This window comes from Mannheimia bovis, from assembly GCF_014541205.1.
Lineage (GTDB): Bacteria > Pseudomonadota > Gammaproteobacteria > Enterobacterales > Pasteurellaceae > Mannheimia > Mannheimia bovis.
The window spans coordinates 1,834,073-1,891,743 of record NZ_CP061280.1 but is presented as its reverse complement, the minus strand read 5'-3'; the positions used below and the strand labels follow the sequence as shown (position 1 = coordinate 1,891,743).

Below are 57,671 nucleotides of genomic sequence, written 5' to 3'. Positions count from 1 at the left end.
GGCGATATGGTCTCGTTAGAGGTTCTCTATAATGAAACAAGGTATTCACCCGAATTACGTGGAAATTACTGCAACTTGTTCTTGCGGTAATGTTGTTAAAACTCGCTCAACAGTGGGTAAAGATTTAAACTTAGACGTGTGTGGCAATTGCCACCCATTCTATACCGGTAAACAACGTGTTGTTGATACCGGTGGTCGTGTAGAGCGTTTCAATAAACGTTTCAGCATTCCAAGCTCAAAATAATTTAATTATTGCAAACCCCACGAATGTGGGGTTTTGTCTATCCTGAAGCTGAAGAATATTAAGCAACTTTAAAGTGATATAAAATATAAATGAGATTTTGCTAATACTCATAAAAACGGAATAATAACAATGAAAAAAACACCTATTTTTGTCATTAATTTAGAAAAGTCGCATGAAAGACGAGCATTTGTTACAGAGCAATTTCACGCTTTTCCTGAAATAGAATATCAATTTTATAAAGCAGTAAACGGAAAAGAGAACCCAGATTATCCACTATTTAAACGTTACAATGAGCAAGAACGTTTTAAACGCAAAGGAAACAAAATGAATCTTTCTCAGTTAGGTTGTTGGGCAAGTCACTATCATTTATGGGAAAAATGTGTTGAGCTAAATCAACCCATTATTATTTTGGAAGACGATGCGATTATTCATTCACACTTTCCTAATGCCTATCAATTTATTAATTCTGAAGAAAATCAATTCGAATTTTTCTGGTTAAGTCCACCAGCTCCACGTGTAAGAGGGCAAAAAGGAAAAACAATTTTTACTATTCCAAATAGCCAATGCAAAATAGAACGATTTTATAAAGGTTGGGGAAATACAACCGGCTATTTTATTACGCCACAAGCGGCTAAAAAATTAATAAATTTTGCAAAAGAATGGATTTATGAAGTAGATATAACAATGGAACGATATTGGGAAAATAAACTAGATTTTCTAGCAATAACACCGTTTTGTGTTGAGCCTGATCTTAGCAAAGAAAGTAATATTCCTGTTGATAAGGGTAAGAAAAATCGGACTTTAATGATAAAGATAAAACGAGAAATATATAAAATTAAGGATTTAATTAATAAGCTAATCTACAACTATAAATTCTAGTTTTACAAAAGGAATTATAATGAAGTTAACTTTATCTTGTGATGATAATTATGTTCCATATTTATCTGTTTGTTTATTGAGTATATTAAAATGTAATAAAAATGTGATTTTTTATATATTGGATTTAGGTATATCAAAGAAGAATCAGGATAAAATTGATGAAATAGTCAAAGATAATGGTGGTGTAATTTATTTTATACCAATAAATAAAGAGGATTTTTCTGTTTTTCCTCAGACGATAAAATATATATCTATCGCTACTTATGCAAGATTGAAACTCGCCAGCTATTTGGAAGATCTTGAAAGAGTCATCTATATTGATGTAGACACACTAACTATAGGATCAATAGAAGAACTTTGGAACCTTCAATTATCCGATGAAAATGTTATTGCAGCTTGTTTCGATTCCTTTATCGAATTCTCAACTGATAACTACAAAGAAACTATTGGTTTGAAACAAGATGAGCCTTATTTTAATGCTGGTGTTTTACTCATAGACATTAAAAAATTTAAAAATATGCAAGTTTATGAAAAAGCTATTGCATATTTAAATACTAAGCCTAATATTCATTATCAGGATCAAGATATTCTTAATGTATTATTCAAAGGTAGAACTCAATTTATTTCACCTAAATTTAATTTTATGCCAATGTTAAGAAGCAGAATAAAGAAACGGGCTAAATTAGATGAGTTAGAAAAAGATTCAATACCAATATCAATTATCCATTATTGTGGAAGTAAGAAACCTTGGCATAATAAATGTTCTCATACAAAGAGTAGCTATTTTTTAGAGCTTTATAATTCTATCCCTAATAAACCTGTAGAATGGGAAAGTAAAGTGGAAGAATTAGACCTAATTAATAGATTTTCTCGATACAGAAAAGATTTTAGAGATAAGTTACTATACGGTATTCAATGAGTGGACTTCCAAAGCCTTAAACTTTTTCTAGACATTGTCCAAAGCCGTAGTTTTATCCGCAGTGCGGAAAAAAATTATATGACGGCTTCAACCCTTACTCGCCATATTCAGCGTATGGAAGAAGAAGTGGGGCAGCCGTTATTTTTGCGGGATAATAGACAGGTTCATCTTACCGAAGCAGGGGAAAAGTTCTTAGAATTTGCTCAGCAAGGTTGGGTACAATGGCAGCAACTTCAAAGTCAAATTTCGCCTACGCAAGGCGAGTTAGAAGGCGAGTTGAAAGTGTTTTGTTCTGTAACAGCCTCTTATAGCCATTTGCCACCGATCTTATCCCGTTTTAGACAGAAGTATCCAAAGGTAGATATTAAGCTAACCACCGGCGACCCGGCACAAGCCTTGCTTGAGGTACAATCGCTTACTGCGGATATTGCCATCGCAGGCAAGCCGGAGCTGCTACCGAATAATATTATTTTTCACTACATTGATGATATAGAGCTTTCAATTATTGCTCCTCGCGTTGCCTGCCAAGCAACACAGCTTTTACAACAATCGCCGATAGATTGGAAAAATGTGCCTTTTATTTTGCCGGTGAATGGTCCGGTGAGAAAGCGTATTGACCGTTGGTTTAAAGAGCAGAAAATCAAAGAGCCGAGAATTTATGCTACAGTAACAGGGCACGAAGCAATATTACCAATGGTTGCCTTGGGGTTTGGTGTGGCATTGTTACCTGATGTGGTGATCAAACATAGCCCAATGAATAACCAAGTTTCATATTTAAATTTACCTTCGCCTATTACGCCTTTTGAGTTAGGGGTTTGTGTTCAGCAAAGGCGGTTACAAGAACCGATTATCAACGCATTTTGGGCGTTATTGTCTAAAACAGCATAACAACAAGCGGTCATATTTTTATAAAAATTTGCAAAATTAGTAAAAAAATGGACCGCTTGTATCCTGAAAAACATAAAGGTGCATTGCTGCACCTTTATTGCTATTATTGAACCGTTGCTTTAGCACGCGTTTTTTTCACTTTGATTTCTGCCTTTGGTAACACTTCAATTCCCATCGGTGGATTTTCAAGAGCAATTGCCAGCACTTCATCAATGGTTTCCACTGGGTGGATCTTTAACGCAGCTTTTGCGTTTTCTGGGATTTCCTCCAAGTCTTTTTCATTCTCTTTCGGGATAATCACGGTAGTAATACCGCCACGGTGGGCTGCGAGTAATTTCTCTTTTAAGCCGCCGATTGGTAATACTTTCCCACGCAGACTGATTTCGCCAGTCATCGCCACTTCTTTACGAACAGGGTTGCCTGTTAGGCTTGAAATCAGAGCAGTACACATTGCAATACCGGCACTTGGACCATCTTTCGGCGTTGCACCATCCGGTACGTGAACGTGGATATCGCGTTTTTCGTGGAAGTCTTCAGCAATCCCTAATTTATCTGCACGAGAACGAACGACAACCATTGCCGCTTGGATAGATTCTTTCATTACATCGCCAAGTGAGCCTGTGTAAGAGAATTTACCTTTACCCGCCACAGAGGCTGTTTCAATGGTTAATAAATCACCGCCTACTTCTGTCCACGCTAAGCCGGTAACTTCACCAATACGGTTTTGGCTATCCATTTTGCCGTAGTCAAAGCGTTTCACGCCTAAGTATTCTTCGATATTATTTTCCGAAACCGTGATGGATTTCAATTTTTTATCTAGCACCAAGGCTTTTACTGCTTTACGGCAAATTTTAGCAATTTCTCGTTCAAGCCCACGCACACCGGCTTCACGGGTGTAATAGCGGATAATGCTTAAAATTGCACCATCTTCCACTGTGAGTTCACCCTCTTGCAATCCATTATTTTCTTGCTGTTTAGCTAGTAAATGATCGCGAGCAATGTGCATTTTTTCATCTTCGGTATAGCCTGAAAGACGAATGACTTCCATACGATCTAGCAATGCAGGTGGAATGTTCATTGAGTTTGAAGTTGCCACAAACATTACATCAGATAAATCGTAATCTACCTCTAAATAATGGTCGTTAAAGGCTTTATTTTGCTCCGGATCTAGCACTTCAAGTAATGCTGAAGCAGGGTCGCCACGCATATCTTGTGCCATTTTGTCGATTTCATCTAATAAAAACAGTGGGTTACGAACGCCAACTTTCGCCATTTTCATCATTAGAGAACCCGGCATTGATCCAATGTAAGTACGACGATGACCACGAATTTCCGCCTCATCACGCACACCACCTAATGCCATACGCACATATTTACGCCCTGTTGCATTAGCAATAGATTGCCCTAGTGAGGTTTTACCAACACCCGGAGGACCAACTAAGCAGAGGATTGGACCTTTCAATTTATTTAAACGGCTTTGTACCGCAAGATATTCCACAATACGATCTTTCACTCGTTCTAAACCATAATGGTCTTTATCCAGAATTTCCTGTGCTTTAGCTAAATCTTTCTTTACCGCCGATTTTTTATGCCAAGGCATTTGTAAAATCCAGTCGATATAAGTACGCACAACCGTTGCCTCTGACGAGCTTTGCGGCATTGCTTTTAGCTTTTTAAATTCATTATCCAATTTCTCTTTTACATCTGTTGGTAATTTAGCCGCATCAATTTTTTCTTTGAGCTTATCTAACTCACTTTGTTCAACATCATCACCATTGCCTAACTCTTTCTGAATAGCTTTGATTTGTTCATTGAGATAGTAATCACGCTGGTTTTTTTCCATCTGCTGTTTCACACGATTACGGATACGGGTTTCCGTTTCAAGGGTATCCATTTCCGTTGCCATCGCAATTAATAAGGCTTCAAAACGAGCAATGAGATTCGGTTGCTCTAGCAGTTCCTGTTTTTTCTTTACAGGGGCAATTAAGTTAGAGGCAATCGTATCTGCTAAGCGATCTTCAAGCGTAATTTTTTGCAGTTTAGGAATAATTTCCGCTGGAATTTTCTTATTATTTTTAACGTAATTTTCAAATTCGGTTAAAGTTGTTTTAGCAATAGTTTTTAATTCTTCATTTTCTTCATCATATTCAGAATAAATAGGCTGAATTGCCGCCCAGAAGCCGTTTTCATCATCGTGAATTTGCTCGATTTTTGCACGAGTTTGACCTTCAACCAGCACTTTTACCGTGCCATCCGGCAAGTTTAACATTTGAATGATGTTAGCCGTTACGCCAACCGAATACATATCGTCTTTACTTGGATCTTCTTTATTCGGGTCTTGTTGAGTAACTAAAAACAGTTGTTTATTCGAATCCATCGCCGAACGTAGGGCTTGAATTGATTTTTCACGACCTACAAATAACGGCATAACCATATAAGGGAACACCACCACATCACGCAATGGAAGTAGTGGTAATTCAATTGCTTTCTTTTTTCTTGGTGCCATAAATTTGCTCTCTCTATCTAAAATATCGTTATCCCATTATGAGGACGAATTTGGGAAAAACAAGGGAAAATTTGATTTATATTAAAAAAACTCAACAGCCTTAAACAGTAGATGATGACGATTTAATCAATCGTTAAAACCCGATCAATTTGCTCAATTTCTTGCTTGACATAAACTTAGAATGCGAGCAGAATTCCTACCAATTTTAATCTTCAGGGCAGGGTGAAATTCCCGATCGGCGGTAAAGTCCGCGAGCGAAACGAAAAAGGTTGAGCAGGAACCGGTGAAACTCCGGTACCGACAGTATAGTCTGGATGGAAGAAGAGGTTATAATATGAAAGCACCGTGCAAGCGGTTGTTTTTTTATTCCTTTTTTGCAAGCCTTGAGATCGTAAGATTTCAAGGCTTCGTTATTTTTAACTACAAGCGGAATTGCAAAGTTTTCCTAAAATTTCACCGCTTGTGTTGAAAATAATCCTTTCATCACGCCCTCAATTTATCAAAAATTTATATGAAAGATGCTCAATATATGGCTTATGCCATTGAACTTGCTAAGAAAGCCCAAGGCTGGACACATCCGAACCCTTTGGTTGGTTGTGTGATTGTGAAAAACGGCGAAATCATTGCTGAAGGCTACCACGAAAAATATGGGCAGTGGCACGCCGAACGCAATGCGATTTTACGCTCCGAGCAGGATTTAACAGGGGCTACCGCTTACGTTACGCTTGAGCCTTGCTGCCACTATGGGCGAACACCACCTTGTTCTAGCTTATTGATTGAGCGGGGCATTAAGAAAGTCTTTATCGGCTCTCGTGATCCAAATCCACTTGTTTCAGGTAAAGGAGCAGAGCAGCTTAGAGCAGCAGGGGTTGAGGTCGTTGCAGATTTTATGCGGGCAGAATGTGATGAATTAAATCCGATTTTTTTTCATTATATTCAAACCAAACGTCCTTATGTATTACTTAAATATGCAATGACGGCAGACGGAAAAATAGCCACAAGTACAGGCGAATCAAAATGGATTACGGGCGAACAAGCTCGTGCAAACGTACAGGAAACCCGCCATCAATACAGCTCAATTATGGTCGGTGTTGAAACAGTATTGGCTGATGACCCTATGCTCAATAGCCGAATGCCAAATGCCAAGCAGCCCGTGAGAATTGTTTGTGATAGTCAGTTAAGAACGCCCCTAGATTGCAAATTAGTACAAACAGCAAAAGAGTATCGCACAGTTATTGCAACATTGAATAACGATGTGAAAGCCCACGAAGCATATCAACAATGTGGAGTGGAAATTATAGTAACAAAATCCGATAACAAGCGGGTAGATTTGCTCGATCTTTTGCAAAAACTAGGCGAAATGCAAATTGACAGTTTATTAATTGAGGGCGGTTCAAGCCTGAATTTCAGTGCATTAAAAGCAGGTTGTGTAAACAGAGTGCATTGCTATATCGCCCCCAAATTGGTGGGTGGACAAAATGCTAAAACCCCAATCGGCGGAGAGGGAATAGGCGAGTTAGCCCAAGCGGTCAAATTAAAACTGAAATCTACCGAGCTGATCGGTGAAGATATTTTATTAGATTATGAAGTGAAGCAAGGAAAATAAATGTTCACAGGTATTATCGAAGAAGTTGGTCAAATCGCACAAATCAAAAAGCAAGGCGAATTTGCGGTTGTTACCATCAAAGCGAAAAAGGTGCTTACTGATGTGCAATTAGGCGATAGCATTGCAGTAAATGGTGTTTGTTTAACGGTAACCTCTTTTACGAAAGAGCAATTTACCGCAGATGTGATGTCAGAAACACTAAAACGCACTTCGCTCGGCGAATTAAGCCTCAACAGCCCTGTTAATCTTGAGCGAGCAATGGCAGCAAATGGGCGTTTTGGTGGGCATATTGTGTCGGGTCATATTGACGGTACAGGCACAGTTGCTGAAATTACCCCTGCGGATAATGCTACTTGGTATCGCATTAATGCTTCACCAAAATTGCTACGTTATATTATTGAGAAAGGCTCAATTACCATTGATGGCATTAGTTTAACGGTGGTTGATGTAAATGAACAATCTTTTCGTGTATCAATTATTCCGCACACAATTAAGGAAACAAATTTGGGCTCGAAAAAAATCGGCAGCCTGGTGAATTTAGAAAACGATATTGTCGGTAAATATATCGAACAGTTTTTATTGAAAAAAGAGATAGAAAATCCACCAAGTAAATTGACGGTCGATTTTCTAAAAAATGCAGGATTTTAAAAGGGTAAATAATGTTTAAATTTTCAACTGTAGAAGAAGCTATTCAAGCGATTGCCGCAGGCAAAATTATTTTAGTCAGTGATGATGCGGATCGTGAAAATGAGGGCGATTTCATCTGTGCAGCAGAATTTGCCACACCGGAAAATATCAATTTTATGGCGAAATATGGCAAAGGTTTAATTTGTACGCCAATTTCAACCGACATTGCGGAGCGATTGGATTTCCATCCAATGGTAGTGGTGAATAAAGATAATCATCAAACAGCGTTTACCGTTTCTGTCGATCACATTGAGACAGGCACTGGTATTTCAGCTTTTGAGCGTTCTTTAACTTGCCTGAAGATGTTAGATGAGAGTGCTAAGCCTGAAGATTTCCGTCGTCCGGGGCACGTTTTCCCTTTAGTGGCGAAAGACGGTGGCGTGTTGGTGCGTAATGGTCATACTGAAGCAACGGTAGATTTGGTTCGTCTTGCAGGTTTAAAACCGGCAGGGCTCTGCTGTGAAATTATGGCGGAAGACGGCACTATGATGCAAATGCCCGAACTTCAAGCCTTTGCGAAAGAGCATAATATGCCGTTTATTACTATTCAGCAGCTGCAAGAGTATCGCAGAAAACACGATAGTCTGGTTGATGTGGTTTCGGTTGTGAATATGCCGACTAAATACGGTGAATTTAAAGCTCATAGCTTTGTTGAAACCTTGTCTGGTAAAGAACACGTAGCACTGGTAAAAGGCGAGATTGGCGATGGCGAAAATGTGTTATGTCGTATTCATTCAGAATGTTTAACGGGCGATGCGTTTGGCTCTCAACGTTGTGATTGCGGTCAGCAATTTGCTGCGGCAATGAGCCAAGTTGAAGTAGAAGGCAGAGGTATCGTACTTTATTTACGCCAAGAAGGGCGAGGCATTGGCTTAATTAACAAACTGCGTGCTTATGAGTTGCAAGACAGAGGAATGGATACGGTTGAAGCTAATTTGGCACTCGGCTTTAAAGATGATGAGCGTGAATATTACATTGCGGCTCAAATGTTTGAAAAGTTAGGAGTGAAGTCTATTCGTTTGCTCACTAATAACCCTGCAAAAATTGAAGGACTTATTGAGCAAGGATTAAACGTGGTCGCTCGTGAGCCAATTATGGTTGAGCCAAATGAACACGATTTGGAATACCTCAAAGTTAAACAGCATAAAATGCGACATATGTTTAATTTTTAATGAAATTCTCTGGCACAAGGGTAATTTGTAAACATTTAGTGAAAAATGACCGCTTGTAGCTCTTAATTGAAATATCAAATTTATTTTTAAAGAAGGAAACAAAAATGGCAACATTTCAAGGTAACTATATTGCAACAGGTTTAAAATTCGGTATCGTAGCAACGAACTGGCACAAAATCTTTATTGATCAACTGCTCAACGGTGCAACTGATAAATTGCTTCGTCACGGAGTGGAAGCAGAAAATATCGATACTGTTTGGGTACCGGGTGCGTTAGAAATCTCAATCGCAGCGAAAAAAATGGCACAAAGCGGTCGTTATGATGCAATTATCTGCTTAGGTGCAGTGGTGCGTGGCTCAACCAGCCACTATGATGTAGTAGTTAATGAATCCGCAAAAGGTATCAGCAGTGCTGCATTAGAAACCGGTGTGCCGATTATCAACGGTATTTTAACGGTAGAAAATCTAGAGCAAGCTATTGAGCGTTCAGGCACGAAAGCGGGTAATAAAGGCGAAGAGTGTGCAATGGTAGCGATTGAAATGGCAAATCTATTAAAAATGCTAGGCTAATTTTAAGCTGATAATCTGCATCTGAATGTTTTGGAATAACAGGTAAGGTGCAGATTTTTTATTTCTCATATTACCTTTCTTAAATGTCACCTATTTGCAAAAAATTGATTAAATTTAACCGCTTGTAATAACACTATCATCAAGGCTATAAATAAAAGTCCCCATTATTGCGACCAACACTGTATTCATAGCAATAATCATAAGGGCAAAACGAGCTAAATTCTGTTCTTCCTCTTTTGTCGCTTTAGCAAGCGAGGCAATAAGGGCAATCATTGGCAGAGAACCTAAAGCGGCGTGTCCTGCACTGCTATTGATTATCGCACCAAGTGTTGCATCAGGGCTTGGTAAAGATGGCATTATCAAAATATTTCCGCCTAATGTCGAACCTGTGAGATAACCTCCAATAGTACCCAATAAAGTAAAGAGCGGGGCATAAAAATGGGTGGGTAAATCATTAAGAAGTTGGCGAAAACTTGCCAGAAACCCGCCTTGAACCATAATTTGCGACATCAGTAAAAAGCAAAAAATAGTGATTAGTGGGCGAGAAGCACGTTTTAACCATTCAGTGTAAAGCTGATGAAATGTATATTGTGAGCGATTTGCCCACCAAACAAAAAAGGCTACCAACAAGATTGCCAAACCAGGGGATTTCATCGGTTCAAATTGTGTATTTGCCCCTTCTATTTTGATAATAACGGATAAATCGAAAAAGAAACCGATGACTTTTAATAACAAAATCGCAATAAAAAGTAACCCATATGCCCAAGTTTGTTTTGGTATATGAACTTTTCGACCAATAAAACAAGTTAGAATAACAGATAAGCTGGCAAAAATGCCTGCAACTTCTACACCAATCCATACACAAGTGACATAAAGCACGGTGGCAAATAAAGTACCGAACCCAATTACAGAGCAGAGTAATTTTAGATTGAGTAAGCCAGCATAGTACAATGCAAGACCAGTAAGAAAAATCAGTACAGGGCTACTGATGAGGGCTGACATTGAAGCTAAAGCAGCAGTAGGTATATCAACTAAGCTAGAACCAATAATACTGGCTAAACCAACCATTCCAAGAGGCATAATTGCAAGCGTGGTTATGGCAATTTTTAATGCAGTTTGGCGTGGTAAAAATGAAAGTAAAATAGGTAGGCTTGCGATAAGGGATACACCAAAGCCTGTCATAGATTCAAGCAGAGGAGCAATTCCTAATACAATTAATAGCAGTTTTCTGTATTCAGGTAGATTTAATGTATTTATCCACTCATTAAATGCGTGATTAGTTGGTGTTTTATCTAGCAAAATCACAAGAGTCAAGCCTGTTGCCATAATAAAGGCGACAGTTAAAAAGAGTATGGCTGTATCGCTAAGTACAGAATGTGCAACTTGAACAGAAAACGGATCAGCTACATTTAATCCCCATAAAACCAATGCAGATAATGCCCCAAATAATGCGGCACTAACCGGAGGTTTTTTGAAAACAGCGATTAAAATGAGTACAACAATAATGGGGAGGCTGTGTAGCAAAATCATGACTAATATTTCCGCTTCGTTTATTTTCTTCTAAACAGACTGACAACTATACACATCAAACTAAATCCATAAATCAACCAAGTGCCGAATTGTTTGAATGGTGTCTCGCCTTTTGTTGGCTGAACAGTTGTGGTAAGTACATCTGTTGTAAATTGTGGCAGTTGCTGAATGACTTTTCCATTTGCATTCACAATGGCGGTAATCCCTGTATTCGCTGCTCGTAAAAGTGGTTTACCGAGTTCTAATGCCCGCATTCTTGCCATTTGGAAATGTTGCCACGGACCAATACTTGAGCCAAACCACGCATCATTGGTAATAGTCAAGAGATAATCTGCGTTTTGGCTTTGTTGGTTTTGTTGAACTTGATTGCCAAAAATAATTTCATAGCAAATTGCCAGATTAAAATGATTGTTTTTTGCCATCATCGGGCTTTGAATAAAGCTACCTTGTGAAAGATTAATAGGTAGAATAAAGACTTCTCGCATCCAATCCAGTACAGAACCAAACGGTACATATTCACCAAATGGCACTAGATGATGTTTGTTATAACGCTCGCTGATGTGTAAATCATAAGGCTTATTTTGTCCTAATAACGCCGCACTGTTAAACAATTCTGCTTTTTCATTTTCATAGAGTGTACCGATAATAATCTCACTACCGGTTTGGCGAGAGAGATTATCTAAAGCACCTAAAATGCCGCCAATTTGATTTTCCAGAGCTGGAATGGCAGATTCAGGCAAAATAATCACATCACTTTTACCTAAATGAGGCAGAATGAGTTGCTCGTAGGTTTTTACGCTATAGTTAAAATGGGCTGGATCCCACTTCATTTTTTGTTCAATATTCCCTTGTACAAGACTTACTACAAGCGGTTGTTTTTCTTCATCAATTTGCACAAAGTTAAGAAAGCGGCTTGCAAAACTTAACGAAAAAATGACCGCTAGTAAGGCAAGTGATTTAAGTGGTTTGCACTCTTGCTTCAGCAGTTTGACTAAATAGCTACTTGCTACTATTACAAGGAAAGTTAATCCTTCTACCCCAAAAATTGGAGCAATACCGGCGAAAGGGCTATCAATTAAGCTATAACCAAATTGTAGCCAAGGAAAGCCTGTAAATACCACGCCACGCAAATATTCGGTCAAAGTGAAAATTGCGGCTAAAGCAAACGGATTATTGAGCCTTAATTTGTAAGAGAGAACGCTAAAGAGCAAATTATAAATGGCTAGATAACAAGCCAGTAGGAAAACAGCGATATAGCTGACGATCATCGGCACACCACCGAATTGGGTCATACTCACTGATACCCAGTTCACGCCTGTGCAGAAATAACCGATAGACCAAGCGAATGTTGCCCATAATGCGGTTTTTCTCTGCTCAAATGTAGCAGCCCAAATTAAGCCGGCAGCGGAGATAAATGCGAGAATCCAAATATCAAATGGGGAGTAGGCGAAAGTCCCGATTGCACCAAGCAGTAAAGCGGTAATACAAGCGGTTAAAATTGAAGGTTTTTTTGCAAAATTCATAGTTCTCACTAAATAAGAGAGGCACGCTTAAACGTGCCTTTTTAAAATTAAATAATGTTATTCTTCTTCGCTTTGCGAGTGTTGTTCCATTTTTTCTAACTGTTCATCAGAAAGTGTTACCCGCAGTTGAATTAACTGGCGGCTATTGGCGGAAGTGACTTTAAAACCAATGCCTTCTAACTCAATTTGTTCGCCTCGTTTTGGGAAGTAACCAAATGCTTTCATTATTAGCCCGCCAATGGTATCTACCTCCTCATCATTGAAATTGGTTGCAAAAAATTCGTTGAATTTTTTAATATCAGTAAGCGGTAAAACGGCATAAGTGTGTCTTGAAAGTTGGCGAATCAGCTGCACTTCTTCTTCATCGAATTCATCGTCAATATCACCAACGATTTGCTCAAGAATATCTTCAATGGTAACTAAACCTGATACAGCTCCAAACTCATCAACTACGACTGCCATATGAAAACGCTCGGAACGGAACTCTTTTAACATACGGTCTAATCGCTTACTTTCCGGTACAATCACGGCAGGGCGTAGAATTTCTTGCAGGTTAAACGGCTCGGAATCGGAACGCAGATATTTGAGTAAATCTTTTGAATGCAAAATGCCTTCAATCGTATCTTTTTCACCACGAATAACAGGGAAACGTGAATGGGCTGATTCCACAATCACATCAATAAAGGTTTCTAAAGGTTCATTCGCATCAATAAATACAATTTGTGAACGGGGGATCATAATATCTCGAACCCGCAATTCAGAGATTTCCATTACCCCTTCAAGCATTTCTTTGGTATCGCTATCAATCAGCTCATTTTCAACAGAATCTCGAATGACCTCAACCAAATCTTCACGGTTTTTAGGCTCATTTTGAAAAAGTCCACTAAATAGAGAGTGTAAAATGGATTTTTTCTCCGATTTTTCAGTTGTATTTATACTTTGCTGTTCATCACTCATAGTTTGTTCCGGTTAAATAAATTACCCTTATAATAAGCAAATTCGATAACAAATCAAATAAAACATTGCTATTTTCACTCAAATTAGCATAGGATAGGCAAAATCTTTTTATTTCGTAAATTATTTTAGGGGCTTTAAATGAAATTAACCAAAATGGTATTAACGGCAGCAACTTTAGTTGTAAGTTCTCTAGGCGTCGCCGGCACATTAAGTTCCTCATCAATGGTAGAAATGTTAGCTTTTGATGGGCAGCGATTAAAAAAAGGGACAACTTCGGTACAAATCAGTGAAAATAAAACCCATCAAGTTGTTGTAGAAGTTGGGGGAACGATTGATGGTGATTTCTTTAATTCCGATCAAATGATTTTAACTTTTCAAGGCACAGCGGAAGATGCCAAATTAGAAACACCGAAATTAAAATCAAAATTAGATCTGCGTAAATTCCAAGAAAACCAAACGGTAACGATTAAAACCGATTCAGGAAAAGTGATTTCTCACAAGCAAGATTTCTTAAAAGGCGAAGGTTTTTTAGCGAGTACGCGTGTGGAAGAAAACTTGAGTAAATATAATTTAGGTAAGAATGTTGCGTCTGTTGAAAAATTTGCGACAGCACCGTTTGAGGCAAAAGGACAAATTATTGTCGATACGAATAAAGTCTCAGACGCTGAATTACAACTTTTATTCCAAAAAGCGGATAAAGAAACCCAAAAACGTTTCTTAGATTGGGCGAAGCAAAACGCAAAATAAGAATTTGGCTTTAACAAGCGGTTATTTTTCTCAAGTTTTTTACAAAAAATCGAAGAAAAATGACCGCTTGTATTTATTACCAACAATAATAGCAATAACGCCAGCTATCCCAACCACCCCAATACATTTCTCTCTCATAATTCCAACGCATTTCTTCCAGTTCTAACTGGGATTTGTAGTTTTGCCACGCCATTTTATAGCAGGCTTGAAACATTGGGTCATTAACTTTTTCTGCATAACGCTTTTTAAATGCAGCTTCTTCTTTCTCTGTTTGACTAAGCGGCGGATTAAATTGTTGGTGCATTAATTCTGCGGCTTCAACATCGCATTGTTTTGCCAGTTGTACTTGCAAATCTTGTTCCGCTCTTACTTGTTTCGCTCGGCGTTCCGCTTGTTGTTCAGGCGTTAAGGCACAGGCAGTTAAAATGAATGAAAGCGAAAGGGTTAAACCTAATTTTGCTATTTTCATATCCAAGTCCTCATATCCAAATTCACTTAGTTGAATTGGTTGTTTATTCTACTGCTTCTTGCTCGCTTTCTTCAAGCTCATCAGCCATAGCACTTAAGGCATCACGGGTTAATTGAGCCAGAGCTTTATAAAAACCACTATCAAAGGCTTCTACTTTACCTAAAAATTGACTGGCACAAGGGAGCAAAAAACGCTCAAATAGTGTTTTTTGTGCAAGTGTAGAGTCAAGATTGTCTTCAATCCAAGAAGCAGTTAAAAGTAATAATGCAAAGTTATCAGCATTCTCTAATTCGGGCATTGCTCGCTCTTGGCGGAATGTTAGAAAATCTTCAACAGATAAATCATAGGCAGAAATTGTTGTAGCAATAGCCCCATTTTCTGCAAAAAGTGCTTGATAGCTTGCTTCTAATTGCGTAGGGTTAGCACTCTTTTGCAAAACATTCAACGCATTCTCGCTTTGAGTATCGGTGCTTAATGCCCAATGTTGGCGTAATCCGCCTTGTGCAAGCCAATTAAATGTACCTGCTAGAATCGGATCTGTTGGGTTTCGGTAAAATAAGTTGCCAAATAGACGGCAAAGTAGTGAAAAATCGTTAATGGTTGTTTCGCTCATAATGTTAAATAGGCAAATAAAAGTAGTGTTAGTATAACAGAACATCAGAGAGGACAGAATGAAATATATTGGGGCTCACGTGAGTGCTTCGGGTGGTGTGGAAAATGCGGTTCTGCGTTCAGTAGAAATTGGAGCAAATGCTTTTGCGTTGTTTACTAAAAATCAGCGTCAGTGGCAAGCTCAGCCATTAAAAGCGGATACGGTTGAAAAATTTAAGCGATTTTGTGCAGCACATTATTTTTCAGCAGAACAAATTTTACCACACGATAGCTATTTAATTAATTTAGGTAACCCGGAAGCAGAAGCGTTAGAAAAATCTCGCACAGCGTTTATTGATGAGATGAGTAGGGCTAATCAGCTTGGCTTGAAATTACTGAATTTCCACCCTGGCTCGCACTTAAAGAAAATTTCTGAACAAGATTGTTTGTCTCGAATTGCAGAATCTATCAATATAGCTGTTGAAGTAGTACCAAACGTGGTCGCCGTTATTGAAAATACAGCAGGACAGGGCTCTAATTTAGGATGGCATTTTGACCATTTAGCAAAAATTATTGAGCAAGTAGAAGATAAAAGCCGAGTTGGTGTATGTTTGGATACTTGCCATTTATTTTCGGCTGGCTACGATATTAGCTCCTATGAAAAAAGTGAGGCAGTGTTTAATGATTTTAATCAAACAGTTGGTTTTCAATATTTAAAAGGAATGCATTTAAATGGTTCAAAAACACCATTAGGTAGTAGAGTAGATAGACACCATACGTTAAGGGAAGGCACAATTGGCACAGAAGTTTTTGCATTTATTATGCAAAATCCAAATTTTGACCGAATTCCACTTATTTTAGAGACAATTTTGCCTGAAATTTGGGCAGATGAGATAAAATTTCTTCGCACCTTGGAACTAAAATAGGTTATACTGGTCAGAGATGTTGGTCTGGAGTATTCCAGACTTTTGTTTTGTATGTTTTTTTGATCTTCTAAAGATCGTAATTAAGGAATAAACCGCTGTAATTGTTCTGGCGAGACGAGATATTAATTATGAAAAAAAATCTTTTTGCAGTAAGCCTAAAACCGTTATTCATTACTTCCATTTTGGCTGTTTTTAGTAGTTATTCTTCCATTGCAGTTGCAAGTTTAAGTACAAAACCGGCAACACCAAATCAAATTATTGCCAGTAAAGCAGAAAGATTATCTAAATCTTCTATCTCAACAAATCGCCCTCAACATTCCCCACGTGCGGAACAAACTGCGAGTAGCAGTAATCGTATTAATAGTGTTTATCGTAACTGGGTTGGTACACGTTACCGGATGGGTGGCACAACTAAAGCCGGTATTGACTGTTCCGCCTTTGTGCGTGAAGTGATGGAAAAAGCATTTAACCGAGATATGCCTCGTTCAACCGCAGAACAACGCCATATTGGACGTTCTATTTCAAAATCAGATTTACGCCCGGGCGATTTAGTTTTCTTCCGTAAAAACAATCACGTTGGGGTTTATATCGGTAATGGCAAATTTGTTCACGCAAGTTCCAGTCAAGGTGTAACTACCAGTTCATTATCAGAGCGTTATTGGTCAAGAACATATACTCAATCCCGCCGAGTAATTTAATTAAAGAATGAATAAGGACGCTATATTAGCGTCCTTATTTTATATTTATGCCACACGTTGCTTACTTTGTGTAAATGTTCCACGAGTACGCATTTGATGTACCACATTTGTAATCACACCAGAAATTTTTACTTCATTCCAATCAGTAATTCTTAAGTTTGGCTCACTTACATCTAATGAAAACAGAATAATTTCATTGATACCTTGTTTATTCTTAATTTCATTAAAAAATTGGTAGAATTTATATTCGCTATTTTTCTCGAGTACTAGCAAATCATTTACTAAAAATTGCTCTGTATTTTCTACAATCAACAAATCATCAAGTTCAATTCCCCAAGCAATTAAGTTAGGGTTTTTAACGTGAATGAAAAAGGTATCCGTTGGGCGTTTAATGCAAAGTGAATTAAGATCAAGTTTTACAGAACGGCTGCTGTTAAAATCCCGATAAAGCGGAATCGGCTGATGAGATACCGTTCGTGTTGAAATTTGTTTTAATGAAGCCATTTTGAAATCCTCTATCTGTCTTTTTATACAGATATTTTACTGTGTAAAAAAACAGTGTCAATGCTTTATTTAAATTTTTTTGTAAATTTAAACAGTATTTTGACCGCTTGTTATTCGCTAATAAGCAATAAAAAAGCACCCGATATGGGTGCTTATTTATATTAAAAGCTGTATTATAGGCTTTCAGTGAAAGTACGAGTAATAACATCACGTTGCTGTTCAGGGGTCAATGAGTTGAAACGTACTGCATAACCTGAAACACGAATAGTTAATTGTGGATATTTTTCAGGGTTTTGGATTGCATCTTCCAATGTTTCACGGCGTAAAACATTCACGTTTAAGTGCTGACCACCTTCCACTTTGATAGTTGGAGCAACATTTACCGGTACTTCGCGGTATGCAATGTCGCCCAATTCGCTGATTGCAACGATTTGATCTTCTTGGTAACCTGCTTTAGCAGCTAAGCAACGAGCTTCGTTTTTAGCTTCATCTAATAACCAAAAAGAGTTTAATAAGTTGCTGTTTGCTGATTCAGTGATTTGTACACCTTTAATCATTTTAAGTTCTCCTATAAAGAGTGAAATTGTAAATTACGAAAAAAGTTTAAATATTCAAATTTATTTGAAATTATTGTACCTCTTTTTAGATAAAATGCGATAAAAATTTAACCATTTTTAGCTTACAGTATTCTATTTGAATGAAATTTAATCACAATTGGGTGTTTTTATGAAAACTTGGACAGAAGCCTTAGGCGAAGAAAAGCAAAAAGATTATTTTCAACAGATTTTGCAATATGTACATAATGAGCGGTTATCAGGCAAAGTAATATATCCGCCACAAAATGAGGTATTTAGTGCTTTTGCTTTAACAGAATTTAGCAATGTGAAGGTGGTGATTCTAGGACAAGATCCTTATCACGGACCAAATCAAGCACACGGATTAGCCTTTTCAGTTAAACCTCCTGTTGCTCCTCCCCCATCTTTGTTGAATATGTATAAGGAATTATCCGAAGATATTGAAGGATTTCAGATTCCGCATCACGGTTATTTAATTGATTGGGCAAAACAAGGTGTTTTTATGTTAAACACAAGTTTAACCGTTGAGCAAGGTAGAGCAGGCTCACATTCACAAATTGGCTGGGAGATTTTTACCGATAAAGTTATTGCACAATTAAATGAACATCGAGAGAATTTGGTGTTTTTACTTTGGGGTAGCCACGCTCAGAGAAAAGGGCAGTTTATCGATCGTAATCGACATTGTGTGTTAGCTTCTCCGCACCCATCGCCATTGTCGGCTTATCGTGGATTTTTTGGCTGTAAACATTTCTCAAAAGCAAATAATTACTTGATTTCAAAAGAAATATCCCCAATTAATTGGCAACTACCTATTGAAATTTAATTGTTCATTTAAAGGAGAAAAAGATGGAATTTGATTTACCGATTTTAGGTGCTACATTTGCAATATTGGTGCTGGTAGCATTAAGTTCAACCATCAAAATTGTGCCACAAGGTTATCATTGGACAATCGAACGTTTCGGGCGTTATACCAAAACCCTCACACCGGGACTAAATATTGTTTTACCTTTTATTGATAGAGTTGGACGAAAAATCAATATGATGGAACAGGTATTAGATATTCCATCGCAAGAAGTTATTTCTCGTGATAATGCCAGTGTGTCTATTGATGCAGTCTGCTTTGTTCAAACTATTGACGCTCGCCGGGCAGCTTATGAAGTGAATAATTTAGAACAGGCGATTGTAAATTTAACAATGACAAATATGCGTACTGTGTTAGGTTCGATGGATTTAGATGATATGCTTTCACAACGTGATGTCATTAATAGTCGCTTGCTCTCGATTGTTGATGAAGCAACCAATATTTGGGGGGTAAAAGTAACTAGAATTGAAATTCGTGATGTTCGCCCACCAAAAGAATTAGTAGCTGCGATGAATGCTCAAATGAAAGCTGAACGCAATAAACGTGCAGATATTTTAGAGGCAGAAGGTATCCGACAAGCTGAAATTCTACGTGCAGAAGGTGAAAAGCAATCTCGTATTTTAAAAGCCGAAGGGGAGCGTCAAGAAGCATTCTTACAAGCGGAAGCTCGTGAACGTGCAGCGGAAGCGGAGGCAAAAGCAACTCAAATGGTATCTGATGCTATTGCAAAAGGCGATACCACCGCAATTAATTATTTCATTGCCCAAAAATACACCGAAGCATTGAAAGGCATAGGTTCGGCAGAAAACAGCAAAGTGGTACTGATGCCACTTGAAGCCAGCAACCTAATTGGCTCTGTTGCAGGTGTTGCTGAATTATTAAAAGGTACTCAAAATAGCAGCAAGTAGTTCTACTTTTAGTAAGGAGAAAATATGGATTGGCTATTTAACTGGAATGGTTGGTTAATCTTAGGTTTTGTATTACTGGCTTTAGAATTAATTATTCCAGGCGTATTGATTATGTGGTGGGGATTTTCTGCCATTTTGCTGGCAATGCTGGTTTGGCTATTGCCTGATTTATCTGTGAGTATTCAAATTAGTGGCTTCGCGATTCTAGCCATTGTCTTTAGCTTGATTTGGTGGAAATATCAACATACTAAAGATAAACAAGATGATAAATCTACATCGCTCAATTCAAGAGAGCAATCAATGATTGGTATGCAAGGTATAATTGTTGAAATACTGGAAAATGGCGTTGCTAGAGGTAAGTTTGGCGATACTACTTGGCGAGTGATGGGAATAGGGCTTAATTTAGGTGATAAAGTACAGGTTCAACGTGTTGATGGGATTACATTGTATGTAACGAACGTGCTTTAATAAAAGAGAAGCGGTTATTTTGTTAAAGAATTTTGCAAAATTTGAAATAAAAATAACCGCTTGTAATTTTCTAAAGCTCTTTTATCAGATTTAAAATTCGTTTATCAGAAATCGGATACTTTGTACCAAGCTGTTGAGCAAACAGGCTGACCCGTAGTTCCTCAATCATATAGCGAATTTCCAACACCTCATCAGGCATAGGCTTAGATTTTGGTAGTTTATTTAAGAGCTGCTTATAGGTTTCTTGCACTTGCTCTACTCGTAGCATTTTTGCTCTGTCTGTATTGCTGTCAATGACCAATTTGTCTAAACGGCGTTCAATGGCAGTTAAATAGCGGTGTAAATCGCTTAACCTTTGATAGCCGGTTTTAGTTACAAATTCGGGATAAATCAATCCATCAATTTGAGTTTTAATATCACTTAACGCAAATGCCATTGTGAAATCCAATTTGCCTTTTAGGCGTTTATTCAGCTCATACGCTAACGTTAAACATTTTTCAACCTGTTTTGCAATCTCAACAGTAGTATCATTAAGATTTGCTCGTATATATTCGTGCAGTTCGTTGAATTTTTCCTCATTCCATACAAAACCGCCGAATTCCCCAATCAACTTATCCACCGCACAGGCGATACAGTCGTCAATCAGTTCTATCACTTTGCCGAATGGAGCAAAATATAAGCCGAGCTTAGCTTTATTTGGTAGTTTTTCGTGTAGATATTTGATTGGTGAAGGCACATTGAGCAACAATAAACGGCGTAAACCAGCCTGCATTGCCCGAGCCTGTTCAAATTCCGTTTCAAATAGTTTCACGCCCACTGCACTCTGTTCATCGACAATCGCAGGGTAGGCTTTCACACTGAAATGGGCTTTCTTCTGTTCGTAGAATTGCGGTAACTCGGCAAAATTCCAAATATGCACACCGCTTTGCTCAATGCCGTCATCAGCGATATTTGAAAGCGTATTCTGTACTTCATCTTTTAGAGCAAATTTCAGCTCGTCTAAATTCTCGCTCTCTTGTAATTTTTTGCCTTTGTCGTCTACCACACGGAAGGTCATTCGCAAATGCGGCGGTAGTTGGCTGATGTCCCACTGTTCAGCCTCAACTAACACGCCGGTCATTCGACGAAGTTCATAGCTTAAACTTTCCAATAATGGTTTTTTAAACGGCTCAACCCGCCCTAAAAAGGCATCAGCATAGTTAGGAGCAGGCACAAAGTTGCGGCGTAATGACTTTGGTAGACTTTTGATCAAAGAAACAATTAACTCGTGGCGAAGCCCCGGAATTTGCCAGTCGAAACCATCAGGCTCGACTTGGTTGAGTAATGGCAATGGAATATGCACCGTTACGCCATCGTGATCTTTACCCACTTCAAATTGATAGCTGAGTTTTAATTTAAGATTATCTTGATACCAGAAATTCGGGAAATCCAGCTCGCTCGCCAAGTTAGCATTATCGTTAATCAAGAACGATTTTTCAAAGTTCAGTAGCTCAGGATCGCTTTTCGAAGCCTTTTTCCACCAAGTATCAAAGTGTTTGGCAGACACCACCTCTATACCTATTCGTTGATCGTAAAATTCGAACAGTACCTGCTCGTTCACTAAAATATCACGACGACGGGATTTATGCTCCATTGCCTCTACTTCACGGATCAAGCGGTTATTTTCTTTGAAAAATTTGTAATTGTTATGCCATTCACCTTCCACCAGTGCTGAGCGGATAAAAATTTCACGGCTGATGCTTGGGTCAATTGAGCCATAATTAACAGGGCGATTTGTTACAATCGGAATGCCAAATAGCGACACTTTTTCAGATGCCATCACAGCTCCTTTGGACTTCGCCCAGTGTGGCTCGCTGTAACTGGATTTGGTTAAATGTACTGCCAATGGCTCAATCCATTCCGGCTCAATGCGAGCAACCATTCGTCCCCAAAGTTTGGTGGTTTCTACCAGTTCTGCTGCCATTACCCATTTCGGCTGCTTTTTGAAAAGCACGGAGTTCGGGAAAATGAAGAAGTGAGCATTTCTTGCCCCTAAATAGTGCATTTTCTCATTATCTTTCAAACCGATATGCGATAGTAGCCCTGTGAGAAGGGCAGTATGAATCGGCTGATAAGTGGCAGCTTCACTGTTAATTTTTAGCCCCATTTCACGCACGGCTAGACGGAGTTGGTGGTAAATATCCTGCCATTCCCGCACACGATTATAGTTTAAATAATCCTTACGGCAGAGATTGCGGAATTGATTTTTCGATAACTCTTTTTGTTGCGTTTGAATGAAATGCCAAAGGTTCACAAATGCCAAGAAATCGCTCTCTTTATCGGCAAAGCGGCGATGTTTATCGTCTGCGGACTGTTGTTTCTCCTGTGGGCGTTCTCTCGGATCTTGGATAGAGAGAGCGGAAACGATCATCATTACTTCGTGCAATGAACCGTTTTTCGATGCCTCAATAATCATTCTGCCTAAACGAGGATCGACAGGTAGTTGAGCGAGCTGTTTACCGATTAGTGTCAATTTATGTGTAGACAGGCGAGCTCCGTTTCGGTTAGGAATAATTGCTTGCAACTCTTCCAACAACCTAATCCCATCTTGAATTTGACGGCTATCAGGTGCATCGACAAATGGGAAAGATGCAATATCACTCAGCCCTAGCGAGGTCATTTGCAAAATGACAGATGCGAGGTTGGTTCGTAAAATTTCCGGATCGGTAAATTGCGGACGACCGTTGAAATCCTCTTCTGAGTAGAGACGGATGCAAATCCCTTCCGAAATACGCCCACAACGCCCTTTTCGCTGATTAGCAGAGGCTTGGGAAATCGGTTCAATCGGTAAGCGTTGTACTTTGGTGCGATAGCTGTAGCGGGAAATACGAGCCGTGCCGGTGTCGATTACATATTTAATATTCGGGATTGTCAGTGAGGTTTCCGCTACGTTAGTGGCTAAAATAATGCGGTTTAAGCCACCACTTGGCTGGAAAATTCGTTGTTGCTCCGTAGCTGACAAGCGAGCGTAAAGTGGCAGAATTTCGGTATGGCGAAGCTCCTGCTTTTGTAGAGCTTCGGCGGTATCACGGATTTCCCGTTCGCCATTCATAAAAATCAGAATATCGCCTCTTCCTTCAGACTGTAGCTCATCAACGGCATTTAAAATACCTTGTAATTGGTCTTGCTCCTCTTCTTCTACAATTGGTCGGTAGCGAACTTCAACAGGGAAAGTTCGCCCAGACACTTCAATAATGGGGGCATTGTTAAAATGTTTGGAAAAGCGTTCTACATCAATGGTGGCTGAGGTAATAATTACTTTCAGATCGGGGCGTTTATGTAGAATTTGTTTGAGATAGCCTAAAATAAAATCGTTATTGAGCGAGCGTTCGTGGGCTTCGTCAATAATCAGGGTATCGTATTGATTTAAGTAACGATCATTTTGAATTTCGGCAAGCAAAATACCGTCTGTCATCAGTTTAACTAAGCTGTTTTCACTTACTTGATCGTTAAAACGGACTTTGTAACCGACAGTCTCACCCAGCTCTGATTTCAGCTCTTCAGCAATACGGGTTGCCACAGATCGAGCTGCAATTCGGCGTGGTTGAGTATGTCCGATTAATCCTTTTACGCCTCGTCCGAGTTCCAAACACATTTTCGGTAATTGGGTAGTTTTACCCGAACCGGTTTCACCAGCAATTACGACTACTTGATTTTCGGCAATCAGCTTTAAAATTTCCTCACGGCGAGCTGAAACAGGCAGATCCGGATAGCCAATTTTTAGATTTTGAGCGTGAGCTTGGCGGATAAAAAAGCGAGCTTGACAAGCAGTTAGATCTTGCAAAATTTCGTCTAAAACTGACCGCTTGTTAGCTTCATTTTTAATATTTTCTGCCCCTTTTAATCTACCGAGTAGGCGACGAAAATCGCTCGTTGTGATATTTTCCAGTTTTACAAGCGGTTGATTTTCTTCATTTTTTCGCAAATTCTTTTTCATCACGCTTCCTGCTATGCTTTCCCTATAATCAACGATAAAATCCCTGCGGCGATGAGTGGACCAACGGGTACGCCTTTAAATAATGCAACGCCAATAATAGTGCCGATGAGTAAGCCTGTTACTAAAACAGGTTGATTGCCCATCAAGCCTACACCGCGTCCTCCAAGCCACGCCACCAGTACACCGGCAATAATAGATACCAGCATTTTCCAGTTCAATAACTGATTGAGTTCAGGGAGCATAATTCGCCCTGAAACCAGAGGGCTAAGTACACCAATAGTTAAAATAATGATCCCGATTTTTAAACCATATTGATCGATAGAAGGAATATATTTAGAGAGTAGCGTTTGTTGCATAATCAGCAATACTGCGGCGGAAATTGTAACGGCATTGTTTTGGCTGACTAAGCCCAGTACAATTAGTACAACTAACAGTAGGGCAACAGAGTTAAATTGTAATGTCATAGTTATTTAAAAATGTAAAATCCCTTATCTCAGAGAGATAAGGGAGAATTAGAGTTGGTTAGTTGATGAATTTCATCAGCCCCATAAGAACGCCGACGCCAGCCAAAATAAAACCTGCCATTTTATACATTGATGATGTTAATCTTACTTCAAGCTGAGAAATTTCAGTTCGAATTTCTGCTTTTAGCTCTTTAAGATCTTGCTTAGTAGCTAATGCCGATTGGCTTTGTTCCAATGCATCATCAAGAGCATCGGCAAAAGCTTCTGCAATTTCCGGAGATTGGTTCGCTTCTTGTAGCTTTTTCACAAAGCGTAATTTGTCAAATCGTAGGCTCATCGTTGTTTCCACTTTTAGCTCCTTTTGTTATTGAATGACAGGCTAAATTTAGCACAGCTACAAAAGGACATTTTGGCTAATTTTGCGATCTGCGTCGAAAAATTGGAATTAAGCGGCAACCATTACCATTGCAGGGCGGATTACACGACCGTGTAAGGTGTAACCTTTTTGCAATACGGTGCTGATATGGTTTGTTTCAATGCCTTCTGCCGGTTGCATAGAAATGGCTTCGTGGAGTTCCGGATTAAAGGCTTCACCCACTTCGCCCATTGCCACTACGCCGAATTTCGCCAATGTATTGATAAACTCTTTATGGGTCATTTCAACACCGTCTACTAAGGCTTGAGTTGTTTCATCGGTAACTGCTTTATCTAATGCATCTAAACCACGTTCTAGGTTATCAACTACATTTAATAGCTCTTTAGAAAATTTTTCTAACGCAAATTTGTGAGCTTTTTCCACATCTTGTTCGGTACGGCGACGAATATTTTGAATTTCTGCCTGCGCACGAAGTTGAATATCCTGTTCACGTTTATCGGCTTCTGTAATATAAGTTTCTAATTCAGTAATTCGAGCTTGAGCAAGAGCTAAAGGATCTTCTTGGGGTGCATTTTCTTCTTGCTGAGCTTCTTCATTTACAACTTCAGGTTGAATTTCTTCTTGTTTTACTTCGTCTTGTAAGTTTTCATTTTGAGTGGTCATCTTTAATCCTCTTAAAGCCTAATTTGGAAATTATAAATCTTCCTTAATATAGCGATAAATTAAGGGATTTCAAGCTCATCATAAAGTTTTTTGCCAAAAATTACATTTTTAATAAGAAAAGGCTTGCAAAATCTAGGGGGTGGCTTAAAATTCGCTAGTCTTTAACGCCCTTAGGCAAGGCTATATTTTTTACTCACTTTCTTTTAACGGAGAAACTTAAATGAAAAAATTAGCGGGTTTATTTGCAGCAGGTTTAGCAACAGTTGCATTAACAGCGTGTAATGAAGAAAAAGCAGCAGAACCAAAAGCAGCTGCGGAAGCGAAACCTCAAGCAACAAATCAAACAGTTCACCTTTATACTTGGACTGAATATGTACCTGAAGGCTTGTTAGATGAATTTACCAAAGAAACGGGCATTAAAGTAGAAGTTTCAAGTCTTGAATCTAACGAAACAATGTATGCTAAATTAAAATTACAAGGTAAAGACGGCGGTTATGATGTTATCGCACCAACTAACTACTTTGTATCTAAAATGGCTCGTGAAGGTATGTTAGCGGAATTAGATCACGCTCAACTACCGGTTATTAAAGAATTAAACCAAGATTGGTTAAACAAACCTTATGACCAAGGTAATAAATACTCGTTACCGCAATTATTAGGTGCACCGGGTATTGCATTTAGAACTGAAGATTACAAAGGTGATGTATTCACTTCTTGGGGTGATTTATGGAAGCCTGAATTTGCGAACAAAATTCAATTATTAGATGATGCTCGCGAAGTATTTAACCTTGCATTATTAAAATTAGGCAAAAGCCCTAATACAACTGATCCAGCAGAAATCAAAGCCGCTTACGAAGAGTTATTAAAACTTCGTCCAAACGTGCTTTCATTTAATTCTGACAACCCTGCAAACTCATTCATTTCAGGTGAAGTGTCTGTAGGTCAGTTATGGAACGGTTCTGTACGTATCGCTAAGAAAGAAAACGCACCAATTGATATGGTGTTCCCGAAAGAAGGCCCGGTACTTTGGGTAGATACTTTAGCGATTCCGTCTAACGCGAAAAATAAAGAAAACGCACACAAATTAATCAACTACTTATTAAGTGCAAAAGTAGCTGAAAAATTGACATTAGAGATTGGTTACCCAACGTCTAATATGGAAGCGTTAAAAGTATTACCGAAAGAGATCACAGAAGATCCATCAATCTACCCAACAGCTGAAGTGCTACAAAAAGCACAATGGCAAGATGATGTAGGTGATGCAGTAGAACTTTACGAAAAATACTACCAAGAATTAAAAGCTGCTAAATAATGGCTAGTTGATTCTTAAGCCTATGGGGACAATCTCCGGAGGCTTTTTATTTGCTTATAAAAAGTTGCAAAAAATTTGAAAAAAACGACCGCTTTCTAAGGTAAAATAAAGACACGACTAGATTTTAAGAGATTAATTATATGAATTTGAAATGGCAAGAGTACCCGGAAAATGCCCGTAAATTATTTAAATTATCGTTGCCTATTTTTATCTCCCAGCTTTCTGCTTCAGGAATGGGGCTAGCCGATATTGTGATGGCAGGTTTAGTAAGCGATGATGATGTTTCTGCGATTGCCGTAAGTAACTCTATTTACTTTCCGCTTTTCCTATTCGTGTTGGGGCTTTTAAATGCCATTACACCAACTGTTTCTTACTTAAACGGTTCAGGTAATCGCCATTTAATTGCAAACCAAGTGCGACAAGGTTATTGGATTGTATTTGCAATGTCTATTCCATTGATGGCTATTTTTCTAAACAGCCATCTGATTTTAGATTTAATGGAAACGCCGGCTGAATTTTCAATCAAATCGCAGCAATATTTAGCCGTAATGGCAGTTGGACTCATTCCTGCTTTACTTGGGGTAAGTTTACGTTGTATGAATGATGGGTTATCTAACCCCAAACCTGCAATGCGAATTACCTTCTTTGGCTTATTGCTTAATATTCCGCTTAACTATATTTTCATTTTCGGCAAATTTGGCTTACCAGAAATGGGGGCGGTAGGCTGTGGCGTAGCAACGGCTATTGTAAACTGGATTATGTTTTTAATGTTACTACATTATTGTTATACCAACTCATCACAAAAAGATATTCGATTATTTGAGAAATGGATTGAAGCACCAAGCGGTCAAATTTTACTAAAACTTTGCAAATTAGGTTTGCCGATTGCTTTTGCGATTTTTACCGAAGTGATGCTATTTTCAACCTCAGCACTCTTTCTTTCGCCACTTGGATCGCAAGTTGTTGCAAGCCACCAAGCAGCTCTACAAACCAGTTCGCTGTTTTTTATGATCCCAATGTCATTTGGTATTGCAACCACGATTATGATTGGGCAAACGTTAGGCGAAAAAAATGTAGAAAGAGCGAAAGTGCTAAGCTATCACTCACTTATTACCGCTGCTATCTTAGCGATTATTGCAGCTATCATTATTATTTTGCTGAAAAATATTATTCCACTTGCTTTTACTAGTAATCCTGTATCTATTGCAATTACGGCACATTTACTGATTTTCGCAGCGGTTTACCAAATTCCCGATGCCATTCAAGCAGTAGCAAATGGTATTTTACGTGGTTACAAACACACTCAACCTATTTTATATGTAACTATTTTCTGTTATTGGGTGGTGAGTATGCCGCTTGGTTATATTTTGGCAAGAACCGATTGGATTGTACAACCAATGGCTGCACAAGGGTTTTGGCTTGTGTTTTGCATTGGCTTAAGTTTGGCGGGAGGATTATTACTTTGGCAAATGCGAAAAATTCAATCTATACCTGAAGCTCAATTAATTGAAAAGTTAGAAAGGATTAAATAAATTAACACTCAGTTGTATTGATGTATTGATTCTAGGCGATAAAAAAGCCACTCTTTCGAGTGGCTAATTAAACTAAGGTGAATTTTTAAGATTAGAATGTGATACGAGTACCTAAGCCGATTCTGCTATTGTCTTCAATAGTTTTACCTGCTTGTTTGGTTCTAGCTTTACCACCTTCTAGGTAAATAGCAACGAATTTGTTGAATTTGTGATCAACACCAAGTTTCCAACCTAAGTTTTTCGCTTTAGCTTCACCAGCGTTTTGACCGTTACCGAATAATACACCACCATAGATATTATTTTGTGGCGTTACTGCTAATTTCACACCTACGTCAAAGCGGTTGATTTTCTCAAATTTTTTCACACCAAATGTTTGGAATGTATTTGCTGCTTGACCTTTTGGTGATTTAGCGTAAGCCCAGTCAATACCTGTGGTAAAGTTACCGTAATTGATATCAAAACCTACACCTGCAAATTTACGTTTGAATTCTTGTTCTTTGCCGCCATAAGTTTCTCCAAGTAGACATTTAGTTTTACCTGTTTTGGCATCTAGGGTGCTTTGGTCCGCAGAATGTTGGTAACAATGTGTAGTCGCCCCTACTGTTTTAGCCGCAGTTAATTCACCATAGCCTGAACCGAAGCGTACTTTTGCATCGCCTAATTCGCCATCATAGAATAAACCGAATTGGAAACCTTGACCTGCATCTACTGCTTGTTTATTTGAATTACCCACATAGTAGTCTGCAGCTACACGAACACCGTTAAATTTTGCAGACATAAAGTGTAATGCTTTACCGTGAACATCTAAGAACACGTTTCCGCCCATTTCCCAAGTGTAGTTTGCTTTAGGAATATGGTCGCCTAATACTAATTGTTTACCAAAAGTTAAAGAACCGATATCTTTATGTTGAACACCACCGAATAAACGATGTGCACGAATATCGTTACCTAATCCATCCGCATTAGAGAAACGTAATTCTGCTACTGCTAAAGCTTCATAACCACCGGTAAGTTCTTGGAATGCACGGAAACGCACACGTGAACCTCTGTCAAGAACGTCAGTACGTTTGTCTTTAGCTTTAATAACTTCTAATGCAAGGCGACCATCAACATCAATTTTAGTACCGTCTTGTTGATAGATAACGGTTGCGTTTGCCCCACTGGCAGCCATTGCTGCAACTGCTAATGCAAGAAGTGTTTTTTTCATAATGTTTTCCTTATAGTAGTTAGTAGTTAGAGTTTCAACAAGCTAGTTACCTAGCAACGTTAAAAATCGTGTAACACAAAGTGTTCCCTTGTTGTGGCGAAATTTACATAAATAAATTTTTTTCGTCAAATTTTGAGGGTTTTGGGGAACTTTTATAAAATGATTAAAAATCAATAAGTTATGAATTTTTAGTGAAATTTTACTCCATTTAAAAATGAGGGCTAGATCACATTTTTAATAATTCTTTTGGAGTGAAATTTCCAAGGTGAAAATTAACTTGTTGATTTATATATGTTTTTTTAGGGGGTGGAAAGAGGGGGATTTTATGTGTACACAAAAACGAAAAAAATTCAAACTTTTATTTAGATTTGTGAGCTTGATCACATAATAAATGAAATTTTTCTCCGAGATAGAATAAAAAAGAGTAAATTTGGTTCACACTAGCCATTCTTTTTCTTTATAGATAAAATCTTATTATTTGTCGTTTTCCTACTTTTACGTTATGCAAAATCTAAATCCGATTAAATTACCCTTAAATAAATCTGTCTTAATTGAAGCCTCTGCCGGTACGGGGAAGACGTTTACCATTGCCAATATTTACTTACGTTTATTGCTAGGCGTAGGTGTTATGCCTTTAACTGTTGAGCAAATTTTGGTGGTAACTTTTACCAAAGCAGCAACGGAGGAGCTGAAAAATCGTATCCGAAAAAACATTCAGCAATGTGCCGATTTTTTAAAAGATAAAGTGAACGGAGAAGGCATCGAAGGAAAATCTTATGCTAATAATCTCGAATTTTTAGAGCACCTCTATCCGCATATCAATCACATTCACGAAGCATTATTACGTTTGAGCATTGCTGAGCGTGAAATTGACACTGCCAGTGTGTTTACCATTCACAGTTTCTGCCAAAAAATGTTAGTGCAGTTTGCCTTCGAATCAGGCGTGCGATTTGATCTTGATTTACAGCCGAACCAATCTGATTTACTGAAAAAATTAAGCGAAGATGTATGGCGAGAGCAGTTTTATCCGCAAGGGGCAAAAGAAAGTGAAATTATTTCAGCTGAATTAACTACACCGGAAAGGGCGTTAAGTGCGGTAAGAAATTATTTAGCAAGTGAGTTGCCCGAGCCGAAAGCGTTTCTAGCTCAAGATTTTACGGAACAGTTGGCACAATATAATCGATTTATTGATGAAGTGAAATTCTACTGGAAAGCAAATAGTGCGGAGTTAGTTGAGGCAATTAGGCACGATCTCAAAAATAAAACGACGTTACACGGTGGTTGGTATCGCTCTGCTACTTTTGAAACGGGTGTTATTGTTATGAACCAATGGGTAAATTCGTCAAATCGTGATTTGCCAGACGAGTTCTATCTGTTTACTGCGGAGAAAATAGCCGCAGGCACGAAGAAAAGTTGTGAGCCAATGGATTTACCTCAACTTGCAAAAAATCAGGATTTTTTGACCGCTTATCAGCAGCAATTTGAAAATAGCTTAAAAGCGATTTTACTCTATCAATTTTTAATAAGCTTAAAAACCAAGCTGGCAGAATATAAGCAATCGCACCCGGAGCGTGGTTTTGATGATTTACTCACAATGCTTAACCAAGCGTTGAAAAATCCGCAAACAGGTAAGGCGTTAGCCCAAAAAATTCGCTCTATTTACCCTTTTGCGATGATTGATGAGTTCCAAGATACCGATCTTACCCAATATGAAATTTTCAGCCAAATTTTTATGGCAGCGCAGAGCGATAACGGCTTTATTATGATCGGCGATCCGAAACAGTCAATTTATAAATTTCGTGGGGCGGATATTTTCACTTATTTAAGAGCAGCGAAGCAGACAGACGAGCAATTTACACTCGGTAAAAACTGGCGTTCGTTACCTGAAGTGGTACAAGCGGTCAATAATTTGTTTTATTTTGCAAATGAGGCGAAATCACCGTTTCTTTATGATGATATTGGCTTTTACCCTGTTGAGGCAGACGGTCGCAAAGGCAAGCTAATCAGTGAGCAAGGGCATTTTGTGTGCTACACCAGCGACAAAACCAAGCTCGATGATGTCGCAGAAATTTGTGCATACCAAATCCACCAACAACTTAAGGCAATGAATGAGGGTAAATTCGGGATTGAGAAAAACGACGAGTTCAATCCTTTTGAGCCAAAAGATATTGCCATTTTGGTGCGAAAAGGCTCGCAGGCAAAACGCATCAAAAAAGCGTTAGCGAAGCGAAATATTAAATCGGTTTATTTGGCAGAATCGGCTTCTGTATTTGGTTCGGAAATAGCTACTGAACTTTGCTGGCTCTTACAAGCCGGGCTTAACCCTTACAATTATAAAGCGTTATTATCCGCCTTAGGTTCAACCCTTTGGGGGCTAAGTGCGGCAGAAATTTATCGCTATAAAGAAAATGAAATGTTGTGGGATTTAAAGGTCAATCAATTCGTTGAATATAGCACTATCTGGAAAGAGCAAGGCATTTTGCCGATGTTGCATAAAATCTATTTAGAGCAAGGTATTATTGAGCGATTAAAAGGTTTGCCAAATGCGGATCGTTTGATTACTGATTTGCTGCATTTGACGGAAATTCTGCAAGAAACTTCGCAGGTGTTGGAATCTGAAGCGGAACTGGTGCGTTGGTATGAAAAGCAAATTAGCTCACCCGATTTTAATGATGAACAGCAACTTCGCCTTGAAAGTGAAGAAGAGCTGATTAAAATTGTTACCATTCACGGCTCGAAAGGCTTGCAGTATCCGATTGTTTGGTTGCCGTTTGCTGCAGAAAAAAGCGAGGGCGATACAAAGGTTAATTTAGGTTTGTATCGTAATCAAAAAGGTGATCTGGATTGGTATTTGGGTGAAGAAGAGGCAAAAGAGCACATCCAAAATGAAGCTTATGCGGAAGATCTTCGTCTGTTTTATGTTGCATTAACCCGTGCGGAATCTCAGCTCAATTTAGTGTTACCTAAAATGATTTCAGGCTGGAGCCCATTACATTATTTATTGGCAGAAGGTGAATTACCGAAAGATAACGTGAGTGTTGCAGACTATTTTGAGAAAAAGCAGATTTCAGCCGATATTATTGAAGTAGCAGAGCATTTACCTTTTAGCCGTTGGGAAAGTGGTAAAACGGAGGAAAGTTATCAAGCCAAAACCTTTAGTGGCAATATTCGGGTAGTGGGGCAGATTACGAGCTTTACTTCACTTTATGCACAACACGAGCGTTTTAGTGAAGGTAAAGCAGAAAGAGTGATAGATTTAGCCCAAGACAGAGATGTCCATATTGAACTCATTGAGCCGGATTACACGATGGAAATTGATGCTTTTTCACCATTCCAATTTCCGCACGGCATTAAAGTTGGTACTGTGTTGCACAGTTTTTTTGAGCATTGCCGATTTGGCGAACAAATTGATAAAGAAAGTGTGGCGAAAGTGTGTGAACAATTAGGTTTAAGTGAAGAATGGCTCGAGCCAACATTAGGCTGGTTTGAGCGTATTCTTGCTACTCCTTTGCCGGAAGCAAATTTCTGTTTAAAAGATATCGATGAAACTAAACGGTTAAATGAATGGCAATTCTATTTACGTTTAAAAAATGATAAAGCTTTGCACCAATTAAATGCGTTATTAAAACAACATAGCCCTTTAGCAAAAAATTTGCCTGAACTGCAATTACCGCAATTAGAAGGCTTTGTGCGTGGCTTTGTGGATTGTATTGTGCAGATGAATGGAAAATTCTATCTTATTGACTACAAATCGAATTTCTTAGGTTATCTGCCACAAAATTATTCCACAGAAAATATTCAGCGAGAAATGGGCAGACAGCGTTATGATTTACAATATTTGCTTTATACTCTTGCCGTGCACCGTTATCTAACTGTTCGCCTAAGTGAAAATTACGATTATGAGCGTGATTTTGGCGGTGTTGCGTATCTTTTCCTACGGGCTATGAATGGAGAGAGTGCAAGCGGTGTTTATTTTGACAAACCAAGCAAATTGCTAATTGAAGAAATGGATAGGTTGTTTGGGTAGATAGAGTAGGGGCAAATTGCAATTTGCCCCTACAAATGATTAGCCCGCTTGCTCATACCAAATCTTGTTAATATAAAGCAACACTTTTCCCATAGGTGTTTCTACCCGAATTTCATCGTCCACCTGTTTGCCGATTAACGCACGGGCGACCGGAGAGTCTATCGAAATCCAGTTTTTTGCCGGGTCAAATTCATCACAACCAACAATGCGATATTGTTTCGCCTCGCCTTCTTCATTTTCGAGCTCAATCCAAGCTCCAAAAAAGACTTTGCCTTCTTGTTTCGGGTGATAATCGACAATTTGTAATACCTCTAGCCGTTTAGAGAGAAAACGCACACGGCGATCGATTTCACGCAAGCGACGTTTACCGTAAATATATTCCGCATTTTCGCTGCGGTCGCCCAGTGCCGCTGCATCAGAAACCGCTTGCGTAACTTTTGGGCGTTCTTCTTTCCATAAAAATTTCAGCTCTTGATCTAAGGCTTGCCAGCCTGAGCGGGTAATGTAATTTGATTTAGCCATAATTATTCAATTGTTTGTGGGGCAAATTGCAAGCTGCCCTACGAAGCCTGTTATTTTGAGAGTAACAAATTTGCGATTGTTTTGATACCAAGCCCTGTTGCACCCGCTGCCCATAAATCGCTTGCGGTTTTGCGGAATGTAGCAGAAGCATCAATATGTAACCAGTTTTGCTGGTAGTTTTCTACAAAGTAAGATAAAAATGCGGTTGCCGTACTTGCCCCCGCCCCAACGGGTACAGAACCGATATTAGCAATATCAGCGAATGAAGAAGAAATTTGCCCTCGGTGGAGTTCTTCAAAAGGTAAACGCCAGAATGGTTCGTTTTCATCTTTTGCCGAGCTGAATAGAGCGTTTGTTAGGTTATCATCCATTGAAAGCACGGAATGGTAGTCGTTCCCCACCGCCACTTTTGCTGCACCTGTTAAGGTTGCTGCATCAATAATAAATTGTGGATTTTGTTTTGATGCATCAATTAAACCATCAGCTAGCACCAAACGCCCTTCCGCATCAGTATTGAGCACTTCAACAGTAACGCCGTTGCGGTAAGTAATGATATCGCCCAATTTGAATGCGTTGTGGCTGACCATATTTTCCGCACAGCAGAGATAAAGTTTTACACGTTTGTTTAAACCACGAGAAATCGCAAAAGCAAGTGAGCCTGTTAAGAGTGCCGCTCCGCCCATATCGGTACGCATTGTGCTCATTCCATCACTTGGTTTTAAACTGTAGCCGCCGGTGTCGAAGGTAATCCCTTTACCAACTAAGCAAGCAAGTACAGGGGAGTTTTCATCACCGGTTGGGTTAAAGTCTAATTTTAATAAAGCAGGCGGGTTACTTGAGCCTTTGCCGACTGCCCAAATACCGTGATAGCTCTGTTCTTTTAATTCTTCGCCACGAATTATCTTATAAGAAACCGTATTTGTTTTTGCAATATTTTGGATAAATTCGACCGCTTGTTGAGCCAATTTTTCAGGGGTTAAGCTCTCAGACGGCTCGTTAATTAACTCACGCACGAAAGTAGCACATTTTACTCGGTTATCAAATTCCGCTTGTTGTTCGCCTAAATTAGGGTATTCTACAGATCCTTGATTTTTAACTGAATTGAAACCTTGATGGAACGCCCAGCACTCTTCTAAATTCCAGCCATCGCCAGCTAATGCCACATTCAATATGCCTTGATTTTTAATTTTACGGGCGGCTTTTTGAATAGTGGCTACATCGTTTTTGGGATTGTGAACGATAAAGCCTGCATTATTAACGGAAAGTAGAGCGTTTTTTCCCCAAATTTCAGGGGCGGCTTGTTGGGAAAGGGTAATTTTCATTGCTGTCATTGTTCGTTCCTTATTGTTTTAGTATGAGTTGAAAGCGTGGTTATCCTAACAAACTTTTGCAAAGTTTTATAGAAAAATGACCGCTTGTAATCGGATAAAAGATTTACAAGCGGTCGTTGTTTAGTGATTTTTTACAAATAGTCGAGCGGATTATTTACCGTCCCACGCATTGATTGCATTGTGGCGGATTTTTACACGACTTTCGGCATTGCCTTTGTAGTAATTTTTATCTAAACCACCTTCCCAGTCGCCATAGTTCGGGTTTGGTAATATAATAAATTTTTTACCGAACAATTTGCTGTTTTCTGCCACAAACGCACGGCGTTCTGCGTTTGATTTGCGGTAAGTTGCATCACCGAAATCGTTTAGGTTATCGCCCACATAAAGCACGATCTCATAACCTTGTTTTTCGATTTCTTCAAAACGAGGGGTTTTGTTTGATTTATCTTTTTTCAAGAATAACGTTTTTTCACTTACGCCACTAAAGCCGAGTTTGTTCATATCATCGATAGTGCCTGCTTTTTCGCCGTCATCTTTACGGTTTGAAACATAAAATACCGTGCCTTTATGGCTGTTCACATAGTTGTTAAATTCAACTGCACCGGCAATAGCTCCAGTTTGACGGGCATTTACCCAGCGTGTCCAGCTTTCGCCATCAAAAGGCTTATGATTTTTTACTTGCCAGCCTGCGTATGGGCTGTTATCCATCATTGTTTCATCTAAATCAACAACAACGGCTTTTTTCTTGCCTTTTTTCACTTTTGCCTGATCAAAAGCAACTTTTGCCGTGTTAAATGCTTGATGAGCTAAAGCTTGGTATTCACCGGATTGTTGTACCCAATTTATGCCTAAGGTTGCTTGCTCTTGCAACACCATTTGATGATGTTCATCACTATTTGAGTGAGTGTGAGTACAAGCGGTTAGAACGAATAAAGCGGTGAGGCTCATTGCGGAAAGTTTTAAGTTTTTCATAAAGATATCCTTAAATTTTTTGTTGATAAACGAAATGATTATACCTAAAAAGAGGCATTCATTACTATAGTTTTTATGACCGCTATTCACTTTTACTGAAAACTAAGTTAGGCTATTAACCTTTTTATAACAATATAGAGGCAATATGCAAACATTATTAAAATTTACGCAATTTGTTAGCAAAACTTTCGCTATTTGGGTGGTGGTTTTCGCTTTCATTGCGGCACAATTCCCTGAAACTTTTAAACAATTTGTTCCTTGGATTCCATATCTTTTAGGTATCGTAATGCTTGGAATGGGCTTAACCTTAACATTCAAAGATTTTGCTGAAGTTACAAAAAATCCAAAATCAGTGATTATCGGTGTTATCGCTCAATTCGTGGTAATGCCAAGTGTTGCTTATGGATTGGCAAAAGCATTTAATTTACCGCCTGATTTAGCCATTGGTGTAATTTTAGTTGGCTGTTGTCCGGGTGGAACATCGTCAAATGTGATGACTTATTTAGCTCGTGGTAACACGGCTTTATCGGTGGCTTGCACAACCATTTCAACCTTATTAGCACCTGTTTTAACTCCTGCTATTTTCTACTTATTTGCCAGCCAGTGGTTAGAAATTAATGCAACGGCGATGTTTATTTCTGTGCTACAAATGGTGTTGTTGCCTATTTTTGTTGGCGTCGTTATTCGTACTATCTTCAAGCAGAAAGTAGAGCAGTTCAGCCAAACAATGCCGTTAATTTCAGTGATTGCGATTGTATTAATTGTAACGGCGGTGGTTTCAGTGAGTCGTGATCGCATTATTGAATCCGGTTTATTAATTTTTGCAGTGGTCGCCTTACATAACGGTTTAGGTTATCTAATCGGTTATTTAGCGAGCCGCTTATTTAAACTGCCTATTGCAGATAGCAAAGCAGTAGCAATTGAAGTGGGTATGCAGAACTCAGGTTTAGGGGCAGCACTTGCCGCATTACACTTTAAAGCAAATCCTGTGATTGCTGTGCCAAGTGCAGTATTTAGCTTCTGGCACAATATTTCAGGTCCTATCTTGGCGATGATTTTCGCGAAGATGAAGAACGATAATGAGAAATAAATATTCGTTTTAATATAGAAACAGGCAAGCGGTTAAATTTTTCTTATTTTTTGCAAAATATGAAGGAAATTTAACCGCTTGTTATTTAGAAAGGATTTAGAGAATTCTTGGTCCTCGTGTTGTGCTTATTTTTTCTCCATCCGCTCTTTGCGTAACAATAACCTGATCGCCTTCGTTTAAGCCCGCTACAACTTCGGTATTTTGTGTATCAGAAATACCAATTTGGATTGGTTTCTCCACTGATTGACCATTTTCTAGTACCAAAACATAATTTTCTTTTCCACGTTTTTTAATCACGTTAGTGGGAACAACTAACACTTGCTCCCGTTTATCAATGGTAATTTGAGCTTGTGTTGTCATTCCAATGCGTAAGCTGCTATCGGCATTATCAATCGAAACATTCGCATAGTAATAAACTGCCTCCGTGTTACCTGATTGTTCGGTATAGTTGTTATCGGTAAGTGTAGTGAGGGCAGGATCAACCGAATCAATGGTTGCTAAATACTCTCGATTAGGATCGGCAAGGGTGGAAAATTTGACTTGTTGCCCGACTTTTACTTGGGCAATATCGCCTTCTGAAATCTCAAGTTTAATCAGCATTTTAGATAAATCAGCTACTTGCACAATAGTTGGCGATGTTTGATTAGAATTAACTGTCTGCCCGACGGAAACCGGTACAGACACAATCACGCCGTCCATTGGTGAAATGATTTGAGTGTAATTCAAATTGGTTTGAGCATCATTCACCGAGATTTCTGCCGATTTTAATTGTGCTTTGATGTTATCAACCGTTGCTTTGGCGGAAGCTAAGGTGTTTTTTGCGGTTTCGACATCTGCTAAGGCTGCACTGCTGGCTCGATATAATTTAGTTAATCGGTTGTAATTAGACTGAGCCACTTCAAGGGCAACCTGTGCGGAGGTTAGCTGTGCTTTGTACGAAGCAAGTTGAGCTTGAGCGGTGCTCAAAGTGTTGTTTTGATTGCTTGAATCAATATCTGCAATCAAATCGCCCTGTTTAACGGTTTGTCCTAATTCGACATAGAGTTTTTGGATTTTACCCGAAACTTGAGCCCCAACTTCGGTGCGTTTGCTTGCTCGTACTGATCCTGTAGCAAGCACATTTTTATTGATTTCGGCACGACTAACCGCTTCAGTAATATAATGAATTTGTGGTTCATTATTTTGCTGAGTGTAGTAAAAATATCCGCCTATTCCGACAGCGGCAATTAGCACAAGTGTAGCTAATGTTTTACGTTTCATACTCTTCCTTTGTGATATATTGTGCTACAAGCGGTCATTTTTAGAGAAAAATTTGCAATTAGATGATACCAAAAGTGGCTCGAATATAACTGGCAACCGCTTCGTCTTTGTTGTATCCAATCACTTCATTGTTTGGTAATGCTAATTTTAAGCGAGGATCGGCATTTGCCATTAGACAGCCTTTGCCCGCTAAGTTCAACATTTCTACATCATTCATACCGTCGCCAAAGGCAATGCAATCTTGTAATCTGTAGCCTCGTAATTTCACTAACTCTTCCAACGCATTCGCTTTACAAACGCCCTTTGCCATTACTTCAAGGCAGAGTAGAGCGGAATAGGTCATTTGTACGTTATCGCCATAAGTTGCTTGAATGTAATTTTCAATCGGGGTTAAGGCTTCAGGCGTTCTGCCGATAAAAAAGACTTTCTCTGTTTCTCTGCCGTGGTGGTTAGAAAAATCAGCCACTTGATAACCAAAACCGGATTCTTGATGGAACTGTTTCAGTTGTGGAATCTCTTTATTGATAAACCATTCATCGCCTTGATAACTGTTTAAGCAAACATTTTTATCGTCAAATTCAATATTCATTAATTCAACGGCGATATCTTCAGGCAAGTAATGGCTGACAATTTTTTCGCCGTCTAAATTATTAGCTCTTGCTCCGTTTGATGTAACCAGCATTGCATTTTTAACATTCATTTTACTGATAATATGCGAAACATCAGGGTAATTTCTGCCGGTGGCAAGAAAAATATCTATCCCTTTTTGCGATAATTTTTCTAATGTATCAATCGTAAAATCACCAATTTTATGATTTGCATTTAGCAGAGTGCCGTCGAGATCGGAAATAATGGCACGAAATGGTAGGGTCATTGTGTATCCTCAGCAGTAAATAATGCAAGAGGCTATCAAATTTGAGTTGAAACTTCAAAGAGAATAATAAATTAAAAATTATTTTTTAGAATTTTTTAAAATTCTAAATATCATTAAAATTAATGTATTGTATTATATTATTTTTTTCATTTGGAATTTTTAGCTAAAAGTGTTGCTAATAGTAATATAATGTTCTGGTATGACTAGTCTTTAATTAAAGTTAAACGGTTGCGTAAAGTGAAAAATGCTATTGACATTGCCTTAGATAAAGCTAATATACACCCCATTAGCGAATAACAATGCAAACATAAACACACAACACAACATATGGAAAAATTTACCTTACTCCGATTATCTCTGTTATCGTATTCTGTGCGAGGATAAAGACTGGTTGGAAAAAGTAAATGGACTATCCACATTCTTGCCCGCACTTAAAATGCGGGCTTTTTTTATCCCAATAAAATGAAGGTTTTATTATGAGCAACAATAACATTATTATTTTTGATACAACACTGCGTGATGGCGAACAATCCCTAAAAGCGAGTTTAACGGTAAAAGAGAAACTACAAATTGCACTCGCATTGGAGCGTTTAGGCGTTGATGTAATGGAAGTGGGATTTCCTGTTTCTTCAGCGGGCGATTTTGAATCGGTACAAACTATTGCTCGTCATATTAAAAACAGCCGTGTTGCTGCACTTTCCCGTGCGGTAGCAAAAGATATTGATGCTGCTTATGAAGCCTTAAAAGTAGCAGAAGCATTTCGTATTCATACCTTTATTGCGAGTTCTGCTTTGCACGTTGAAGCAAAATTAAAGCGTTCATTTGATGATGTGGTAGAAATGGCAGTAGCGGCGGTAAAACGTGCTCGTGGCTATACCGATGATGTTGAATTTTCGTGTGAAGATGCAGGTCGAACAGGGATTGATAATATCTGCCGTATTGTAGAAGCTGCCATTAATGCAGGGGCAACTACAGTCAATATTCCGGATACGGTCGGTTTCTGCTTGCCGAATGAATACGGCAATATTATTCATCAAGTAATGAACCGAGTGCCGAATATTGATAAAGCTATCGTTTCTGTACATTGTCATAACGATTTAGGAATGGCTACAGCGAACTCATTAACAGCGGTGCAAAACGGAGCAAGGCAGATCGAATGTACCATCAACGGCATTGGCGAACGTGCGGGCAATACTGCATTAGAAGAAGTGGTAATGGCAATTAAAACCCGCCAAGAATTTATGGGCGTGGACACTCGCATAAATACTCAAGAAATTCATCGTGTAAGCCAAATGGTAAGTCAGCTTTGCAATATGCCAATTCAGCCGAATAAAGCGATTGTGGGCAGCAATGCGTTTGCTCACTCATCAGGCATTCACCAAGATGGTATGCTTAAAAACAAAAATACCTATGAAATTATGTCGCCTGAAACCATCGGCTTGAAAAAAGAGAAGTTAAATTTAACGGCTCGTTCAGGTCGTGCAGCAGTTAAAGGGCATATGGCGGATATGGGCTATACTGAAGCGGATTACGATTTAGATAAGCTCTATGAGGCTTTCCTACAGCTTGCAGATAAAAAAGGGCAGGTTTTCGATTATGATTTAGAAGCTCTTGCTTTTATTGATATGCAACAAGGTGAAGAAAATAGATTAAAACTAGATGTGATTACGACCCAGCTGATTAGCGGTTTGCCGGCATCTGCATTTGTACAAGTAGAACTAGACGGTGTTCGTCAAAGTGCAACTTCGCAGGGCGGTAATGGTCCAGTTGAAGCAACTTATAATGCAATTATGAAGATTGTGGGTATGGAGCTAAAAATGTCGCACTATAACTTAACGGCAAAAGGCGAGGGTGCAGAAGCCTTAGGGCAAGTGGATATCGTAGTGGAATATGATGGCAGAAAATTCCACGGTGTTGGTTTAGCAACCGATATTGTCGAAAGTTCAGCACGAGCATTAATTCACGCAATTAATGCAATTTATCGTTCACAGAAAGTGGCAGATATCAAAGCGAAGAAATAATAAATTAGAGGCAAATTACAATTTGCTCTTTTCAATGCGATACAAGCGGTCAGATTTTTTGAAATTTTTGCAAAATTTCGATAAAATCCGACCGCTTTCTTATTGGTATTTTTTAAGGTTTTATCAAGAAAGTAAAAAATTTAAGGAAAAAGATAAATTTTTTGAACTTTTTATATTAGGCACACACTAAAGAAGTGTGCAATGGAAATGACACGTTTATTAGGAGAGTCCGCAGTTGAGCGAACAGATCACCGACCAAGAATTAGTCGAAAAAGCACAAAAAGGTGATAAAAAAGCATTTAATTTACTTGTAGTACGTTATCAAAACAGAGTAGCCGGTTTGCTTACTCGTTATGTTGCAAGAGATGATATTCCGGACATTGTGCAAGAGTCTTTTATTAAAGCCTACCGTTCTTTAGAATCTTTCCGTGGGGAAAGTGCTTTTTATACTTGGCTTTATCGTATTGCGGTTAATACTGCAAAAAATCATTTAACTTCATTAGGCAGAAGACCTCCAAAAGAGGATATTTTAGCCGAAGATGCTGAAAGCTATGATGTTGGTACTCAGCTTCGTGAGAGCGATACACCTGAAAATCTGGTGTTATCTGAAGAATTAAAGAAAGTCGTATTTGATACGATTGAAAGTTTACCTGAAGAGCTTAAAACCGCTATTCGTTTAAGGGAATTAGAAGGTTTAAGCTATGAAGAAATCGCAGAAGTGATGGAATGCCCGGTAGGAACAGTGCGTTCGCGTATTTTCCGTGCAAGGGAAGCAATTGATGCAAAAGTTAATCCACTTATGCAGTAAGTTAAATAAATAGTTTTAAAAAATCTCAAAAATCATTGGAGCCGATTATGCAACAACGCATTACTCAACACGAATACCTTTCTGCTTATATGGACGGGCAAGATGTTGATAAAGAGTTTTTAGAAACCTTAACCAATAGCCCTGAATTACAGCAAAAATGGGCAAGCTATCACACTATTCGTAGCGTGATGCAAGGCGATGAGGTTATCTTAGGTGCAGATTTTTCTGCCAAAATGGAAGCATTGCTTGAAAATGAGGAAATTGAATCTCAAGGCTCGTCTGAAAAACCAAGAGGCTTATTGCTTAAACTTAAACGTTGGAGTACCCCACTTTTACAAGCAGGTGTCGCTGCTTCAGTCTGCTTAGTTGCCGTATTTGGTGTAAATTCATTTAATGCTAATGAAGAAGTGGCTCAAACTCAGCCTGTATTGCAGACTTTACCTTTCAGCAACTCTGTTGAAGCGGTAAGTTATAATGCACCGGAGAAAGATCAGCCAACTGCTGAACAGTTAGAGCTTCAGCAACGTAAAATTAATGCGTTATTAGAAAATCACGAATTACAACGTCGTACAAATACAGTACAGGGTGTAACTTTATCAGAAGAAGAAAAACAGAAGTCTAGAACTTCTTCAAATCAAGTAGAACAGCAAAATAGATAAGATAGATTAAGATAAGTGAGAAGCCACATAATTAACTGATAATTATGTGGCTTTTTGTATGTAAATGTAGCGAAAAGACAAGAAATTACTTACTAATAGCGAAATGATTTAAATTTTTTGATAGAATAAGTCAGTTTAATTGGGGTTTGAGAATAAATATGTTTATTAAGATAAGAAAATATTTTTTGATGTTCATAGCTATTTTCGCTTGTTCTGCTTTTGCACTGGCAGATACAGGAATTAAAACGCCTTTGCTGTATTTATCCTCAATGGCTGACGCTCATAAAAAATCAAATTACGAATTGTTCTATATTCTTCAGCAAGAAGGTATAGAATCTTTCCGTTTACGCCACGCATTTGTTAATGATAAAGAGTATGCCCAATTATTAAATCTAGATCACAATCGAGAAGAGATTATCCTGAAAGATAGTAATGTCAGCTATTTAGGATATAATTTCCGTCCTTTTAGTTTAAACAGTTCACATATTTTAGATAACCTCCCCAATGTCATTTACGCTGATTATCATCACTTAAAAGGTTATGTTTTCTTAGATGTGGGTAAAGATCGTATTGCCGATAGAATGGCGAAAGTGATTCGCATTTTACCAAAAGATAATTTTCGCTATTCTTACACACTTTGGATTGATGAAGAGACCAATTTATTACTAAAAAGCCAGTTACAAAATGAAGATAATGTGGTGTTAGAAGAATTTCGAGTGCTGCAGCTTTATCAATCTCAAGAAATTGCGATGATTGCTAATGCGATTGATGTTTTAATGCTACCAACATTAACTTCTACCCAAAAAGAAGAGATAAAATCGCCTTATCATTGGGAAGTAAATGAGTTACCGACAGGTTTTCGCTTGATGAAAAGCCAAACCGTAAGCGGAGCTACTTATCAGTTTGACACAGAATATGTTGATAGCCGTTTATATAGCGATGGTTTATTGAGTTTTACGATTTATGTAATGCCGAGTCAAGGTACAAATTTTGATGGCTATGCTGGGCAACAAGGCAAATTAACTTTTTTAAATCAGACGATTAATGATAAAGATATAGTTATTATTGGTGATGTACCATTACAAGCGGCTAAGCATATTTTAAAAAATATTCAGTTTAAAGAGGAGGCTTCTCAATGATGATAGAGGAAGCGACCGTAGTTGAATATCACAATGGTATTGCAATTGTACAGTGTTATGCCAAAAGTGGCTGTGGCAGTTGTGCTGCAAAGGTAGCTTGTGGTACAAAAGCATTATCAGCATTAGCCGGTGAAAAAATAGCTCCACGTTTTAGTCTTACGGTTAATGAGCCGTTAAATGTGGGTGATAAAATTCAGTTGGGTTTAGCTGAAAATACATTACTAAAAAGTGTCTTTTTAATTTACGGTATTCCGCTGTTTGTTTTAATTATAACAGCGGTCGGATTTTCACAATTTTTTGCAAATGAACTTATAGTGTTATTTGTGATGTTGCTTTTTACAGGAATGAGTTTCTGGGGTGTAAGAAAATTGATCGATAAACGCACTCAGCAAGCAAATTTTTCGCCTATCTTTTTAGGTAAGGTTTAGGAGACTAGAATGGAAAAAATATGGTTTAACAATTACCCTCCCTATTCGCCAAAAACAATTGAAATGAATCAATATGAATCGCTAGTAGAGATGTTTGAAGCTGCAATAAAACGCCACCCGGATATTCCGGCTTATATTAATATGGGGCAAATTCTGACCTTTCGCAAATTAGAAGAACGTAGTCGCTCTTTCGCTGCCTATTTGCAAAATGAATTACGCTTACAAAAAGGCGATCGTATTGCATTAATGATGCCAAATTTATTGCAATATCCGATTGCATTATTCGGAGCGTTGCGTGCCGGTTTAGTGGTGGTAAATGTTAATCCGCTTTACACTCCGCGTGAATTAGAACATCAACTTAACGATAGTGGTGCTAAGGCGATTGTAATTGTCTCCAACTTTGCGGCGACGTTAGAAAAAGTAGTTTTTAATACCAATATTAAACATGTTATTTTAACTCGAATGGGCGACCAGCTCTCATTTGGTAAACGTACTTTAGTTAATTTCGTGGTTAAATATGTGAAGAAATTAGTGCCTAAATATAAATTACCGCACGCTGTTAGTTTTAGAGAGGCATTAAGCATTGGTAAGCAAAGACAATATGTAAAACCGAATATTGCAAGTAGTGATCTCGCCTTTTTACAATACACTGGAGGTACAACAGGCGTAGCGAAAGGGGCAATGCTAACGCATCAAAACTTAATTGCAAATATGATGCAAGCCAAATGGATTGTAGAGCCACTGCTAGGAAATACAACTGGTATGATTGGGCTTGTGCCGTTACCGCTATATCACGTTTTAGCCCTTTCTTTAAATTGCCTGCTCTTTATTGAGTTAGGTCTGACAGGGCTATTAATTACTAACCCACGCGATATTCCTGGATTTATCAAAGAGTTAAAGAAATATAATGTATCTATTATTACAGGCGTAAATACATTATTTAATGCGTTATTGAATAATCCAAGTTTTAAAGAAGTAGATTTTTCTAACTTAAAATTGAGTGTTGGCGGTGGGGCTGCAATTCAATCAAGTGTAGCTAAACGCTGGCACGATTTAACCGGCGTGCATATTATCGAAGGCTATGGAATGACAGAATGTTCGCCGCTTATTTCTGCAACACGGAGCGATTCTGTGGAATATTCAGGTTCAATTGGCGTACCTGTACCCAATACGGACATCCGCATTGTAGATGATGAAGGTAACGAACTCCCGCTTGGTGAAAGAGGAGAGCTATTGGTTAAAGGTCCTCAAGTAATGCAAGGTTATTGGAATCGTCCTGAAGATACTGCTCAAGTATTAAAAGACGGTTGGATGGCAACAGGCGATATTGTCGTAATGGGTGAAGATCTCAATTTACGCATTGTCGATCGCAAAAAAGATATGATCATCGTATCCGGCTTTAACGTTTATCCAACCGAAATTGAAGAAGTGGTTTCACAAAATCCTAAAGTGAATGAAGTTGTCGCTATAGGAGTGCCAAGCGAGGCTTCTGGCGAAAGTATTAAAATTTTTGTAACGAAAAAAGATGAAAGTTTAACTCGTGATGAACTTCGTAGTTACTGTCGCCAATTCCTAACAGGCTATAAAATTCCACGTGATATTGAGTTTAGAGATGAACTACCAAAAAGTAATGTTGGTAAAATTCTTCGCCGTGTATTAAGAGATGAAGAATTAGCAAAATCAACGATTAATAACATTTAAATTATTTAATTAAGGAGCTTACAATGAAAATTGTTGAAGTAAAACACCCACTGGTAAAACATAAATTAGGTTTAATGCGTGAGGCGGAAATCAGCACAAAAGATTTCCGTGAGTTAGCCAACGAAATTGGCAGTCTTTTAACTTACGAAGCAACCAAAGATTTAGAAATGGAAAATGTCGAAATTAATGGCTGGAGTGGTAATAAAATTTCAGTTGAGCGAATTAAAGGCAAAAAAGTGACCGTCGTACCAATTTTGCGTGCAGGTTTGGGTATGATGGACGGCGTTTTGGAGCATATTCCAAGTGCCAGAATTAGTGTAGTTGGGATTTACCGTGATGAAGAAACTCTAAAACCTGTTCCGTATTTTTCAAAATTAGCGAACGACGTCGCTGAACGTTTAGCCATTATCACAGACCCAATGTTAGCAACAGGCGGTTCAATGGTTGCAACTATTGATCTACTGAAAAAAGCAGGCTGTAAACACATCAAAGTATTAGTATTAGTTGCTGCCCCAGAAGGGATTAAAGTGCTGGAAGAAGCACACCCTGATGTGGAACTCTACACTGCATCAATTGATAGCCACTTAAACGAGAAAGGATATATCATTCCAGGCTTAGGCGATGCCGGTGATAAAATTTTCGGTACAAAATAGTTTTTAAGTTTCCATATAAAATACAAGCGGCCATATTTTGTAAATTTTTTACCAAATATGACCGCTTGTTGTTTTACTTTTTAATAATCTTCATCAACTAATTCTTCTGATGTATCAATAGCCGGTGGATTTTCATATAACCAGTTAGCCAAACGAACATAGTCGGCAATGGTGAGATTCTCTGCACGAGCAGTTAAATCAATACCTAATGCTTCTAACTGTTCTGCACTAAAGAGAGTAGAGAGGGCATTGCGTAATGTTTTGCGACGTTGGCTAAAGGCTTGTGTGGTTACACGGTTGAGCCAATAAACATCTTTAGCAGGATACGGCAGTTGATTGTAAGGCATTAAGCGTACAACGGCTGAATCCACTTTCGGTGCAGGTTTAAATGCCGTCGGCGGTACTTCAAGCACAGGAATTACTTGACAGTAATATTGAGCCATAATGGTTAATCTGCCGTATGCCTTGCTGTTTGGAGCGGCACATAAACGTTTTACTACTTCTTTTTGCAGCATAAAGTGCATATCTTTAATCAGATCGTGGAACGTCAATAAGTGGAAAATTAATGGCGTAGAGATGTTGTAAGGCAAGTTACCGAACACACGAACAGAATCTTTTCCTAAATTTTGGCTTTCAAAATATTCACGGAAGTTAAAACGTAACGCATCTTGCTCAATAATCGTCAATTTTTGACTTAAAAATGGGTGGTGGCGTAAACGTTCAGCCAAATCACGGTCAATTTCCACTACAGTGAGTTTATCAACTAATTCTGCAACTGGCTCTGTTAATGCCGCTAAACCCGGACCAATTTCTAATAAAAATTCGTCTTTTTTCGGATTAATTGCTGACACAATGCCGTGAATGACATTCATATCGTGTAAAAAGTTTTGCCCGAAACGTTTACGGGCGGTATGACCTAAATGTTTTTTTGAATTTTGTGAACTCATTATTATCCCTTTTGAAATAAGAAAAGAACCCCGCTAGGCGAGGTTCTTGTTATTTTTTAATTATTGATCAACATATTGGATATTTGCGGTTTTTCTTAATGCTTTAATCCAATCTTTCGAGGCTTCTTCTGCTTGTTTGTTCACAAGTTGCTGATAAGCTCGTTGGTGGTAAGCATCTTCAGTTCTGTCGCCATCACGAATATCGGTTACTTTTAGAATATGCCAACCGAATTGTGATTTAAATGGTACAGAAATTTGATTTGTTTTCATCTTAGAGGCTACTTTTGCAAAGGCAGGATCGTAGATCTCTAAGAAGTTAAAGCCTAAATCACCACCGTCTGCACCCGATGCGTAATCCATAGAATTCGCTTTTGCTGCTTCTTCAAAAGTTGTTTTGCCAGAGTTAATATCGGCAATTAAGCTATTTAATTTCGCTTTGGCTTGAGCATCGTTTAAAATTGGGTTTGTTTTTAACAAAATATGGCTCACACGATGTTCTTTGCCAACTACCGTTTTTAATTTACCCGCTGCTTTATCTTTCGCCATTAATTCGTTTGCTAATGCTTGAACTTGTTGAGGAGCAACTTGAATGGTTTTTCCAATGCTGATATGGCGAACCTGCTCCATTGCCATTTGTTGAGCAATATTGCGTTTAAATTGTTCTAAAGTAATACCTTGATAATCTAACGCATCTAATAATTGACCGTAGGTAATACCATTCTGGATAGCCACATTTTCAACCGCTTGGTTTACTGCTGCCGGGCTGATTTTTACATTAGCCTCTTTCATTGCTTGTTGTACAAGCATATCGTCAATAACTTGATCGACGGCTGCACGATGAGAGGCTTCTGTTACTTTTTTCTTGCCAAGTATACGCTGAACTTGGCTTTGCATTACAGGGGTATCGTTTACTAACGCAACTACACGTTCTTCAAAAGCGTGAGCAGTTTGGGTAAGACTTATTGTTGCAATCGCAACAGCAAACAATGATTTTACTAATTTCATTTTTATAACAATCCTAATGGAGATAATAAGTAATCTTTTCCTTAGAGATAAGTTTATCGAAAAGGTTCACTTAAATTAAGTACTTTCTTTATCCGTTGCAGGAACTAAGACCACTTGATTGATGCCATCATAAGAGAAGGTTTTTACCTGAATTTGCTCATTTTTTGCAGTAGGGATATTTTTTCCTACATAATCAGCTCGAATTGGCAATTCTCGATGACCACGATCTACTAAAATAACCAATTCAATTCTGGCAGCTCTGCCAAAATCAAGCAATGCATCTAAGGCGGCACGAATAGTTCTACCCGTAAACAGTACATCATCAACCAAAATCACTTTTTTATTGTTAAGATTGAGTTGATTTTCTGCTCCGGTAAATACAGGATCTTGATAGATTAAATCCAAATCATCACGATAGAACGTAATATCCAATTCCATATTAGGCAATTGGATTTGTGCTAATTCTTCAATTCGCTTTTGAATAAGTTCTGCAATTTCAGCCCCACGGCGTTTAATACCAACAATCACGACATCTTGTAAATCCCCGTGCTTTTCAATAATTTGATGGGAAATACGAGAAATAATCCGCTGAAATTGCTCTGTATCAATAATGATTTTTTCCATAGCACTATAATGATTGAATTTTCTTAATCACATTCGTTGTAGAACAACCGTTTTCAAAGTTTAGTACTCGAACATCTCCACCGTTTGCCCATACTTCTTGGCTACCTGCGATTTCTTCAGGTTTATAATCGCCACCTTTTACTAATAAATCAGGCAAGATTTCACCAATTAAACGTTGTGGTGTATCTTCATCAAAAGGCACTACCCAATCCACAGACGCTAAGCCGGCTAATACAGCCATACGGGCATCTAAATCATTAATTGGGCGAGCTTCGCCTTTCAAGCGTTTAACTGAATTGTCGGTATTTACTGCCACAATTAAGCGGTCGCCTAATTTGCGTGCATTTTCTAAATAAGAAACGTGCCCCGGGTGGAGAATATCAAAACAACCGTTTGTCATTACAATTTTCTCACCACGTTTTTTTGCCTCTAACACAATAGCTTTTAGCTCTTCTTCGGAGACTACACCAAAGCCTGTCGTGGCTCGTTGATGAATGGCATTTTCTAACTCAACAGGGCTAACGGTTGATGTGCCAAGTTTGCCAACCACAACACCAGCTGCTGCATTGGCTAAATAACAAGCTTCTTCGTAAGCTCTACCATCAGCAATCGCTGTAGCTAATACGCTAATTACGGTATCACCCGCACCTGTTACATCATAAACTTCTTTTGCTTGAGTTGGTAAGTGATAAGGCTCTTGATTTGGACGAAGTAACGTCATTCCTTTTTCTGAGCGAGTAACTAGCAAGGCTGAAAGCTCAAAATCAGCAATCATTTTCAAGCCTTTAGACACAATTTCATCGTCATCTTTACAGTGCCCAACAACAGCTTCAAACTCCGACATATTTGGCGTGAGTAATGTTGCACCACGATAACGCTCAAAATCAGTCCCTTTAGGGTCGATTAATACAGGCACATTTGCTTGTCGGGCAATTTGGATCATTTTCTGCACAGACTCAAGCGTACCTTTACCGTAATCCGATAAGATTAACGCTCCGTAAGCGGTAATTTCTTGCGAAAGTTTTGCAAGTAATGCAGTGGAATCCACATTGTGGAAACCTTCTTCAAAATCCAAGCGTAATAGTTGTTGATGACGAGATAAAATCCGTAATTTTGTAATCGTTGGGTGTGAATTAATTGCCACACAATGATTTTGGATATTGTGTGAATTAAGTAATTTATCTAACGCTCTTCCGGCATCATCTTGACCAATTAAACCGTGAAGAGTAACTGGCACACCAAGACTTGCAATATTCATTGCTACGTTTGCTGCACCGCCTGCACGTTCTTCAATATCTTGTACTTTTACCACCGGCACAGGAGCTTCCGGCGAAATACGATTCGTTGCACCAAACCAGTAACGGTCTAACATCACATCACCAAGCACAAGCACTTTGGCATTATTAAATTTTGGAGAGTATTGCATCATCATATTTATCTTGCTCCCTCCCCTAGCCCCTCTTTTCTAAAGAGGGGAGGGGGAGATTTATCTAATTATTTCTTACTTTTCTTAATAAACTTCATCAAACGTTTACGTTTACGCAGTTGGTTTGGTGTCAGTTTGTTTTTCTTACCGGCAAACGGGTTGTTCCCTTCTTGGAACAAAATACGAATTGGTGAGCCGATAATTTTTAAACTCTTACGGAAATAGTTGCTTAAATAGCGTTTGTAAGAATCCGCTAGTTTTTCCACCTGATTACCGTGGATCACAATAATTGGCGGATTGTATCCACCCGGGTGGGCATATTTCAATTTCACACGGCGACCGTTTACCAATGGTGGTTGATGTTCGTCTGCTGCCATACGTAAAATACGAGTGAGCATTGAAGTGGATGTTTTTTGGGTCGCACAAGCGTAGGCTTCTTTTACAGAATCAAATAAATTGCCAACCCCTGAACCGTGCAGTGCAGAAATAAAATGGACACGGGCAAAGTCAATAAAATCTAAACGGCGATCTAATTCGGACTTCACTTGATCTTTAATATCTTGCGATAAGCCGTCCCACTTATTCACCACAATCACTAACGAGCGACCGGCATTTAAAATAAAGCCGAGTAGTGATAAATCTTGGTCTGAAATGCCTTCACGGGCATCAATGGTTAAAAGCACCACGTTAGCATCTTGAATTGCTTGTAAGGTTTTGATTACCGAGAATTTTTCAACCGCTAAATTGACCTTGCCACGTTTACGCACACCGGCGGTGTCGATAATGGTATATTGCTGACCATCACGTTCCATTGGAATATAGATTGAGTCACGGGTTGTGCCCGGCATATCGTAAACGACAACACGCTCTTCACCTAAAATACGGTTAGTTAGGGTAGATTTACCTACGTTTGGTCTACCGACAATGGCAATTTTGATATTTTTATCTTCAATAGACTCTTCAGCATCTTCTTCCAATGCTTCGTCTAATAATGCGGTGTCTTCTTCATTGTCGAAGTCGAAATCTGTATCCCATTCATCGGATTCTTCATCATTTGCAACATTTTCGTCAGAAATGACCGCTTGATCGGCGTTAAGTTGTTCACCAAGTGGAGCTAAAACCTGCTCGATAAGTTGTGTTACGCCACGCCCTTGAGCGGCAGCGATTTGTTCCACTTCGCCTAAACCGAGTTGATAAAACTCCGCACAGTGGGAGTCGGCATCAATTCCGTCTGTTTTGTTAGCTACCACTACGGTGGTTTTTTCACGTTGGCGTAGATATTGTGCAATGCCAATATCTGCGGGTAACAAGCCGGCACGGGCATCAACTAAAAATAGCACGACATCAGCTTCTTCAATCGCCAATAGTGATTGTTCTGCCATTTTTTCTTCCACGCCTTCTTCTGTGCCGTCAATGCCACCGGTATCAATCACGATAAAATCGTAGCCACCAATATTGGCGTGACCATATTTACGGTCACGGGTTAAGCCCGGGAAATCTGCCACTAAGGCATCACGAGTGCGGGTTAAGCGGTTAAATAAAGTAGATTTACCTACGTTTGGTCTGCCAACTAGGGCAACAACAGGAGTCATTTTTTATCCTCTAAATTCAGTGATTTGCAATATGTTGCAAAAATTGGCTTATTATAGCGGAAATTTGAGGAAAGTTAAAATCAGAAGAAAGGATAGGGGATATGTAAGACGCACTGGGTACGTCCGAAATTCAATTTATAGACACATTATTCTTCTAGCTTAAGTGCTTTAGAAAAACTTTGTAAGCCAGTTGAGTTTCCACTTTTTGCCATAGATTGCAATGCTTGGGTTGGGGCGTGGAGCAGTTGGTTTGTTAGTTTGTAACTTAATTCACTCAAAACACGCTGGCTATCTTGCCCTTGATTTATCGCTTGGAGAGCTTTCTCTAACAATTCTTGGCGGATTTGTTCAGCATCTTGGCGATAGCGTTTGATAAGATCGCTTGATTGCTGCTGTTTTAACCATTCAAAGAAGGCTTTACTCTCTTCTTTTACAATTTCAGCTGCTTGCTTTGCTGCTTCTTCACGTTGAGCCATATTACGTTGAATGATATTTTGTAAATCATCAACGCTATATGAGTAAACGCCATCTAATTCACCTGCTTTTTCATCAATATCACGAGGAACGGCAATATCAATTAATAGCAAAGGGTCAAATTGACGTTGTTTTTGGGCGATGCTTACCATCTCTTTGGTAATCAGAGTGTCAGGGCTGCCTGTTGAGCTAATGACTACATCGGCTTGATTTAAGCCTAATTGCAATGCACTCAATGAGAGAATTTGCATTGGGGCATTTAATTTTTCCGCCAGCATTTCCGCTCGGATATGTGTACGGTTTGCCACCATAATATTTTTAGCACCGTGCTGAATTAAATAACGTGCCACTAATTCAATGGTTTCGCCTGCTCCTACCAGCAAGAAACGCAATTTGCCGAAGTTATCGAAAATTTGGCGGGCTAAGCCACAAGCAGCATAAGCGACTGAAACCGCTTGGCTGCCGATTTCCGTTTCAGAACGAACACGTTTTGCGGTTGCAAAGGTACGTTGGAACAAACGGGACAGTTTGGTCGAAATTGTCCGTTGATGTTGCTGATAAAACTCTTCGCTAAATTGGTAGGCTTGCTTAACTTGCCCTAAAATTTGAGGCTCGCCTAAAATCAGAGAATCTAAACCGCTCGCTACATTCATTAAATGATTGGCTGCCTCTAAATTTTGTTTGAAATAGAGGCATTCACGCAGTTCATTTTCATCAAGCTGATGAATTTGAGCAAACCAGTGGAAACATTGTTCACGCCACTGGATATTCTCTTCACTCTCTTCACGAGGAGAAATATTCGGTTGGTGGAAATAGAGTTCGGTGCGGTTACAGGTAGAAAGAATAACAACGCTTTCGGCTAAGCCGCTTTCTTGAATTTGAGTAAGAGCGAGATCACGTTTGTTATCAACAAATGCGACTTTCTCTCTTAAACCCACAGAAGCGGTTTTATGATTAATCCCTAAAGCTAAAATTGTCATTGTTTCCCACAGAAAAGATAAAATTTAAAAATAAAAACGCAGTCATTTTAATCAAGAGCGTGAAGTCGTGCAAATGATTGTGTTAATAGGTTTGATTTATCACAAGATCACTACCTCTTAAGGAGTAATTTAAGTGGTAAGCTCTATGCTAAATTTTTATAAAAAGGGTAAATTTTTTCTGAAATTAGACGTATAATTACACTCCATATTAAGCGATAACAAGCGGTCTGATTTTGATGAAAATTTACAAGGAGGCTTTATGGTAGCAATTCGTTATTCCCACCAACTTGATCCAAATAATTTTGAATTAGCAAGCTGGTGTACGAGCCTGAATATGTCTCCTGTTACATTTGAACGCATTCAACACGCTTGGGATTATGCTCAAGAAAAGCTTGATACCGATTATAGTTTGATGTGGTATGGTATTGAGATGGTCGAAGTGCTACACGGCTTAAATATGGACGATGACAGTCTGGTTGCCGCTCTTCTGTTTCCTCTGGTGAAACACAATATTATCGATCTCGTCCAGTTAAAAGAAGATTTCAATAATCATATCAAAAACCTAGTGAAAGGCGTGCTGGAAATGGAAAATATCCGCCAGCTCTCTGCTCACAATGTGTCTGATTTACAAATCGACAATATCCGCCGTATGCTGCTGGCAATGGTGGATGATTTCCGTTGTGTAGTTATCAAACTTGCCGAACGAATTGCTTATTTGCGTGATAGCAGCCATCACTCGGAGGAAGATACGGTATTGGCTGCCAAAGAATGCTCCCACGTTTATGCACCACTTGCCAACCGCTTAGGCATAGGACAACTTAAATGGGAGCTGGAAGACTACTGTTTCCGCATTTTACACCCTGTCTCTTACACCCAAATTGCGAAGTTTGATTTAGGCGAACGCCGTGTGGATCGTGAACGCTATATTGCAAATTTTGTGGAAGATTTGACCGCTTGTTTAGCGGGTGAAATCGACAATGTACAAATTTATGGTCGCCCGAAACATATCTACAGCATTTGGAAAAAAATGCAGAAAAAGCGTTTGAAATTCAATCAGCTTTTTGATGTGCGAGCAGTACGAGTGATTGTACCAACTTTAGAAGATTGCTATACCGCATTGAGTATTATCCATACCAAATATACTCACTTGCCGGAACATTTTGATGATTATATTGCCAACCCGAAACCAAACGGTTATCAATCACTACATACCGTTGTTTTAGGTGAAGGGGATAAAACTATTGAGGTACAAATTCGCACCCAAAAAATGCACGATGATGCGGAGCTTGGCGTGGCGGCTCACTGGAAATACAAAGAAGGAGCAACCGCAGGGCGTTCAGGCTACGAAGAAAAAATTGTGTGGCTACGGAAATTGCTTGAGTGGCAAAACGATCTTGCCGATTCTGGCGATATGGTGGCAGAAATGCGGACACAAATTTTTGATGACCGTGTTTATGTCTTTACGCCAAGAGGTGAGGTAATCGATCTACCACAAAAAGCCACACCGCTGGATTTTGCTTACGCTATTCATAGCGAAATCGGGCATCGTTGTATTGGAGCAAAAGTAGCGGGACGAATTGTGCCCTTTACTTACCATTTACAGATGGGCGATCAGGTCGAAATTATCACGCAAAAAGAGCCAAACCCAAGCCGAGATTGGCTCAATCCGAATGCCGGGTTCGTTAATACCAGCAAAGCACGCTCAAAAATTATTGCGTGGTTTAAAAAATTAGATCGTGAAAAGAATATCCCGATTGGTAAAGAAGCCCTTGAAGCTGAAATGGATAAATTTGGCTTCACGCTCAGACAAATCGAAGAGTACGCACTGCCTCGCTATAATTTAAAACAATTTGATGATTTATATGCAGGTATTGGTGGGGGCGATATTCGTCTGCATCAGCTAATGCACTATTTGCAATCAAAATTAATTAAACCAACGGCTGAACAAGAAGATGAAGCGGTGCTCAAACAGGTTAATAAAAACAACAACCAGCCAAAACCAAGCAAAGGTTATGTGGTTGTTGAGGGAGTGGGAAATTTAATGCACTCCATTGCTCGTTGTTGCCAGCCGATTCCGGGCGATGACATTTTAGGCTATATCACGCAAGGGCGTGGGATTTCTATCCATCGTGCGGATTGTGAGCAATTACACGAATTGCTAAATGCAAATCCGGAACGTGTTGTGGAAGCAGATTGGGGCGAAGGTTATGTTTCAGGCTTGAGTTTGACTATTCGTGTGATTGCGAATGACCGCAACGGTTTATTACGAGATGTGAGTGCGATTATGGCGAATGAAAAAGTAAACGTGTTAGGCGTTTCCAGCCGAACTGACATCAAACGAAGCCTTGCAACCATTGATATGGAAATTCAGCTCAATAATGTTGCTATCTTAAATAAATTGCTGGCAAGAGTATCGCAATTAGATGATGTGATTGAGGCAAAACGGCTTTCAAATTAATTAACAAGCGGTTGTTTTTGATAAAAAGTTTGCAAATAACGTGAAAATTAGTAGGGCAATTGCAATTTTCCCCTACACGAGATGTTAGGAATTAAATATAAAAATGAAAAAATTAGTGATTTTAGGCTCAACAGGTTCAATCGGTAAAAGCACATTATCGGTAGTTGAGCATAATAAAGGACTGTATGAAATTTTTGCCTTGGTAGGCGGAAAAAATGTGGCATTAATGGTTGAACAATGCCAACAATACCAACCAACTTTTGCTGCAATGGACGATGAAAAAGCAGCTCAAGAACTGAAAACCTCTTTGGCGAATTTAGGTGTAAAAACCGAAGTATTAGCAGGGCAGAAAGCGATTTGTGATCTTTGTGCTCACGCTGATGTGGATATGGTAATGGCAGCAATTGTGGGAGCAGCCGGTTTATTACCAACGCTTTCTGCAGTGAAAGCAGGTAAGAAAGTGTTATTGGCAAACAAAGAATCATTGGTTACTTGTGGGCAGATTTTTATTGATGAAGCTCGCAAATCCGGTGCGAAATTACTTCCTGTAGATAGTGAACACAATGCGATTTTCCAATCGCTACCGCCGGAAGCTCAAGAAAAAGTGGGGTTTTGTCCGCTTGCGGAATTAGGCGTAAGTAAAATTATTTTAACAGGCTCGGGTGGTCCGTTCCGTACTAAGCCATTAAATGAATTTGATGAGATTACACCTGCTCAAGCAGTAGCTCACCCGAATTGGTCGATGGGGAAAAAGATCTCGGTCGATTCTGCTACGATGATGAACAAAGGCTTGGAATATATTGAGGCTCGTTGGTTATTTAATGCGAGTGCCGATGAGGTGGAAATTATTATCCACCCACAATCCATTATTCACTCAATGGTGCGTTATATTGACGGTTCAGTCATTGCTCAAATGGGAAAT

At 38.9% G+C, this 57,671-nt stretch carries 51 protein-coding genes and 1 riboswitch (1 of these 52 cut by a window edge); of the genes, 27 read left to right on the top strand and 24 right to left on the bottom strand.

Features of this window, described 5'->3' with window-relative positions; genetic code table 11:
• Positions 1-31: 31 nt before the first annotated feature.
• The 4 genes from rpmE to ilvY all read left to right on the top strand — a co-directional run bounded on the left by rpmE (position 32) and on the right by ilvY (position 2,930).
• Positions 32-244 (top strand): 50S ribosomal protein L31, encoded by a 213-nt coding sequence (gene rpmE, locus ICJ55_RS09320; protein ID WP_188156551.1) that lies wholly within the window; start codon positions 32-34, stop codon positions 242-244.
• A gap of 129 nt (positions 245-373) precedes the next feature.
• Complete coding sequence (locus ICJ55_RS09315; RefSeq protein WP_188156550.1) at positions 374-1,123, top strand: glycosyltransferase family 25 protein; 750 nt, start codon at positions 374-376, stop codon at positions 1,121-1,123.
• A gap of 19 nt (positions 1,124-1,142) precedes the next feature.
• Positions 1,143-2,042 carry a glycosyltransferase family 8 protein gene (locus tag ICJ55_RS09310; RefSeq protein ID WP_188156549.1) on the top strand — a complete coding sequence of 300 codons (900 nt, stop codon included), beginning with the start codon at positions 1,143-1,145 and terminating at the stop codon, positions 2,040-2,042.
• On the top strand, positions 2,043-2,930 hold the full coding sequence (ilvY, locus tag ICJ55_RS09305; RefSeq protein ID WP_188156548.1) for an HTH-type transcriptional activator IlvY: 888 nt from the start codon (positions 2,043-2,045) through the stop codon (positions 2,928-2,930). It abuts the gene before it with no gap.
• Positions 2,931-3,033: 103 nt separating this feature from the next.
• On the opposite strand, the gene lon is transcribed toward ilvY, so the two are convergent.
• Positions 3,034-5,436 carry an endopeptidase La gene (gene lon / locus ICJ55_RS09300; protein ID WP_188156547.1) on the bottom strand — a complete coding sequence of 801 codons (2,403 nt, stop codon included), beginning with the start codon at positions 5,434-5,436 and terminating at the stop codon, positions 3,034-3,036.
• A gap of 204 nt (positions 5,437-5,640) precedes the next feature.
• A riboswitch (FMN riboswitch) is annotated at positions 5,641-5,766 on the top strand.
• A 181-nt stretch (positions 5,767-5,947) separates the two neighbouring features.
• Between lon and ribD the strand changes: the two genes are divergently transcribed.
• The 4 genes from ribD (at position 5,948) to ribH (ending at position 9,470) form a co-directional block, all read left to right on the top strand.
• Positions 5,948-7,042, top strand: coding sequence for a bifunctional diaminohydroxyphosphoribosylaminopyrimidine deaminase/5-amino-6-(5-phosphoribosylamino)uracil reductase RibD (gene ribD, locus ICJ55_RS09295; protein WP_188156546.1), 1,095 nt, complete (start codon positions 5,948-5,950; stop codon positions 7,040-7,042).
• Complete coding sequence (gene ribE, locus ICJ55_RS09290; protein WP_188156545.1) at positions 7,043-7,690, top strand: riboflavin synthase; 648 nt, start codon at positions 7,043-7,045, stop codon at positions 7,688-7,690.
• 11 nt (positions 7,691-7,701) lie between these two features.
• The gene (locus ICJ55_RS09285; RefSeq protein ID WP_188156544.1) at positions 7,702-8,901 is read left to right on the top strand and encodes a bifunctional 3,4-dihydroxy-2-butanone-4-phosphate synthase/GTP cyclohydrolase II; all 1,200 of its coding nucleotides are present in this window, start codon (positions 7,702-7,704) and stop codon (positions 8,899-8,901) included.
• Between the two features lie 104 nt (positions 8,902-9,005).
• Positions 9,006-9,470 (top strand): 6,7-dimethyl-8-ribityllumazine synthase, encoded by a 465-nt coding sequence (gene ribH / locus ICJ55_RS09280; protein ID WP_188156543.1) that lies wholly within the window; start codon positions 9,006-9,008, stop codon positions 9,468-9,470.
• 114 nt (positions 9,471-9,584) lie between these two features.
• On the opposite strand, the gene ICJ55_RS09275 is transcribed toward ribH, so the two are convergent.
• Genes ICJ55_RS09275 through corC form a run of 3 tightly spaced genes read right to left on the bottom strand, consistent with a single transcriptional unit; the run spans position 9,585 to position 13,480 of the window.
• Positions 9,585-11,000, bottom strand: coding sequence for an L-lactate permease (locus ICJ55_RS09275; RefSeq protein WP_188156542.1), 1,416 nt, complete (start codon positions 10,998-11,000; stop codon positions 9,585-9,587).
• Positions 11,001-11,020: 20 nt separating this feature from the next.
• Positions 11,021-12,523, bottom strand: a complete 1,503-nt coding sequence (gene lnt, locus ICJ55_RS09270; RefSeq protein WP_188156541.1) for an apolipoprotein N-acyltransferase — start codon at positions 12,521-12,523, stop codon at positions 11,021-11,023.
• Between the two features lie 57 nt (positions 12,524-12,580).
• Positions 12,581-13,480 (bottom strand): CNNM family magnesium/cobalt transport protein CorC, encoded by a 900-nt coding sequence (gene corC, locus ICJ55_RS09265; RefSeq protein ID WP_188156540.1) that lies wholly within the window; start codon positions 13,478-13,480, stop codon positions 12,581-12,583.
• A 138-nt stretch (positions 13,481-13,618) separates the two neighbouring features.
• Between corC and ICJ55_RS09260 the strand changes: the two genes are divergently transcribed.
• Complete coding sequence (locus tag ICJ55_RS09260) at positions 13,619-14,227, top strand: DUF2057 family protein (protein ID WP_188156539.1); 609 nt, start codon at positions 13,619-13,621, stop codon at positions 14,225-14,227.
• Positions 14,228-14,303: 76 nt separating this feature from the next.
• On the opposite strand, the gene ICJ55_RS09255 is transcribed toward ICJ55_RS09260, so the two are convergent.
• Entirely contained in the window at positions 14,304-14,696 is a 393-nt protein-coding gene (locus ICJ55_RS09255) for a hypothetical protein (protein WP_188156538.1), read from the bottom strand.
• A 43-nt stretch (positions 14,697-14,739) separates the two neighbouring features.
• Positions 14,740-15,309, bottom strand: a complete 570-nt coding sequence (locus tag ICJ55_RS09250; protein WP_188156537.1) for a TorD/DmsD family molecular chaperone — start codon at positions 15,307-15,309, stop codon at positions 14,740-14,742.
• A gap of 58 nt (positions 15,310-15,367) precedes the next feature.
• Here ICJ55_RS09250 and nfo point away from each other — a divergent pair, with 58 nt between their 5' ends.
• Both nfo and ICJ55_RS09240 read left to right on the top strand, forming a co-directional pair.
• Positions 15,368-16,213, top strand: a complete 846-nt coding sequence (nfo, locus tag ICJ55_RS09245) for a deoxyribonuclease IV (RefSeq protein WP_188156536.1) — start codon at positions 15,368-15,370, stop codon at positions 16,211-16,213.
• 128 nt (positions 16,214-16,341) lie between these two features.
• Complete coding sequence (locus ICJ55_RS09240; RefSeq protein ID WP_188156535.1) at positions 16,342-16,911, top strand: C40 family peptidase; 570 nt, start codon at positions 16,342-16,344, stop codon at positions 16,909-16,911.
• A gap of 45 nt (positions 16,912-16,956) precedes the next feature.
• Here ICJ55_RS09240 and ICJ55_RS09235 read toward each other — a convergent pair whose 3' ends face one another.
• Together ICJ55_RS09235 and grcA are read right to left on the bottom strand one after the other, a co-directional pair.
• The gene (locus tag ICJ55_RS09235; protein WP_188156534.1) at positions 16,957-17,415 is read right to left on the bottom strand and encodes a LexA family protein; all 459 of its coding nucleotides are present in this window, start codon (positions 17,413-17,415) and stop codon (positions 16,957-16,959) included.
• A 173-nt stretch (positions 17,416-17,588) separates the two neighbouring features.
• Positions 17,589-17,972 carry an autonomous glycyl radical cofactor GrcA gene (gene grcA, locus ICJ55_RS09230; protein WP_176808774.1) on the bottom strand — a complete coding sequence of 128 codons (384 nt, stop codon included), beginning with the start codon at positions 17,970-17,972 and terminating at the stop codon, positions 17,589-17,591.
• 169 nt (positions 17,973-18,141) lie between these two features.
• Here grcA and ung point away from each other — a divergent pair, with 169 nt between their 5' ends.
• The 3 genes from ung to ICJ55_RS09215 are packed head-to-tail and all read left to right on the top strand — an operon-like array spanning position 18,142 to position 20,228.
• On the top strand, positions 18,142-18,813 hold the full coding sequence (gene ung / locus ICJ55_RS09225) for a uracil-DNA glycosylase (protein WP_025236276.1): 672 nt from the start codon (positions 18,142-18,144) through the stop codon (positions 18,811-18,813).
• A 23-nt stretch (positions 18,814-18,836) separates the two neighbouring features.
• Entirely contained in the window at positions 18,837-19,760 is a 924-nt protein-coding gene (locus ICJ55_RS09220) for an SPFH domain-containing protein (RefSeq protein WP_188156533.1), read from the top strand.
• 24 nt (positions 19,761-19,784) lie between these two features.
• Positions 19,785-20,228, top strand: coding sequence for an NfeD family protein (locus tag ICJ55_RS09215; RefSeq protein ID WP_188156532.1), 444 nt, complete (start codon positions 19,785-19,787; stop codon positions 20,226-20,228).
• A 70-nt stretch (positions 20,229-20,298) separates the two neighbouring features.
• Here ICJ55_RS09215 and hrpA read toward each other — a convergent pair whose 3' ends face one another.
• From hrpA to grpE, 4 genes are all read right to left on the bottom strand, one after another.
• Positions 20,299-24,204, bottom strand: coding sequence for an ATP-dependent RNA helicase HrpA (gene hrpA / locus ICJ55_RS09210; RefSeq protein ID WP_188156531.1), 3,906 nt, complete (start codon positions 24,202-24,204; stop codon positions 20,299-20,301).
• A gap of 11 nt (positions 24,205-24,215) precedes the next feature.
• Positions 24,216-24,668, bottom strand: coding sequence for a DUF441 domain-containing protein (locus ICJ55_RS09205; protein WP_188156530.1), 453 nt, complete (start codon positions 24,666-24,668; stop codon positions 24,216-24,218).
• A 58-nt stretch (positions 24,669-24,726) separates the two neighbouring features.
• Positions 24,727-25,017, bottom strand: coding sequence for a CCDC90 family protein (locus tag ICJ55_RS09200; RefSeq protein WP_025236270.1), 291 nt, complete (start codon positions 25,015-25,017; stop codon positions 24,727-24,729).
• A gap of 96 nt (positions 25,018-25,113) precedes the next feature.
• Complete coding sequence (gene grpE / locus ICJ55_RS09195; protein ID WP_188156529.1) at positions 25,114-25,707, bottom strand: nucleotide exchange factor GrpE; 594 nt, start codon at positions 25,705-25,707, stop codon at positions 25,114-25,116.
• 220 nt (positions 25,708-25,927) lie between these two features.
• Here grpE and ICJ55_RS09190 point away from each other — a divergent pair, with 220 nt between their 5' ends.
• Both ICJ55_RS09190 and ICJ55_RS09185 read left to right on the top strand, forming a co-directional pair.
• Positions 25,928-27,019, top strand: a complete 1,092-nt coding sequence (locus tag ICJ55_RS09190) for an extracellular solute-binding protein (RefSeq protein WP_188156528.1) — start codon at positions 25,928-25,930, stop codon at positions 27,017-27,019.
• Positions 27,020-27,159: 140 nt separating this feature from the next.
• The gene (locus ICJ55_RS09185) at positions 27,160-28,551 is read left to right on the top strand and encodes an MATE family efflux transporter (protein ID WP_188156527.1); all 1,392 of its coding nucleotides are present in this window, start codon (positions 27,160-27,162) and stop codon (positions 28,549-28,551) included.
• Between the two features lie 91 nt (positions 28,552-28,642).
• Here the strand turns inward: ICJ55_RS09185 and ICJ55_RS09180 are convergent, their stop codons facing one another.
• Positions 28,643-29,758: a porin gene (locus ICJ55_RS09180; RefSeq protein WP_188156526.1), complete on the bottom strand. Its 1,116-nt coding sequence runs from the start codon at positions 29,756-29,758 to the stop codon at positions 28,643-28,645.
• A 502-nt stretch (positions 29,759-30,260) separates the two neighbouring features.
• On the opposite strand from ICJ55_RS09180, the gene recB reads away from it, so the two are divergent.
• The gene (recB, locus tag ICJ55_RS09175; RefSeq protein WP_188156525.1) at positions 30,261-33,785 is read left to right on the top strand and encodes an exodeoxyribonuclease V subunit beta; all 3,525 of its coding nucleotides are present in this window, start codon (positions 30,261-30,263) and stop codon (positions 33,783-33,785) included.
• 39 nt (positions 33,786-33,824) lie between these two features.
• Here the strand turns inward: recB and greB are convergent, their stop codons facing one another.
• The 3 genes from greB to ICJ55_RS09160 all read right to left on the bottom strand — a co-directional run bounded on the left by greB (position 33,825) and on the right by ICJ55_RS09160 (position 36,610).
• Entirely contained in the window at positions 33,825-34,307 is a 483-nt protein-coding gene (gene greB, locus ICJ55_RS09170; RefSeq protein ID WP_025236264.1) for a transcription elongation factor GreB, read from the bottom strand.
• 50 nt (positions 34,308-34,357) lie between these two features.
• Positions 34,358-35,638 carry an aminopeptidase PepB gene (gene pepB / locus ICJ55_RS09165; RefSeq protein ID WP_188156524.1) on the bottom strand — a complete coding sequence of 427 codons (1,281 nt, stop codon included), beginning with the start codon at positions 35,636-35,638 and terminating at the stop codon, positions 34,358-34,360.
• Positions 35,639-35,788: 150 nt separating this feature from the next.
• A complete protein-coding gene (locus ICJ55_RS09160; RefSeq protein WP_188156523.1) occupies positions 35,789-36,610 on the bottom strand; it encodes a 5'-nucleotidase, lipoprotein e(P4) family in 822 nt (273 codons plus the stop codon).
• 145 nt (positions 36,611-36,755) lie between these two features.
• Here ICJ55_RS09160 and ICJ55_RS09155 point away from each other — a divergent pair, with 145 nt between their 5' ends.
• Complete coding sequence (locus ICJ55_RS09155; RefSeq protein ID WP_025236261.1) at positions 36,756-37,700, top strand: bile acid:sodium symporter family protein; 945 nt, start codon at positions 36,756-36,758, stop codon at positions 37,698-37,700.
• Between the two features lie 96 nt (positions 37,701-37,796).
• Here ICJ55_RS09155 and ICJ55_RS09150 read toward each other — a convergent pair whose 3' ends face one another.
• Both ICJ55_RS09150 and ICJ55_RS09145 read right to left on the bottom strand, forming a co-directional pair.
• Entirely contained in the window at positions 37,797-38,960 is a 1,164-nt protein-coding gene (locus ICJ55_RS09150) for an efflux RND transporter periplasmic adaptor subunit (protein WP_188156522.1), read from the bottom strand.
• A gap of 58 nt (positions 38,961-39,018) precedes the next feature.
• The gene (locus ICJ55_RS09145; RefSeq protein ID WP_188156521.1) at positions 39,019-39,834 is read right to left on the bottom strand and encodes a Cof-type HAD-IIB family hydrolase; all 816 of its coding nucleotides are present in this window, start codon (positions 39,832-39,834) and stop codon (positions 39,019-39,021) included.
• Between the two features lie 476 nt (positions 39,835-40,310).
• Here ICJ55_RS09145 and leuA point away from each other — a divergent pair, with 476 nt between their 5' ends.
• The 7 genes from leuA (at position 40,311) to upp (ending at position 47,243) form a co-directional block, all read left to right on the top strand.
• Positions 40,311-41,855, top strand: a complete 1,545-nt coding sequence (leuA, locus tag ICJ55_RS09140) for a 2-isopropylmalate synthase (protein ID WP_188156520.1) — start codon at positions 40,311-40,313, stop codon at positions 41,853-41,855.
• Between the two features lie 235 nt (positions 41,856-42,090).
• A complete protein-coding gene (gene rpoE / locus ICJ55_RS09135; RefSeq protein WP_188156519.1) occupies positions 42,091-42,663 on the top strand; it encodes an RNA polymerase sigma factor RpoE in 573 nt (190 codons plus the stop codon).
• A 47-nt stretch (positions 42,664-42,710) separates the two neighbouring features.
• A complete protein-coding gene (locus ICJ55_RS09130; protein WP_188156518.1) occupies positions 42,711-43,322 on the top strand; it encodes a sigma-E factor negative regulatory protein in 612 nt (203 codons plus the stop codon).
• 188 nt (positions 43,323-43,510) lie between these two features.
• Positions 43,511-44,461, top strand: coding sequence for a MucB/RseB C-terminal domain-containing protein (locus ICJ55_RS09125; protein ID WP_244141775.1), 951 nt, complete (start codon positions 43,511-43,513; stop codon positions 44,459-44,461).
• Complete coding sequence (locus ICJ55_RS09120; RefSeq protein WP_188156516.1) at positions 44,458-44,889, top strand: SoxR reducing system RseC family protein; 432 nt, start codon at positions 44,458-44,460, stop codon at positions 44,887-44,889. The genes ICJ55_RS09125 and ICJ55_RS09120 overlap by 4 nt, the downstream gene beginning before the upstream one ends.
• Positions 44,890-44,898: 9 nt before the next feature.
• Positions 44,899-46,590: a long-chain-fatty-acid--CoA ligase FadD gene (fadD, locus tag ICJ55_RS09115; RefSeq protein WP_188156515.1), complete on the top strand. Its 1,692-nt coding sequence runs from the start codon at positions 44,899-44,901 to the stop codon at positions 46,588-46,590.
• Between the two features lie 23 nt (positions 46,591-46,613).
• A complete protein-coding gene (upp, locus tag ICJ55_RS09110) occupies positions 46,614-47,243 on the top strand; it encodes a uracil phosphoribosyltransferase (RefSeq protein ID WP_188156514.1) in 630 nt (209 codons plus the stop codon).
• A gap of 80 nt (positions 47,244-47,323) precedes the next feature.
• Here upp and rsmA read toward each other — a convergent pair whose 3' ends face one another.
• The 6 genes from rsmA to hemA form a co-directional block, all read right to left on the bottom strand.
• Positions 47,324-48,190, bottom strand: a complete 867-nt coding sequence (rsmA, locus tag ICJ55_RS09105) for a 16S rRNA (adenine(1518)-N(6)/adenine(1519)-N(6))-dimethyltransferase RsmA (RefSeq protein WP_188156513.1) — start codon at positions 48,188-48,190, stop codon at positions 47,324-47,326.
• A gap of 60 nt (positions 48,191-48,250) precedes the next feature.
• On the bottom strand, positions 48,251-49,195 hold the full coding sequence (locus ICJ55_RS09100; protein WP_188156512.1) for a peptidylprolyl isomerase: 945 nt from the start codon (positions 49,193-49,195) through the stop codon (positions 48,251-48,253).
• A 75-nt stretch (positions 49,196-49,270) separates the two neighbouring features.
• Entirely contained in the window at positions 49,271-49,819 is a 549-nt protein-coding gene (pyrR, locus tag ICJ55_RS09095; protein WP_188156511.1) for a bifunctional pyr operon transcriptional regulator/uracil phosphoribosyltransferase PyrR, read from the bottom strand.
• 4 nt (positions 49,820-49,823) lie between these two features.
• Positions 49,824-51,251: a bifunctional D-glycero-beta-D-manno-heptose-7-phosphate kinase/D-glycero-beta-D-manno-heptose 1-phosphate adenylyltransferase HldE gene (hldE, locus tag ICJ55_RS09090; protein WP_188156510.1), complete on the bottom strand. Its 1,428-nt coding sequence runs from the start codon at positions 51,249-51,251 to the stop codon at positions 49,824-49,826.
• A gap of 62 nt (positions 51,252-51,313) precedes the next feature.
• On the bottom strand, positions 51,314-52,837 hold the full coding sequence (gene der / locus ICJ55_RS09085; protein WP_188156509.1) for a ribosome biogenesis GTPase Der: 1,524 nt from the start codon (positions 52,835-52,837) through the stop codon (positions 51,314-51,316).
• A 146-nt stretch (positions 52,838-52,983) separates the two neighbouring features.
• Positions 52,984-54,291: a glutamyl-tRNA reductase gene (gene hemA, locus ICJ55_RS09080; RefSeq protein WP_188156508.1), complete on the bottom strand. Its 1,308-nt coding sequence runs from the start codon at positions 54,289-54,291 to the stop codon at positions 52,984-52,986.
• Between the two features lie 259 nt (positions 54,292-54,550).
• Here hemA and relA point away from each other — a divergent pair, with 259 nt between their 5' ends.
• Positions 54,551-56,749 (top strand): GTP diphosphokinase, encoded by a 2,199-nt coding sequence (gene relA / locus ICJ55_RS09075; RefSeq protein WP_188156507.1) that lies wholly within the window; start codon positions 54,551-54,553, stop codon positions 56,747-56,749.
• 103 nt (positions 56,750-56,852) lie between these two features.
• Positions 56,853-57,671, top strand: the 5' portion of a protein-coding gene (ispC, locus tag ICJ55_RS09070) for a 1-deoxy-D-xylulose-5-phosphate reductoisomerase (RefSeq protein WP_188156506.1). Its footprint extends 372 nt past the window's final position; the window shows 819 of its 1,191 coding nt (coding positions 1-819); its start codon is at positions 56,853-56,855; its stop codon lies beyond the right edge, outside the window.

Coding starts and splice junctions, on each gene's coding strand:
- rpmE (WP_188156551.1), top strand. CDS start 32: ATGAAACAAGGTATTCACCCGAATTACGTGGAAATTACTGCAACTTGT.
- ICJ55_RS09315 (WP_188156550.1), top strand. CDS start 374: ATGAAAAAAACACCTATTTTTGTCATTAATTTAGAAAAGTCGCATGAA.
- ICJ55_RS09310 (WP_188156549.1), top strand. CDS start 1,143: ATGAAGTTAACTTTATCTTGTGATGATAATTATGTTCCATATTTATCT.
- lon (WP_188156547.1), bottom strand. CDS start 5,436: ATGGCACCAAGAAAAAAGAAAGCAATTGAATTACCACTACTTCCATTG.
- ribD (WP_188156546.1), top strand. CDS start 5,948: ATGAAAGATGCTCAATATATGGCTTATGCCATTGAACTTGCTAAGAAA.
- ribE (WP_188156545.1), top strand. CDS start 7,043: ATGTTCACAGGTATTATCGAAGAAGTTGGTCAAATCGCACAAATCAAA.
- ICJ55_RS09285 (WP_188156544.1), top strand. CDS start 7,702: ATGTTTAAATTTTCAACTGTAGAAGAAGCTATTCAAGCGATTGCCGCA.
- ribH (WP_188156543.1), top strand. CDS start 9,006: ATGGCAACATTTCAAGGTAACTATATTGCAACAGGTTTAAAATTCGGT.
- ICJ55_RS09275 (WP_188156542.1), bottom strand. CDS start 11,000: ATGATTTTGCTACACAGCCTCCCCATTATTGTTGTACTCATTTTAATC.
- lnt (WP_188156541.1), bottom strand. CDS start 12,523: ATGAATTTTGCAAAAAAACCTTCAATTTTAACCGCTTGTATTACCGCT.
- corC (WP_188156540.1), bottom strand. CDS start 13,480: ATGAGTGATGAACAGCAAAGTATAAATACAACTGAAAAATCGGAGAAA.
- ICJ55_RS09260 (WP_188156539.1), top strand. CDS start 13,619: ATGAAATTAACCAAAATGGTATTAACGGCAGCAACTTTAGTTGTAAGT.
- ICJ55_RS09255 (WP_188156538.1), bottom strand. CDS start 14,696: ATGAAAATAGCAAAATTAGGTTTAACCCTTTCGCTTTCATTCATTTTA.
- ICJ55_RS09250 (WP_188156537.1), bottom strand. CDS start 15,309: ATGAGCGAAACAACCATTAACGATTTTTCACTACTTTGCCGTCTATTT.
- nfo (WP_188156536.1), top strand. CDS start 15,368: ATGAAATATATTGGGGCTCACGTGAGTGCTTCGGGTGGTGTGGAAAAT.
- ICJ55_RS09240 (WP_188156535.1), top strand. CDS start 16,342: ATGAAAAAAAATCTTTTTGCAGTAAGCCTAAAACCGTTATTCATTACT.
- ICJ55_RS09235 (WP_188156534.1), bottom strand. CDS start 17,415: ATGGCTTCATTAAAACAAATTTCAACACGAACGGTATCTCATCAGCCG.
- grcA (WP_176808774.1), bottom strand. CDS start 17,972: ATGATTAAAGGTGTACAAATCACTGAATCAGCAAACAGCAACTTATTA.
- ung (WP_025236276.1), top strand. CDS start 18,142: ATGAAAACTTGGACAGAAGCCTTAGGCGAAGAAAAGCAAAAAGATTAT.
- ICJ55_RS09220 (WP_188156533.1), top strand. CDS start 18,837: ATGGAATTTGATTTACCGATTTTAGGTGCTACATTTGCAATATTGGTG.
- ICJ55_RS09215 (WP_188156532.1), top strand. CDS start 19,785: ATGGATTGGCTATTTAACTGGAATGGTTGGTTAATCTTAGGTTTTGTA.
- hrpA (WP_188156531.1), bottom strand. CDS start 24,204: ATGAAAAAGAATTTGCGAAAAAATGAAGAAAATCAACCGCTTGTAAAA.
- ICJ55_RS09205 (WP_188156530.1), bottom strand. CDS start 24,668: ATGACATTACAATTTAACTCTGTTGCCCTACTGTTAGTTGTACTAATT.
- grpE (WP_188156529.1), bottom strand. CDS start 25,707: ATGACCACTCAAAATGAAAACTTACAAGACGAAGTAAAACAAGAAGAA.
- ICJ55_RS09190 (WP_188156528.1), top strand. CDS start 25,928: ATGAAAAAATTAGCGGGTTTATTTGCAGCAGGTTTAGCAACAGTTGCA.
- ICJ55_RS09185 (WP_188156527.1), top strand. CDS start 27,160: ATGAATTTGAAATGGCAAGAGTACCCGGAAAATGCCCGTAAATTATTT.
- ICJ55_RS09180 (WP_188156526.1), bottom strand. CDS start 29,758: ATGAAAAAAACACTTCTTGCATTAGCAGTTGCAGCAATGGCTGCCAGT.
- recB (WP_188156525.1), top strand. CDS start 30,261: ATGCAAAATCTAAATCCGATTAAATTACCCTTAAATAAATCTGTCTTA.
- greB (WP_025236264.1), bottom strand. CDS start 34,307: ATGGCTAAATCAAATTACATTACCCGCTCAGGCTGGCAAGCCTTAGAT.
- pepB (WP_188156524.1), bottom strand. CDS start 35,638: ATGACAGCAATGAAAATTACCCTTTCCCAACAAGCCGCCCCTGAAATT.
- ICJ55_RS09160 (WP_188156523.1), bottom strand. CDS start 36,610: ATGAAAAACTTAAAACTTTCCGCAATGAGCCTCACCGCTTTATTCGTT.
- ICJ55_RS09155 (WP_025236261.1), top strand. CDS start 36,756: ATGCAAACATTATTAAAATTTACGCAATTTGTTAGCAAAACTTTCGCT.
- ICJ55_RS09150 (WP_188156522.1), bottom strand. CDS start 38,960: ATGAAACGTAAAACATTAGCTACACTTGTGCTAATTGCCGCTGTCGGA.
- ICJ55_RS09145 (WP_188156521.1), bottom strand. CDS start 39,834: ATGACCCTACCATTTCGTGCCATTATTTCCGATCTCGACGGCACTCTG.
- leuA (WP_188156520.1), top strand. CDS start 40,311: ATGAGCAACAATAACATTATTATTTTTGATACAACACTGCGTGATGGC.
- ICJ55_RS09130 (WP_188156518.1), top strand. CDS start 42,711: ATGCAACAACGCATTACTCAACACGAATACCTTTCTGCTTATATGGAC.
- ICJ55_RS09125 (WP_244141775.1), top strand. CDS start 43,511: ATGTTCATAGCTATTTTCGCTTGTTCTGCTTTTGCACTGGCAGATACA.
- ICJ55_RS09120 (WP_188156516.1), top strand. CDS start 44,458: ATGATGATAGAGGAAGCGACCGTAGTTGAATATCACAATGGTATTGCA.
- fadD (WP_188156515.1), top strand. CDS start 44,899: ATGGAAAAAATATGGTTTAACAATTACCCTCCCTATTCGCCAAAAACA.
- upp (WP_188156514.1), top strand. CDS start 46,614: ATGAAAATTGTTGAAGTAAAACACCCACTGGTAAAACATAAATTAGGT.
- rsmA (WP_188156513.1), bottom strand. CDS start 48,190: ATGAGTTCACAAAATTCAAAAAAACATTTAGGTCATACCGCCCGTAAA.
- ICJ55_RS09100 (WP_188156512.1), bottom strand. CDS start 49,195: ATGAAATTAGTAAAATCATTGTTTGCTGTTGCGATTGCAACAATAAGT.
- pyrR (WP_188156511.1), bottom strand. CDS start 49,819: ATGGAAAAAATCATTATTGATACAGAGCAATTTCAGCGGATTATTTCT.
- hldE (WP_188156510.1), bottom strand. CDS start 51,251: ATGATGATGCAATACTCTCCAAAATTTAATAATGCCAAAGTGCTTGTG.
- der (WP_188156509.1), bottom strand. CDS start 52,837: ATGACTCCTGTTGTTGCCCTAGTTGGCAGACCAAACGTAGGTAAATCT.
- hemA (WP_188156508.1), bottom strand. CDS start 54,291: ATGACAATTTTAGCTTTAGGGATTAATCATAAAACCGCTTCTGTGGGT.
- relA (WP_188156507.1), top strand. CDS start 54,551: ATGGTAGCAATTCGTTATTCCCACCAACTTGATCCAAATAATTTTGAA.